The sequence below is a fragment of the Crocosphaera chwakensis CCY0110 genome (genome assembly GCF_000169335.1).
Taxonomy (GTDB): domain Bacteria; phylum Cyanobacteriota; class Cyanobacteriia; order Cyanobacteriales; family Microcystaceae; genus Crocosphaera; species Crocosphaera chwakensis.
This window is the reverse complement of record NZ_AAXW01000036.1, coordinates 1-51,222: the sequence shown is the minus strand read 5'-3', so window position 1 is coordinate 51,222 and position 51,222 is coordinate 1. Positions and strand designations below refer to the sequence as shown.

At 37.7% G+C, this 51,222-nt stretch carries 49 protein-coding genes; 28 read left to right on the top strand and 21 right to left on the bottom strand.

The features are described 5' to 3' along the window. Together CY0110_RS18810 and CY0110_RS18805 are read left to right on the top strand one after the other, a co-directional pair. On the top strand, positions 1–359 hold a 359-nt coding region (locus CY0110_RS18810), incomplete at its 5' end, for a YcjF family protein (protein WP_008277108.1). A gap of 163 nt (positions 360–522) precedes the next feature. Continuing rightward, positions 523–813: a YggT family protein gene (locus tag CY0110_RS18805; RefSeq protein WP_008277107.1), complete on the top strand. Its 291-nt coding sequence runs from the start codon at positions 523–525 to the stop codon at positions 811–813. A gap of 173 nt (positions 814–986) precedes the next feature. Here the strand turns inward: CY0110_RS18805 and CY0110_RS18800 are convergent, their stop codons facing one another. Continuing rightward, complete coding sequence (locus CY0110_RS18800) at positions 987–1,436, bottom strand: hypothetical protein (RefSeq protein ID WP_008277106.1); 450 nt, start codon at positions 1,434–1,436, stop codon at positions 987–989. Between the two features lie 93 nt (positions 1,437–1,529). On the opposite strand from CY0110_RS18800, the gene CY0110_RS18795 reads away from it, so the two are divergent. Beyond that, complete coding sequence (locus CY0110_RS18795; RefSeq protein WP_008277105.1) at positions 1,530–2,459, top strand: putative bifunctional lysylphosphatidylglycerol flippase/synthetase; 930 nt, start codon at positions 1,530–1,532, stop codon at positions 2,457–2,459. A gap of 111 nt (positions 2,460–2,570) precedes the next feature. Here the strand turns inward: CY0110_RS18795 and CY0110_RS18790 are convergent, their stop codons facing one another. Next, positions 2,571–2,879 (bottom strand): hypothetical protein, encoded by a 309-nt coding sequence (locus tag CY0110_RS18790; RefSeq protein WP_008277103.1) that lies wholly within the window; start codon positions 2,877–2,879, stop codon positions 2,571–2,573. 214 nt (positions 2,880–3,093) lie between these two features. Between CY0110_RS18790 and CY0110_RS18785 the strand changes: the two genes are divergently transcribed. Beyond that, the gene (locus CY0110_RS18785; protein WP_008277102.1) at positions 3,094–3,654 is read left to right on the top strand and encodes a deoxycytidylate deaminase; all 561 of its coding nucleotides are present in this window, start codon (positions 3,094–3,096) and stop codon (positions 3,652–3,654) included. Here CY0110_RS18785 and CY0110_RS18780 read toward each other — a convergent pair. From CY0110_RS18780 to CY0110_RS18755, 6 genes are all read right to left on the bottom strand, one after another. Beyond that, complete coding sequence (locus tag CY0110_RS18780) at positions 3,649–4,341, bottom strand: potassium channel family protein (protein ID WP_008277101.1); 693 nt, start codon at positions 4,339–4,341, stop codon at positions 3,649–3,651. The two genes, CY0110_RS18785 and CY0110_RS18780, sit on opposite strands and share 6 nt — an antisense overlap. A gap of 62 nt (positions 4,342–4,403) precedes the next feature. After that, positions 4,404–5,768, bottom strand: a complete 1,365-nt coding sequence (locus CY0110_RS18775; protein ID WP_035799988.1) for a TrkH family potassium uptake protein — start codon at positions 5,766–5,768, stop codon at positions 4,404–4,406. 85 nt (positions 5,769–5,853) lie between these two features. Further along, the gene (gene nrdR, locus CY0110_RS18770) at positions 5,854–6,417 is read right to left on the bottom strand and encodes a transcriptional regulator NrdR (protein ID WP_035799986.1); all 564 of its coding nucleotides are present in this window, start codon (positions 6,415–6,417) and stop codon (positions 5,854–5,856) included. Between the two features lie 179 nt (positions 6,418–6,596). Beyond that, entirely contained in the window at positions 6,597–6,692 is a 96-nt protein-coding gene (locus CY0110_RS18765) for a photosystem II reaction center protein T (protein WP_008277098.1), read from the bottom strand. 224 nt (positions 6,693–6,916) lie between these two features. Then, the gene (locus CY0110_RS18760; protein WP_008277097.1) at positions 6,917–7,204 is read right to left on the bottom strand and encodes a DUF2288 domain-containing protein; all 288 of its coding nucleotides are present in this window, start codon (positions 7,202–7,204) and stop codon (positions 6,917–6,919) included. 96 nt (positions 7,205–7,300) lie between these two features. Next, the gene (locus CY0110_RS18755; protein ID WP_008277096.1) at positions 7,301–8,761 is read right to left on the bottom strand and encodes a glycoside hydrolase family 13 protein; all 1,461 of its coding nucleotides are present in this window, start codon (positions 8,759–8,761) and stop codon (positions 7,301–7,303) included. Between the two features lie 457 nt (positions 8,762–9,218). On the opposite strand from CY0110_RS18755, the gene glgB reads away from it, so the two are divergent. Beyond that, positions 9,219–11,543 carry a 1,4-alpha-glucan branching enzyme gene (gene glgB / locus CY0110_RS18750; protein ID WP_035799983.1) on the top strand — a complete coding sequence of 775 codons (2,325 nt, stop codon included), beginning with the start codon at positions 9,219–9,221 and terminating at the stop codon, positions 11,541–11,543. Between the two features lie 133 nt (positions 11,544–11,676). On the opposite strand, the gene CY0110_RS18745 is transcribed toward glgB, so the two are convergent. From CY0110_RS18745 to CY0110_RS18720, 6 genes are all read right to left on the bottom strand, one after another. Beyond that, positions 11,677–12,282, bottom strand: coding sequence for a nitroreductase family protein (locus tag CY0110_RS18745; protein WP_008277094.1), 606 nt, complete (start codon positions 12,280–12,282; stop codon positions 11,677–11,679). A gap of 50 nt (positions 12,283–12,332) precedes the next feature. Continuing rightward, a complete protein-coding gene (locus CY0110_RS18740) occupies positions 12,333–13,034 on the bottom strand; it encodes a pirin family protein (protein ID WP_008277093.1) in 702 nt (233 codons plus the stop codon). A 150-nt stretch (positions 13,035–13,184) separates the two neighbouring features. Next, on the bottom strand, positions 13,185–13,760 hold the full coding sequence (locus CY0110_RS18735; protein ID WP_008277092.1) for a Uma2 family endonuclease: 576 nt from the start codon (positions 13,758–13,760) through the stop codon (positions 13,185–13,187). Between the two features lie 857 nt (positions 13,761–14,617). Continuing rightward, on the bottom strand, positions 14,618–15,280 hold the full coding sequence (locus CY0110_RS18730; protein WP_008277091.1) for a HEAT repeat domain-containing protein: 663 nt from the start codon (positions 15,278–15,280) through the stop codon (positions 14,618–14,620). Further along, positions 15,280–15,573: a type II toxin-antitoxin system RelE/ParE family toxin gene (locus tag CY0110_RS18725; RefSeq protein WP_008277090.1), complete on the bottom strand. Its 294-nt coding sequence runs from the start codon at positions 15,571–15,573 to the stop codon at positions 15,280–15,282. Before CY0110_RS18725 ends, CY0110_RS18730 begins: the two co-directional genes overlap by 1 nt. After that, positions 15,558–15,746 carry a hypothetical protein gene (locus tag CY0110_RS18720; protein ID WP_008277089.1) on the bottom strand — a complete coding sequence of 63 codons (189 nt, stop codon included), beginning with the start codon at positions 15,744–15,746 and terminating at the stop codon, positions 15,558–15,560. Before CY0110_RS18720 ends, CY0110_RS18725 begins: the two co-directional genes overlap by 16 nt. 219 nt (positions 15,747–15,965) lie before the next feature. On the opposite strand from CY0110_RS18720, the gene trpC reads away from it, so the two are divergent. The 22 genes from trpC (at position 15,966) to CY0110_RS18610 (ending at position 38,696) form a co-directional block, all read left to right on the top strand. Next, complete coding sequence (trpC, locus tag CY0110_RS18715) at positions 15,966–16,850, top strand: indole-3-glycerol phosphate synthase TrpC (protein WP_008277088.1); 885 nt, start codon at positions 15,966–15,968, stop codon at positions 16,848–16,850. Between the two features lie 708 nt (positions 16,851–17,558). After that, complete coding sequence (locus CY0110_RS18705; RefSeq protein ID WP_008277087.1) at positions 17,559–17,852, top strand: DUF5340 domain-containing protein; 294 nt, start codon at positions 17,559–17,561, stop codon at positions 17,850–17,852. A 225-nt stretch (positions 17,853–18,077) separates the two neighbouring features. Continuing rightward, positions 18,078–21,290, top strand: a complete 3,213-nt coding sequence (locus tag CY0110_RS18700; RefSeq protein ID WP_008277086.1) for a PAS domain S-box protein — start codon at positions 18,078–18,080, stop codon at positions 21,288–21,290. A gap of 115 nt (positions 21,291–21,405) precedes the next feature. Next, positions 21,406–22,539, top strand: coding sequence for a hybrid sensor histidine kinase/response regulator (locus tag CY0110_RS18695; protein WP_008277085.1), 1,134 nt, complete (start codon positions 21,406–21,408; stop codon positions 22,537–22,539). Between the two features lie 364 nt (positions 22,540–22,903). Beyond that, positions 22,904–24,103, top strand: coding sequence for a DUF4912 domain-containing protein (locus CY0110_RS18690; RefSeq protein ID WP_008277084.1), 1,200 nt, complete (start codon positions 22,904–22,906; stop codon positions 24,101–24,103). A gap of 282 nt (positions 24,104–24,385) precedes the next feature. Next, entirely contained in the window at positions 24,386–25,297 is a 912-nt protein-coding gene (gene phnD / locus CY0110_RS18685) for a phosphonate ABC transporter substrate-binding protein (RefSeq protein ID WP_008277083.1), read from the top strand. Between the two features lie 10 nt (positions 25,298–25,307). Beyond that, positions 25,308–26,069: a phosphonate ABC transporter ATP-binding protein gene (gene phnC / locus CY0110_RS18680; RefSeq protein ID WP_008277082.1), complete on the top strand. Its 762-nt coding sequence runs from the start codon at positions 25,308–25,310 to the stop codon at positions 26,067–26,069. Further along, positions 26,047–26,850, top strand: a complete 804-nt coding sequence (gene phnE, locus CY0110_RS18675; RefSeq protein ID WP_008277081.1) for a phosphonate ABC transporter, permease protein PhnE — start codon at positions 26,047–26,049, stop codon at positions 26,848–26,850. The genes phnC (CY0110_RS18680) and phnE (CY0110_RS18675) overlap by 23 nt, the downstream gene beginning before the upstream one ends. Positions 26,851–26,984: 134 nt before the next feature. After that, positions 26,985–27,761, top strand: coding sequence for a phosphonate ABC transporter, permease protein PhnE (gene phnE, locus CY0110_RS18670; protein WP_035799973.1), 777 nt, complete (start codon positions 26,985–26,987; stop codon positions 27,759–27,761). Next, positions 27,758–28,225 (top strand): phosphonate C-P lyase system protein PhnG, encoded by a 468-nt coding sequence (gene phnG, locus CY0110_RS18665; protein ID WP_008277079.1) that lies wholly within the window; start codon positions 27,758–27,760, stop codon positions 28,223–28,225. Before phnE (CY0110_RS18670) ends, phnG begins: the two co-directional genes overlap by 4 nt. Continuing rightward, the gene (gene phnH, locus CY0110_RS18660; protein ID WP_232285752.1) at positions 28,209–28,775 is read left to right on the top strand and encodes a phosphonate C-P lyase system protein PhnH; all 567 of its coding nucleotides are present in this window, start codon (positions 28,209–28,211) and stop codon (positions 28,773–28,775) included. The genes phnG and phnH overlap by 17 nt, the downstream gene beginning before the upstream one ends. A gap of 25 nt (positions 28,776–28,800) precedes the next feature. After that, complete coding sequence (locus CY0110_RS18655; protein ID WP_008277077.1) at positions 28,801–29,916, top strand: carbon-phosphorus lyase complex subunit PhnI; 1,116 nt, start codon at positions 28,801–28,803, stop codon at positions 29,914–29,916. A 54-nt stretch (positions 29,917–29,970) separates the two neighbouring features. Beyond that, positions 29,971–30,858 carry an alpha-D-ribose 1-methylphosphonate 5-phosphate C-P-lyase PhnJ gene (locus tag CY0110_RS18650; RefSeq protein WP_008277076.1) on the top strand — a complete coding sequence of 296 codons (888 nt, stop codon included), beginning with the start codon at positions 29,971–29,973 and terminating at the stop codon, positions 30,856–30,858. Between the two features lie 28 nt (positions 30,859–30,886). Beyond that, on the top strand, positions 30,887–31,717 hold the full coding sequence (locus tag CY0110_RS18645) for an ATP-binding cassette domain-containing protein (protein ID WP_008277075.1): 831 nt from the start codon (positions 30,887–30,889) through the stop codon (positions 31,715–31,717). Positions 31,718–31,753: 36 nt separating this feature from the next. Further along, on the top strand, positions 31,754–32,476 hold the full coding sequence (gene phnL / locus CY0110_RS18640; RefSeq protein WP_008277074.1) for a phosphonate C-P lyase system protein PhnL: 723 nt from the start codon (positions 31,754–31,756) through the stop codon (positions 32,474–32,476). Positions 32,477–32,531: 55 nt separating this feature from the next. Continuing rightward, positions 32,532–33,680: an alpha-D-ribose 1-methylphosphonate 5-triphosphate diphosphatase gene (locus CY0110_RS18635; RefSeq protein WP_008277073.1), complete on the top strand. Its 1,149-nt coding sequence runs from the start codon at positions 32,532–32,534 to the stop codon at positions 33,678–33,680. 17 nt (positions 33,681–33,697) lie between these two features. Then, the gene (gene phnF, locus CY0110_RS18630) at positions 33,698–34,456 is read left to right on the top strand and encodes a phosphonate metabolism transcriptional regulator PhnF (protein WP_008277072.1); all 759 of its coding nucleotides are present in this window, start codon (positions 33,698–33,700) and stop codon (positions 34,454–34,456) included. Between the two features lie 124 nt (positions 34,457–34,580). Then, positions 34,581–35,474 (top strand): phosphate/phosphite/phosphonate ABC transporter substrate-binding protein, encoded by an 894-nt coding sequence (locus CY0110_RS18625; protein WP_008277071.1) that lies wholly within the window; start codon positions 34,581–34,583, stop codon positions 35,472–35,474. A 103-nt stretch (positions 35,475–35,577) separates the two neighbouring features. After that, positions 35,578–36,369 carry a phosphonate ABC transporter ATP-binding protein gene (phnC, locus tag CY0110_RS18620; RefSeq protein WP_008277070.1) on the top strand — a complete coding sequence of 264 codons (792 nt, stop codon included), beginning with the start codon at positions 35,578–35,580 and terminating at the stop codon, positions 36,367–36,369. 5 nt (positions 36,370–36,374) lie between these two features. Then, positions 36,375–37,187: a phosphonate ABC transporter, permease protein PhnE gene (gene phnE, locus CY0110_RS18615; RefSeq protein ID WP_008277069.1), complete on the top strand. Its 813-nt coding sequence runs from the start codon at positions 36,375–36,377 to the stop codon at positions 37,185–37,187. A 219-nt stretch (positions 37,188–37,406) separates the two neighbouring features. Further along, positions 37,407–37,643 (top strand): hypothetical protein, encoded by a 237-nt coding sequence (locus CY0110_RS30465; protein ID WP_008277068.1) that lies wholly within the window; start codon positions 37,407–37,409, stop codon positions 37,641–37,643. Positions 37,644–37,802: 159 nt separating this feature from the next. After that, positions 37,803–38,696 carry an RNA ligase family protein gene (locus CY0110_RS18610; protein ID WP_198139203.1) on the top strand — a complete coding sequence of 298 codons (894 nt, stop codon included), beginning with the start codon at positions 37,803–37,805 and terminating at the stop codon, positions 38,694–38,696. Positions 38,697–39,050: 354 nt separating this feature from the next. On the opposite strand, the gene CY0110_RS18605 is transcribed toward CY0110_RS18610, so the two are convergent. From CY0110_RS18605 to CY0110_RS28035, 3 genes are all read right to left on the bottom strand, one after another. Beyond that, positions 39,051–39,548, bottom strand: coding sequence for a GNAT family N-acetyltransferase (locus CY0110_RS18605; RefSeq protein ID WP_008277066.1), 498 nt, complete (start codon positions 39,546–39,548; stop codon positions 39,051–39,053). A 26-nt stretch (positions 39,549–39,574) separates the two neighbouring features. Continuing rightward, positions 39,575–40,126: a Uma2 family endonuclease gene (locus CY0110_RS18600; RefSeq protein WP_008277065.1), complete on the bottom strand. Its 552-nt coding sequence runs from the start codon at positions 40,124–40,126 to the stop codon at positions 39,575–39,577. Positions 40,127–40,235: 109 nt separating this feature from the next. Then, positions 40,236–40,925, bottom strand: a complete 690-nt coding sequence (locus tag CY0110_RS28035) for a GUN4 domain-containing protein (protein ID WP_008277064.1) — start codon at positions 40,923–40,925, stop codon at positions 40,236–40,238. Positions 40,926–41,073: 148 nt separating this feature from the next. On the opposite strand from CY0110_RS28035, the gene CY0110_RS18590 reads away from it, so the two are divergent. Then, positions 41,074–42,219 (top strand): alpha-D-ribose 1-methylphosphonate 5-triphosphate diphosphatase, encoded by a 1,146-nt coding sequence (locus CY0110_RS18590; protein ID WP_008277063.1) that lies wholly within the window; start codon positions 41,074–41,076, stop codon positions 42,217–42,219. 54 nt (positions 42,220–42,273) lie between these two features. On the opposite strand, the gene CY0110_RS18585 is transcribed toward CY0110_RS18590, so the two are convergent. The 4 genes from CY0110_RS18585 to CY0110_RS18570 all read right to left on the bottom strand — a co-directional run bounded on the left by CY0110_RS18585 (position 42,274) and on the right by CY0110_RS18570 (position 50,812). Then, positions 42,274–43,005, bottom strand: a complete 732-nt coding sequence (locus tag CY0110_RS18585; protein WP_008277062.1) for a YdcF family protein — start codon at positions 43,003–43,005, stop codon at positions 42,274–42,276. Between the two features lie 23 nt (positions 43,006–43,028). After that, positions 43,029–44,237, bottom strand: a complete 1,209-nt coding sequence (gene alr, locus CY0110_RS18580) for an alanine racemase (RefSeq protein WP_008277061.1) — start codon at positions 44,235–44,237, stop codon at positions 43,029–43,031. 231 nt (positions 44,238–44,468) lie between these two features. Beyond that, entirely contained in the window at positions 44,469–48,590 is a 4,122-nt protein-coding gene (locus tag CY0110_RS18575) for an nSTAND1 domain-containing NTPase (RefSeq protein ID WP_008277060.1), read from the bottom strand. A gap of 215 nt (positions 48,591–48,805) precedes the next feature. Beyond that, positions 48,806–50,812, bottom strand: coding sequence for an iron uptake porin (locus CY0110_RS18570; protein ID WP_008277059.1), 2,007 nt, complete (start codon positions 50,810–50,812; stop codon positions 48,806–48,808). Between the last annotated feature and the right edge of the window lie 410 nt (positions 50,813–51,222).

Genomic DNA, 51,222 nt, shown 5'->3' with positions numbered 1-51,222 from the left:
GAGCAGTTGATCTATTAGGAAAAGCCTTACAACTGCATATCGCCACCTATTTAGTGGGGAAAGCCATTCAAGGGGTAACTGCAGCTTATTTAACCCGTATTGCTGGTAAAAGCTTTGTTGAATATTTCCGTCAAGATCAAGACTGGGGAGATGGAGGAATGACAGAAGTAGTACAAAGACAGTTTCAACTCAGTCGAAAGGATGAATTTCTTAAAGCTTTTGTCAAAGATGCTATCACTAAAGTGGTGCAACCCTTATCAGACAGTTGGGAAGAAGAGACAGAAGACACCACCCCTTTGAAACAACCACCTCTACAACAACAAGCAGTGTTAGAAGAAGAAGAGGATGATGATTGGTAATAATTCTAAGATATAAAATACTTTTGCCTGTTGCCTGTTGCCTCTTGCCTATCCTCACTAGCCAACTTTAAACAAAATGCAAGATGTGAGTAAGTTACATTTCATCTAAATTTGATATAAGATCACTTAGTAGACCTATTATTTATCAGGAAAATAGCTCATTATGGATAGTTCCATTACCCAATTAATTTTTCAAACCCTCAGCGCATTTCTTAACATCTATTTAGTATTACTCTTTGTTCGCATTCTCTTATCGTGGTTTCAAAGCGCAGAATGGGCTATGAGTGCCATGTCTTTTTTAAGTCCTATTACTGACCCTTATCTTAACATTTTCCGTTCTATTATTCCCCCATTAGGTGGTATCGATTTTTCTGCCATTTTAGCGATTTTGGCTTTACAATTTCTTTCTAGTGCGATCGATAGCCTATACGTTTCTAGCATGACAGGATTCTAAATGATCAGAAAAATACCCCATCCCTGTTAAGTTGTTGTCTATTTAAACAGGATATTTAAAGTTTTAGTACAAAAGCTGAAACTCTTTCTCCTGCTCTCCCTTTGCTCACTGCTCCCATGCAGTCTAAACTAGCAACTTAAATGATTAACAGCTTATGATGGGGCATTTTTTTGTTAAAAAATAGGGGTAACTTTTGTGGTAAATCCAGACGCTTTAAATTTCTTTAATTTTAAAGGAGTGGGTTGATTAGCTGGAACCGTAATTCTTACTTCAAAATCACTCACTCCTGGGGGAACTTCTGCAATAGAACCGACACGACTTCTGTTTTGTAAAGCCGGTTCATTATTAGCATCTAAAATACGTCCAAAGACATCAGCATCATAAACCGTTTTACCCGATGTATTCTTAGCTTTTCCCGTAATAATATAACAATCAGCAGGAAGACTTGAGCCTCCACTGGTTACGTTTCCTTCTGCTAGTTCTGGAGGACAATCTTTATAAGAGATATTGAATAAATCAATATTAGTTAAAGCTAAAGCTGGTTGACTCCATAGGCTGGTGAGTAAGGAAAATACACACCCTATTATTGTTGCGATCGCATAAGTTTTTATAAACTGTAACATTAATCATTTCCTCAACTTGTAGTTTTAAGGTAATATAGACTTCTTGATTATTATAATAACAAGACCAGTCATTTCAATTTACCAAATTATCTCATGGTTCGGCGTTTTATCAAATATCTGCCCGTTCTTTTAGCTATTTCTTTATTAACTCTTTCTATTGTTACCATTAGCCATGAGTTTAAAGCCCATAATCCTGCTGAAATTTTACACTATTTAAGTAACCTGAAAACAACTCAAAAAATAGGGGTAATTGCCTTGACGAGTTTAGGGTATTTAATTATGACAGGTTACGATTTTTTAGGGTTTCATTATATTAATCAATTCTTAAAACCTTCTAAGATTGCGATGACAGCTTTTATTAGTTATGCTGTTGGTAATACAATTGGTTTTACCGCCTTATCAGGAACAGCTATTCGCTATCGTTTTTATGGAGGATGGGGGATTTCTAAGGTCAAAATTGCTCAATTAATTATCTTTACCCATTTAACGTTTTGGGTGGGATTATTGGGGGTTAGTGGGGTTGTTTTTTTAATTGATCCTTTAAGCTTACCAAAAATTTTAAATTTACCTTTTCAATCGGCTCATCCCATTGGTTTTATATTTTTAATTTTAATTTCTATTTATTTTGTTATTAGTTTTTTTAGAAAAAGACCTTTTCAAATTGGTTCAGAATTAATCAGTTTTCCTTCTCCTAAAATATCTCTGGCTTCTATTTGTATTGCTGGAATGGATTGGGGAGTTGCTTCAGGAGTTTTATATTTATTGCTTCCTTTATCAGGAACTATATCATTTCCTGGCTTTTTTTGCATTTATATTTTAGCATTAACCGCAGGTCTAATTAGTAGTGTTCCTGGGGGATTAGGGGTTTTTGAAACCGTTATTTTATTATCCCTTCCTAATACTATTTCTCAAGCAGATATCTTAGGGGGATTGATTGCTTATCGAGGAATTTATTACTTTTTACCGTTGATAGTTGCTATGATTTTGTTAATTATCAAAGAAATACAGCAACAAAGTAGTTAAGATATAATAGCTGTTTGAAAATCAATTTTAGGTTCTCGTCGCAATACTCCTGTAACAATTGTCTGATTGCGATCAGCATCTGCTTGAAAACGAATTTTCATGACAGTGAGGTCAACTTATGAGAAAAATATGATAAAAATCAGGATCTTTGTTTTTTTCTTCTTGTAATTGTCCATGATATAGCTTTTCACCCTCTTTTAAATAAACATCAATCATCTCTCGATTCACCAAATAAAAGGTAATTGCTCCATAAATTTCTTCTAGAGTTGAATTAGGGAAAGAAGCGTTAATTGTTTCTGGAGATTTTCCCCTTAAAAACCCATAAATAATAGAGTCTAAAGAAATTTTTTTACCAACGATACGGTAACTTAACTCTTTTTTTTCAATATATTGTTTAGGTGTAACAATGCTAAAACTCATTGAAGTTATACGAATAAACTTAACTTAATTATGAAACATCATCAAAACTTGTAGGGACACAATAGTATGAGGCCCCCAAAATCAACAGGAATTAAGCTTTTTTAACTCTCTAACTCTAGTGCTAGAGTTGTGTAGGTGGTTACTGTAACGCAACAGTTCTAAACAGTTCTAAACAGTAACTTGTAGATGTAATTAAATCGGTTTAAAAGTATCAATGACCTTTCTCGAAGAACAAAGACCCACTTGGGACGAATACTTTATCATGATCGCTAAATTAGCTGCGACTCGCTCAACCTGTTTGGCTTTTCCAGTAGGTGCGGTGATCGTGAAAGATAAACAAGTATTAGCGACAGGATATAATGGTTCCCCCTCTGGTTCAGCACATTGTACAGCACAAGGATTTTGTTACCCTGGACTCGATAGCTGTGATACCTCTAGCAGTTTACCTTCCCGTGCTGTCCACGCTGAGGCTAATGCGATCGCTCAAGCAGCAAAACACGGCATTTCTACTCACGGAGCTAGTATATATGTCACCTTAGAACCCTGTGTTTCTTGCTTAAAATTAATTATTTCTGCGGGTATCAAAGAAGTTTTTTATGAAACGGCCTTTAATAAAGGGGAAAAAGTATTAGTTAGAGATGCGTTTGTCCAAGATAACTTGGTGAGTTTAACGCAAATAAAATTATCCCAAGAAACAGCAAAGCGAGCATCTTTATTCTTACTTAATCCTACCTCTGTTGCTAGAGAAAAGTTAGAAGATAATCAAATATTATAAAGGTAATTTTTGAATCGCTTTATTAGAACCAATGACCACCATTAATAAATCCTTATTAAGCTTCTCTTGAGGAGGAGGATTAATCTCAAATTTATCATCTTTGCCAATGGCTAAAACACTAATTTTATAACGACTTCTCAACCTTAATTCTTCGAGAGTTTTACCATGAAACTCTTCAGGAATACGAGTTTCTACAATGCAATGATCAGGATCAAGTTCAAACCGTTCCATAACCCCTGGTTTTTGAGTTAAGACATGAGCTAAATCACACCCTGCTTGATATTCAGGAAAGACGACTAAATCTGCTCCCACCCGTTGTAACAGTTTACCATGAATATCCGAAGACGCTTTGGCTACCACATATTTTACGCCTCCTTCTTTCGCATTCAAAGTAGTAATGATACTTTCTTCTAAATAGTTACCAATAGCAACAATAACCGTGTCAAATTCAAAGATTCCTGCTTCTTTTAACGCATTGGGTTTAGTCGAATCTAATTCAATAGCACTAGAGGCCATTTTTTCAGCTAAAACTTGAGCAACCAAGGCTTCATTTATGTCAGTTGCTAATACTTCATATCCCAATTTATGAAGGGTTTTACAAACAGCACGACCAAAACGACCTAATCCAATAACAGCAAATTGACGGGTTTCCCGACGCAGACTACTTAAGAAGTTTAAGGATTGCAAATTAACACCTCATCTTCAATTAATAAAAGTTTTTCAATTTTTTATCATATCAAATTTTAGGCTTATCCCACTAATAAAGTTTCTTCAGGATATTGAACAACCCGTGGACGAGTTTCCCCTGCGATCGCTGCCATAAAAAGAAGAATTCCTACTCTACCAGTGTACATAGTTAAGATCAATAAAAGTTGAGAGATAGGGGATAAACTAGCTGTGATTCCTGTGGATAATCCCACCGTTGCAAAAGCAGAAATAACCTCAAATAAAACTTGCAATGAACTAACACCAGAATCGAAAAAACTAGGGTTAACAATTCCTTCATTTAACGAAATCAGAAAAGTGATTAAGACCACCATATTAGTCGAGCCGAATACCACTGCAACTGCTTTTAAAATTAAAGGAACTGGTATTTCTCGACGAAACATTACTACCTCATCATTACCCCTTAAAACCGAGCGAGTACAATTAAATAGAATCCGTAATGTTGTCGTTTTTATTCCTCCTCCTGTACCGCTAGGACTAGCACCAATAAACATAAAACCCATAGTCAAAAATAAACCAGCAAAGGTCATTTTTCCGATATCAATACTATTAAAACCGGCTGTTCTAGTAGTTACTGATTGAAACCATGCTGTTAGTAACTTTCCTTCAAAACTTAGATTACCGAATGTATCAGGATTAGCATATTCAATAATAAAAAAGATAAGAGTTCCTGCTATTAATAAAATCGCTGTTGTACTGATGACTACTTTGAAATTTAATGAAAAAACTAATCTTTCTTGCTTATTAGTCACGAAATGAACAATGGTCATGTAAAGTTCCATAATCACTTGGTAACCAATACCACCAAAAATAATTAATAGAGGAACAGTAAAATTAATTATCCAAGAATCATAAAAATTCATTAAACTGTCAGGAAATAAACTAAATCCTGCATTATTCCAAGCACTAATACTATGAAAAATAGCAAGCCATAATCCTTGTGAAGTTCCATATTTCTGAGAAAAAACATTAAACATCAATATAATACCAAATATCTCAAAAATAAGAGTTGTGGCAATTATAGAACGAATTAGAGTTTGACTATTTCCATGTAAAAAAGGACGATCAAAAGACTCTTGTATTGCTAACTTTTGTCTGAGATCAAATCTTCTACCTAGCAACAAAATTAAGAAAGTTGTAGTGGTCATATAACCTAATCCTCCCACTTGAATTAATAGAAGGATAATTAATTGACCCCAAAAAGAAAAATAACTACCGGTGTCGACAACAATTAATCCAGTAACACAAACAGCAGAAGTCGAGGTAAATAAAGCAACTAAGGGATTATTCCAACTTCCATCATTAGTCGCAAAAGGTAACATTAACAACAGGGTTCCTACAGTAATTACTGCAAGAAATCCCACACAAATTGTCCTGGCAATTGTCATCAGAAACTATAATTCCACGATAAGATTAACTGATTTATTATTAATTATCAATTATCTATTGTCAATTATCCATTATCCTTATCACTTATCGAGAATTATCAGAACCATTATGACTTAAACTAAGGTAAGGAGAGGCTTTTGATTTATCTCTATCGGTAGCAGAAGACCCAGACCATTGAGACACGGAGGAAGGAATGGTTTCTTCTTGTAGTTGATCGAGAGTTTCCATAAAATCTTTAATCCCTTTAAATCTCCCATACACAGAAGCAAAACGGATATAAGCAACTTCATTTTCTTCCCGTAAATATTTTAAGACTAACTGTCCAATTTCATGAGTGGTCACTTCTCGTTGAGGACGTTGTTGTAAATAGGCCTCTATATCATCTACAATAGTCTCAAGACGTTGATGGGAAATCCCTGTTTTTTCGCAAGCTCTAACCATACCTCTCAAGAGCTTAGATGCGTCAAAGGATTCCTTTTTTCCATCGTGTTTAACGACAGTGATAGGAACAAACTCAATGCGTTCGTAAGTTGTAAAGCGATGTTTACAGTTTAAACATTCACGACGGCGACGGATGCTTTGTCCACCTTCGGAGGAACGAGATTCTAGAACACGGCTATTAGTATGCTGACAGTAGGGACATTGCATAGGACTATCCGTAGCAACGGAATATGAAGGTAAAAAGAGTAAGATACCAGAATGATTAATCAACGTTTGGAAAATAGTATATTCTGAGCCGCGCTCATTTTTCCTGGCAAGACAAGGAAAAATATCGGCTCAGATAGTAATGAAAAGTAACTGATTTTAGGGAGTTTAAACCCTTAAACCTACTTTTGAATGCGAGGGGGTTCACGAAAGGCAATCGCAAAAAAGAGAACGGCCAGAGCCATTGTTAAAACAACGATATAAGCAACACTTTCCATCTTAATAATTTCCTAAAATTATTTTCATTCTTAGTGTATCAAAAAAATGACAAAATTAAATGGGATTGTTCCCTTAGATGAAGATTTCACTTAACTAAGATAGATGGTTGCAACAGTCCGTAGTTGCTACTGTTGATTACATCATTTCGTTACTAGCAACATTAGCCTATTAAACTGACTAAATCTTCAATACAATGCTTCTAGATACCCCAGACATCTCTAACTTAGATACTTTGAACTAAAACAAATGGCTGTACAATTAAAGTCTTAAACAATTGAGTTTGGTTAATATTCCAATCACTTAATTGTTGATTAGATGGTTTAGTGATGAGTTCCTCTGTAATCCAACGTTGGACAACCATCTTATCATCTTGAGCAATGGCAAGGCCAACATCTAATAAGTTTAAATTTTCATCGACAACAATGACAGCATCTCGTTGAGCATGGGGTTTAATATCATTCCAATTAACATTGGCCATGTCTTCTTTCAAACGTTGTTTGAGGTCTTCCATAAGTCAGTTTTCGTCAATCAATAAGGTTATTTGTCAACAGTAACCAGTGAACAGGATACCTAATGAATCACTTGAATCACTGTTCACTGTTGAAGCTTAATCAGCTAATATCAAGCCACTACGGGCAGGAATGGTTAATTTTAACTCCTTGTTATCCCAATTAGTTGATCCTTCCCCATAAATGAGATTACTGGGTTTTGTTTGCTTAATTGAAGGGACTTTATCTAATTCAGACACAGTAATTTCAGCTTTTGTTTCTCCATTATTGACAGCAATAATTAATCCTTCCTCTCCTAAAACACGCCCAAAAATATAGACTTTATCTTTAGAATAAAGTGTATGATAATCGCCTGTGCGTAAAGCTGTATATTTTTTCCTAATTTGGATCAATTGTTTATAATAGGCCAACGCTTCAGCGTCCCATTTTTCTTCTGTGGGGAAGCCTTTTCTACAATCAGGTTCATGGCCTCCTTCAATACCAATTTCATCCCCATAAAAAATATTAGGAGTTCCAGGAAAGGTCATTAATAGTAAAGCCCCTAATTTAGCCGAAGTGCGATCGCCGTTGGCAATACTCAAGAATCGGGGGGTATCATGACTATCAAGTAAGTTTAACTGGGTTAATTGAATTTCCCAGGGATGACGGGCCAGTAATTCTTCAATTCCCTGTGCATATCCAGCAGCATCAAGGGTTTCATAGGGCTGATAAAAATGAGGGATGATTTCTTTATCAACGCGATCGCCGATAATAAATCCAGCCGTTAGACGACCAAAGGGATAATTCATTACCCCATCAAATTGCTTTCCATCGAGCCATTGAGTGGCATCAAAAGCAATTTCTCCAACAATATAGGCTTCAGGGTTAACGCCTTTGACTCGTTCGCGAAAGTCTTCCCAAAACCCTTCTGCTTTAACGCAGTCTGGCACATCTAACCGCCAACCATCGATCCCTTGTTTTAACCAATATTCTCCTACTTGCATAATATATTCTCTAACGGCGGGATTATCGTGGTTAAACTGAGGTAACGCACGATAATCGATCCAAGAAACATAATTAGCTGGAAGTGCGCCATCATAGGCAGATAAAGGCCAACCTTCGATCTTAAACCAATCTAACCAAGGGGAGTTCGGTCCATTTTCTAGGATATCGTTAAAGAAGAAGAAGCCCCGACTGGCATGGTTAAAAACCCCATCTAACACAACTTTGAACCCTTTATCGTGGGCAGTTTTTAGTAATACATCAAAAGCTTCTCTATCTCCCAATAGAGGATCAATGCCATAATAATCATGAGTATGATAGCCATGATTACTCGCAGACCGAAAAATAGGGGTAAAATAGAGCGCAGTAACCCCTAAATCTTGTAAATAATCTAATTTTTCCATTACTCCCCAAAGATTTCCCCCTTTGTATCCTTGATAAGTTGGGGGTGCATCCCAGTCTTCTAAAGGGACATCTAACAACCATTTTTGATGGGGTGGAACCTTTCTCGCAAAGGAATCGGGGTAAATTTGATAAAAAACGGCGTGTTTCACCCAGTCGGGAGTTTTAATAGCCATGAAATCTCTCGTAATGGTTTTCCATTTTCAGATAACTATGGTATCACGGGAGAGATGAGAATATTTAATGAAACTCCCTATCTCTTTCTAAAGTATAGGATGACAAACAGAATAATTTTGCCATTTTGTTGAGCATTTTAAATGGTTAATTTTATCGAACGATTGAGGCTAAGGGTAAAGATGCTATCATACCTTTATGTTTTTATGCCACTCGGTTACTTTTTAACCAGCTAAAACATAATATTGTCTTTTAGTACAAAAACCATAACCCCTCATATTAATATGAGGGGTGTAAATTTTCTAAAAGTTTAATCTAGAGAGATGCACAAGAACAGATAAAGTAGTCAAAGTTTAGCCTAAAGCTTTTTTTCCTTGACCTTCGAGGAAACTTTTGACTACTCAGTTCTGGCAAAATATAAAAAGTCTCTTTCCTCAGTTTGTTAACATAGCGAGTCCCATGACCACCACTATATCCGCCGATCAAGTTAATCAAATTATTTATAACTTACATCATGATCCCTTTGAGATTTTAGGATGTCACCTTCTAGAAGAGGGGAAAGACACCAAAAAATGGGTAGTCAGGGCTTATTTACCAAAAGCAGAAGCAGCATGGGTGATCCGTCCCACCGAACAGAAAGAAGATCCCATGAACTCAGTTCACCATCCCAACTTTTTTGAATGTATTATTGAAACCCCAGAACTCAATCACTATCAACTCAAAGTGAAAGAAGGGGAGTATGAAAAAGTAATTTATGATCCCTATGCGTTCAGTTCACCCTACTTAACAGACGAAGATATCTATTTATTTTCAGAAGGGAACCACCATCGTATCTATGAAAAATTAGGGGCCCATGTGGGTGAAATAAACGGAGTTAAAGGGGTTTATTTTGCAGTGTGGGCCCCTAATGCTAGAAACGTTTCTGTTATCGGAGATTTTAACAACTGGGATGGTCGAGAACACCAGATGCGTAAACGCAACTATACCATCTGGGAACTATTTGTGCCGAACATCGACCCAGGGACAGTCTATAAGTATGAGATCAAAAATAGTGAAGGTCATATCTATGAGAAATCCGATCCTTATGGCTTTTATCGGGAAGTTCGACCGAATACCGCCTCTATTGTGGTCGATATCGATAATATTTATCAATGGCATGACGAGGAATGGTTAGAAAAAAGACGCAATAGCGATCCTCTTAAACAACCTGTTTCTGTTTATGAGGTTCATCTAGGATCTTGGTTACATGGTTCTGCTGCCGAGAAAATGCCATTACTTAATGGAGGAGAAGCCGATCCTGTCATTGTCTCAGAATGGAACCCAGGAGCTAGGTTTCTCAGTTACTATGAATTAGCAGAAAAACTGATTCCCTACGTCAAAGACATGGGTTACACTCATATTGAATTATTACCCATCGCCGAACATCCCTTTGACGGGTCTTGGGGTTATCAAGTCACCGGATTTTATTCTCCGACTTCTCGCTTTGGCCGTCCCGAAGATTTCATGTATTTTGTGGATAAATGCCACGAAAACGGCATTGGTGTCATTTTAGACTGGGTTCCAGGCCATTTCCCCAAAGACTCCCACGGGTTAGCTTATTTTGATGGCACTCATCTGTATGAACACGCCGATCCTCGCATTGGAGAACACAAAGAATGGGGAACCTTAGTCTTTAACTATGGCCGTCATGAAGTGCGTAACTTTTTAGTGGCTAATGTTCTATTTTGGTTCGATAAGTATCATATTGATGGTATTCGGGTCGATGCAGTGGCTTCAATGTTATACCGTAATTATCTACGGAAAGAAGGGGAATGGATCGCTAACGAATATGGTGGGGACGAACATATTGAAGCAGTTAGTTTTATTCGTGAATTTAATACCGTTTTATTCGAGTATTTCCCAGGTGTTCTTTCCATTGCTGAAGAGTCTACCGAATGGGAAAAAGTATCTCGTCCTATTTATGATGGTGGCTTAGGGTTTAACCTGAAGTGGGATATGGGTTGGATGCACGATATGTTGGATTATTTCAACATTGATCCGTTTTTCCGTCAATACCATCAAAATAACGTCACATTTAGTATGTTGTACTATTACAACGAAAACTTTATGCTGGCGTTATCCCATGATGAGGTGGTGCATGGAAAGAGTAATATGTTGGGTAAAATGCCAGGGGACGAATGGCAAAAATACGCCAATGTTCGGGCTTTATTTACCTATATGTACACTCACCCCGGCAAAAAAACCATGTTTATGAGTATGGAGTTTGGCCAGTGGAGTGAGTGGAATGTCTGGGGTGACTTAGAATGGCATTTATTACAGTATGAACCCCATCAACAACTAAAACAATTTTTTACGGATCTTAACGCCCTTTATAAACAAGAACCTGCTTTATATACCCATGATTTTGAATATCATGGCTTTTACTGGATTGATTGTAACGATAATTCTCATAGTGTGGTGTCTTTTGTTCGTCAAAGCGATGATCCCGAAGATGCGTTAGTGGTAGTATGTAACTTTACCCCTCAACCCCATAGTCATTATCGTATAGGGGTTCCTGAAGCGGGATATTACATCGAATTATTTAACAGTGATGCTAAACAATATGGTGGTAGTAATATGGGGAACTTAGGGGGTAAATGGGCTGATCAATGGTCATTCCATAATAAGCCTTATTCCCTGGATTTATGTTTACCTCCTTTGGCTGTGTTAATTCTGAAGTTAGACCCAACTAAAGTACCAGAAGTAACCCTGACTGAAGCGTTAGACAGCGACGAAGAAGAGTAACTTCAAGGAGAGTTCGGCGTTCAGAGTTCAGAATTTTATAATCAGGAGTCTCAAACGCCGATTCTCTCACTAGCAAAGGTGAGCGTAGCGTCCACCAAACTCATTTAAAGCAATAAATTTTAATAAAAAAGCCTTAAAATTTATTTTCAATGACCAACTCATTCAAAGGTATTTGTCCTGGTTTAGACCAAGGTTCTTTAACCTTTTTACCAATAGCAACCATTGGACCCATTGCATAATCATCGGGTAAGTTAATAAGTTTAGAAACTTGCTCAATATCAAAACCAATCATTGGACAAGAATCATAACCCATTGCTTTAGCTGCTAACATTAAAGTTTGCATTGCAATACCTATTGATCGCTGTGCTTCATCTCTTTGTAACCATTGTCTATCTTGATAAAATGGGCCCATCCAACCCACTAATAAATCAGCCACTTCCTGCGGTGCATTTTGCCAATAACGTTGGGGTTCTTTTTTCCACGCTTTCATATCTGCTGTAAATAAAATGAGTAAAGAAGCGTCGGTCATTTGCGCTTGATCATTACCAAATTCTTTACGGATTTGTTGTCGTAATTTTGGATCTCTAAGAATCACAAAACGCCAATGTTGAATATTAAAACTGGAGGGAGATTGAATAGTTGCCTCAAGCAGTTTGCGTTCTTCTTCAGGGGTTATTTTATGATTAGGATCATATCCTTTAACAGAACGGCGTTCATAAATTGCCTTGAAAGTATCCATGAAAAATCCTCTTAATTACTTTAAAATGAAGCCTTATTTATTCTGACAGGTTAAGCTAGATCAAACAACAAAATTTCAGTTTGATTGTTAGTTGCAGTAATCTCAATTAATGACTCTTTAGTAATGGCAGCACCATCACCATTGTTAAAATGTTGACCATTAATTTGTACTGAACCTTTAGCAATTTGTAGCCAGAGAGAACGATTATTATTTGTACTATGAATTAAAGAATCGCCTTCTTTTAAAACCGCGCCATAAAGATCCACATCTTGATGAATTTGAAGAGAATTATCTTTACCATCACCCGAAGCAATTAATTTTAATTTTCCCTGTTTTTCTGACAAAGGAAAATGTTTTTCTTCATAGCTTGGTTCAATGCCTTTTTTATCAGGAAGAATCCAAATTTGCAGTAAGTGAACTGAGTCAGTGTTAGAAGCATTAAACTCGCTATGAGTAACACCTGTTCCAGCAGACATCCGTTGTACATCTCCTGGACGAATAATTGAACCGTTACCCATACTATCTTTATGTTCTAATGCGCCATCTAAAACATAGGTGATAATTTCCATGTCTCTATGACCATGAGTAGGAAACCCTCCACTTGGTTCGATTTTATCTTCATTAATTACCCGTAAATGACGAAATCCCATGTGTTTTGGGTCGTAGTAGCTACCAAAAGAAAAAGTATGCTTACTATCAAGCCAACCAAAATTGGCGTTACCTCTGGCTTGACTTTGACGAATAGTAATCATAATTTTGACTACTCCTCTGTGTTGAGATTAACTGTTTTTATTATGAATTGTTTTTTAAAAAAAGACAATATTCAATTTTATAGACAGATTGTATCTAAAAAAATGACAATTTAAAAATTGTAGGCCGATGCACTGCCCACCTTACTTAACTTACCAAATTAATGTTAAATCTAAAGTAAAATTAAGCAGTATAGTTTCCCCTGATAATATTTGAGGATTATCTAATATTTCTGTATCTTTACCTTGTCGATAAATTTCTATCTGTTTATCTTGACGATTAATTAACCAGCCTAATTTTGTCCCATTTTCTATATATTCTTTCATCTTATCTTGTAATGTTTTTAAACTATCACTAGGAGAACGTAATTCAATGACAAAATCAGGAGATAACGGTAAAAACTTTTGACGTTGTTCGGAAGTTAAAGTATTCCATTTTTCTATGGGTATCCAAGCAGCATCCGGGGAACGATAAGCATTATTAGGAAGCTTAAACCCTGTGGAAGAATCAAAAACTTTACCGAGATTATATTGTTTATTCCAAAGTCTCAATTGAAAATTAATTTCTGAATTTCTGTCACCAGTTTCTCCCCCCGTTGGTGGCATAATAATTAAATCTCCCTGAGCATTTTTTTCTAGTCTCAAATCTCGGTTATTTTCACAGATGCAATAAAATTGTTCATCTGTGAGATTAAGAATATCTAGATTAATTTGTATCGAATTAACCATAGTCTTAAAAATGTCGATATATTCTATGATATCAAGGTGGTAAGGTGGGCAATGCCCACCCTACTACTAATTATAATTAAAACATGAAAGATAGGAATAATAAAATGTCAGAAAAAGAAAAGTTATAAATTGAATTATTAAAAGAAGTTTTAGCAAGATACGAAGCTGAACAAAAAGAGTTAGTTGAACTTTACCGAAACTTAGACACAAAAGCACAGATAACGATTGTAGCATCTGGCATTTTTATCACAGCTTCAGGCAATTTAGTTAAAGAAGTAAACAAGAGTTTACCACCTCAAATAAATTTATTTTTAGCTGGTGCTATTATTTGCTTAGCTTTATCTGTTACTTGTTCTATTGCTGTTTTATTGACTAGAGAAGTTACAAGTTCTCCTATTGGTAGTGGTTATCGAGAGCTTACAAATGACACATTAAAATTTATAAACAGAGAAGATTTAACAACTGAACAAGACATTTTTCAACAGTCTCTAATTAATATTAGAAATAAAATTAGTATTTGGGAACCTAGTATTAAGAGTTATAGTAATGCGTGTGAACTGAAAGCGCAACAACTAAAATGTAGTCAAATTTGGTTATTATGTGGATTAATTATCGTATCTTTTGTAACAATTTCCTCAATATTTTTTATAGATATAATAATATGTAATCTTATGAATTTATAAACAATGGCAGAATGTAGTCAAAACAACTGTAAAAACACTCGTGTTGAAGGCAGTAGATACTGTTTACAACACTTACCTAGTGAACAAACTGAAAATACTTACCATAATCCAATTCATTCAAGTGGAGATGGTAAAAAGAATAAATAGTATTAATATATCGTGTGTAAAAGTGTCTTACTCCTGACTCCTGACTCCTGACTCCTGACTCCCTTCTACCTCTTGTAAAGCCAACTGAACCCGCGCACAAACCCCTGATTCTTCCTCAATTTCTAACTGCTTTTCTAACCGTTCAACAATAGAATTAACTAAACTTTCCTTATCCAAAGAAATCGCCAAATTTTGTAATCCCACCACCGCAGCGTAACGCACCACCCATTCAGGGTCTTCTAATACCTTAAATAATGTCTCAGTTGCCTGTTTTTGCCCGTCAAAAGCCTCCGAACCTGATAATTTAGACCATCCGATATAACCTAGTCCTTTCGCAGCCGAACGGCGCACACTCATGGAAAAATCCGTTAACGCTGCCTCTTGGAGATGGTCTAAGGCCGAAGGATGACCAATACCCGCCAAAGCGCGAGTTGCCCAGGCCCTAGCCCCGTAATTATAGCCATCAATCTGCTGTAGGAGATAAGGAACACTGACATCGCCAAGATTAATCAAACCTTCTACTGCGGCCACTGCAGCCCCAGGATTATTGTAGCCCAACGCTTCTATTAACACTGGGATCGCCTTTTTGTGGCCACTAGAAGCCAAAGACCGAACCGCCATGAGTAACCCCACCGCAGAATCGGCCCTTTCGACTCCTTCAATTAAATCGTGAATGTCTTGATCTTCCATCATTCATTGAGACCTAATAACCGTTTAGTATGGACCACCGCCACTACCTTTACCGTATCACCATTCACTTGATAGATTACACGGTAAGTATAAGCCGGTTGATCTCGAAAGGTCGTATTATCCCCTTCGGTAATCAACTCTCCTGTTAACGGATTATCCTCCAACTGATTCGTAGCATCCAAAATCTGGCGTACTACTGCAGCAGCGTAGGAAGGAGAATCACGGGCGATATAGGTCGCAATGGAATCAACATCTTCTACTGCTTTAGAAGACCAAATCACTCGATAAGCCATTTACTTAGTAGTCCCTCGACTTCCTCTTGTTGTAATATGGGTTCGCGTTCAGCGACCTGTAATCCTTGACGGATTTTTTCGAGAACATACAAATGATACTGGATATCTTCAATTGAACAATCATCTGGTAATTGATTCAAGATGGATTGGATTTTTTCTTTAATGCTATTCATAAGTTGATGATTAACGTAATCTTTAATCTAAAGTTAGGGATACTATGAGATTATATAGAAAATCTTTTTTTTTATCTTAGCCACAATTCTCCGTAGGTTCCCTCACCAGATTCACGGTAAACTTCCTAATAACTCTGGTAAAGGTACGGGAATTATGGATACAATATCCTAGATTACAGAACATCCTAAGCAATTTCTTAAAGTTTCTTAACAAAACGAATGCAAATCAGAAGACGACCCCCCAATCCTGCAGTAGAAGTCGATATTTTACGTTACCAAGTTCCCGACCCCAATGGACAAGCCCAACATATCCTAGAAGAAATCGTTTGGCACAAAGAAAAAGAAATTGAACGAATGCGCGATCGCCTTTCTTTGTTAGACTTACGAAAACAAGAGAGAAATGCGTCACCAGCTAAAGATTTTTTAGGGGCCATTGCTCAAGGAAAAACCCAACCGGCTTTAATTGCAGAAGTCAAAAAAGCCTCTCCGTCTAAGGGAGTGATTCGAGAAGATTTTGATCCGGTAGCTATTGCCCAAGCTTATGTTAACGGAGGAGCAAGTTGTTTATCGGTACTAACCGATAGTAAATTTTTCCAAGGCAGTTTTGATAATTTAGCGTTAGTCCGTCAAGCAGTAGATATTCCCCTATTGTGCAAAGAGTTTATTATTTATCCTTATCAAGTTTATTTAGCAAGGGTTAAAGGGGCCGATGCGATTCTTTTGATTGCTGCTATTCTCAAAGATTCAGACTTACAATATTTCATCAAAATTATTCGTGCTTTGGGGATGACTCCTTTAGTTGAAGTTCATTCCTTAGAAGAAATGGATCGGGTTTTAGCCATTGAAGGGGTTTCTTTAATTGGTATTAATAACCGTAATTTAGAAACTTTTGAAGTCAGTTTAAAAACGACTCAGCAACTATTAGAAGCTCGTGAAGATAAAATAAAAGAGCTTGGAATTCACGTTGTAAGCGAATCAGGTATTCATACCCCCCAAGATTTACAAACTGTTAAAGATGCGGGAGCAAATGCTGTATTGATTGGAGAATCTTTAGTAAAACAGCCTGATCCTCAACAAGCTATTTCTCAGTTATTTGGCGTTTAATTTAGTGTATTTAATCTATGAACTTCTATGAAATTTGAATTCAGATTAAATTTGCAAGACTATCAAAAAGCCAATCAAGCTTATCTTAAAAGCTTAAAAAAATCCTATTATTTTCGCTAGTTTTTAAGAATTGCATTAATTTTATTAGGTATCTTGTGGGGCAATATTTTAATAGCATTCTTGTTTTTATTTTTAGGAATAATTCTTAATCCAAAACTGAGTTTATTCAACAAGTTTATTCTTAAATTAAATTGGAAAAAGCAAAGCAATTTCCTTGGTCAATTAGTGAAAATTAAAGCTACAGAAAACTATTTTTGCATTAAAGGAGAACTATTTGAAGGAACAATCTAATGGCAATCTTTCAGCAAATTCTTAGAAACCAACAATTATTTTATTATTTAGGATATTTAGGAAGGAAAATTTGTGTACAGAATAATTCCGAAAAGAGCATTTGCTAATAAAGAACAATTACAGGAATTTAGAATAATTTTAGAAAATAAAATTCCCTCAAGAAACTGATACAATAGAAACAGAGTTAATATTGCCAGAAACGGAACAATTTTTCGACTTTAATCATCATATTGCTATAGGTCTATTCTGAAAGAATAAAGCTAGAGATAAATTTTAGCTTTTTATTACCTTTCATCGTTTATGGTAGAAGTAAGACCTAATCTTAGTCTGTTAATTATTCTATTACCAATAATTCTGATGAAATCTCTTCCTCTTCCTTCCCTTGTTCATTACGAATTACTACTACAATTGCTAGAGCGCAAAACCCTAATGATGAGTTATGAAGAACCTAACCTAGAAAAACAAGTCCAGCAACTTATCATTACTCTACGCAAAGCTAGAGCGCAACAAAAACAACTTGAAGCTATTTGCCAACAAACCCATATTCCTGTGGAGTATCATTGGTCTCTCAATAGTGTAGATGCGTCTATTAACTCCAGTAACGATCCGTCAAGTGAGTCTGCCGTTAACTCTAACATAAACTCACAATGATTACCATAGAATCTCTTCCTTGGGATAACGTAACTGCTGAGCATTAAAATTATCCCAATTGGATTCTTAAAATAGTTACCAGTGAGCAGTTATCAGTTATTAATCGGTCATATTTTCACTATTAAAAGAGTGCCTTGTCAACCTAATTAAACAATTATTAATTATTAATTGATCAATCTAGGGATGGATTTTATAATTTAGATAAATATTCTACGATAGGGGACAATGAACAATTATCCTTCCCAAACGAGAGAAAAAGATAAACTAATTCAAGACTTGCAAGCAGAAATTATTCGCTTAAAAGCTGATCAAAAAGTGGCTTTAACTATGCAAGAAACCTTACGAGAAAATGAAGAAAGATGGCAGTTAGTGGTACAGGGAACCAATGAAGGAATTTGGGACTGGAATTTGAAAACTGATGAAATGTTTTTCTCCCCTCGTTGGAAAGAAATGTTAGGGTATGGTGATCAAGAATTACCTAATCATATTAATACATGGAAAAAATTACTTCATCCCCAAGATACAGAAAGAGTGATGAAAATTTTAGCCGATCACTTTGCTAAAAAAACCGATCATTATAGTGCAGAATTTCGTTTAAAATGCCAAGATGGTAACTACAAATGGATTCTTTCTAGGGGAAAAGCTTTGTGGGATGCAACTGGAAACCTGGTAAGAATGGCTGGTTCTCATACCGATATTAGCGATCGCAAAGATGAACAAATTCTCTTAACTTCATTAATAGATTGTATTCCGGATCTTGTTTTTTGCAAAGACTCCAAAGGAGTCTATAAAATGTGTAATAATGCCTTTGAAACCTTTGCCGGACGAGATAGAAAAGATATTATTGGTAAAAGCGATTTTGAACTATTTCCTCCCGAAGAAGCATTAGGATTTCGAGAACAAGATCGCTTTATGATGCTGCAAAAACAGTCCCATCGTAACGAAGAATGGATCACTTATCCTAATGGAAAACGTCGCCTAGTAGATACCTTAAAAACTCCCTTTTGTTGTCCCGAAGGTAAACTAATGGGAACTATTGGAATTAGTCGAGATATTACCGATCGCAAACAAAAAGAAGAAGCCATCAAAAAACAAGCAGAAAGAGACGCGCTACTGAGTAATATTGCCAGACAATTAATCGATCAAGACTTAACAACTGCCGTTAATTTTATATTAGAATCCCTAGGAAAATTTACCAAATGCGATCGCAGTTATATTATCCGTTATTTTCCTGAAGAAAAAGCCTGGAGTATGCTACATGAATGGTGTAATGAATATACTCCCTCAACCATTCATGATTCTCAAAATATTTCCTTAGATGTCTTTCCCTGGTTTTCCAAACAACTCATAGAAGGGAAATCAATTTGTATTAATCGTTTAGAGGATTTTCCCCCAGAAGCTACCGCAGAAAAAGAAGCTTATCAAAATAGTTTGAGTCCTAATTTATTAGTCGTTCCCATGATGGCAGGGGGTCAAACTGTTGGCTATTTAGGCATCGATACCAATCTCTATCAAAAGTGGACAAAAGAAGATGTTAATCTCTTGAAATTAGTCGGAGAATTAATGGCGATCGCCGAAGCAAGAGCCATTGCCGAAGAAGCGCAAAATGAGTCTCAAGCGAGATTTGCAGGGATTTTAGATAATGCAAATGAAGCCATTATTTCCATTGATGAACAACAAAAAATAACCCTCTTTAATCATGCTGCTGAACAAATCTTTGGCTATATCTCCGACGAAGTATTAGGTCAACCCTTTAATCTTTTAATTCCGCCACGCTTTACTGACGATCACTATCAACATATCCAAACCTTTCAAAATACTTCAGAAACAGCAAGACAAATGGGAGGTCGTCGTCCCGTTTTTGGACAACGAAAAGATGGCACCGAATTTTTAGCAGAAGTCTCTATTTCTAAAATAAAGTTACGAGGAAAAACTATTTTCACAGCAATTATTAGGGATATTACAGAACGAAAACAAGCAGAAGAAGCCCTGAAACGAGCCAAAGAACAAGCGGATGCAGCCAACCGTGCTAAAAGTGAATTTTTAGCCAGTATGAGCCATGAACTACGTACCCCTTTAAACGCCATATTAGGCTTTACTCAAGTGATGCAAAGAGATCACAGTTTAAAAGAAGAACATAAACAAAATTTAGACATTATTGGTCGCAGTGGAGAACATTTATTAGAGTTAATCAACGACATCTTAGAGATGACAAAAATAGAAGCAGGGCGAACCACCTTGAATAAAACACAATTCGATCTCTATCGCCTGCTTGATAACCTAGAATCCATGCTGCATTTAAAAGCAGAAGAAAAAAACTTACAACTCCTCTTTGAGAAAAATCCAGACCTTCCTCAATATATAGAAACCGATGAAGGAAAACTGCGACAAGTTCTGATTAACCTCCTAGGAAATGCCATTAAATTTACTCAAGAAGGTGGAGTTATTCTACGCATTAAAACCAGTCAACAAAGTCCGAATAATCAAGCCATTATCTTAACCTTTGAAGTCGAAGACACAGGGCCAGGAATTGCTATCGAAGAAGTTGATCAACTCTTTGAAGCCTTCGGACAAACAGAAACCGGTCGTAACTCTAATGAAGGGACAGGGTTAGGGTTGCCTATCAGCCGTAAGTTTGTGGAATTAATGGGGGGAGAAATCAGTGTTAGTAGTATATTAGGCCGAGGTAGTTTATTTACCTTTACCATTAAAGCTACCATTGTTCATGGGAATACCATTAAAATTAATAAAGCCCCTCGTCGAGTGATTGGTTTAGTTCCCGGTCAACCAAAATATCGGATTTTGGCTGTTGATGATCGTTTAGAAAGTCGTATCCTATTAGTTAAGTTATTGTCTTCGATGGGCTTTAATGTTCGTCAAGCGAGTAATGGCCAAGAAGCTTTGGATCTTTGGGAACATTGGCAACCTCACTTAATTTGGATGGATATGAGAATGCCCATTATTGATGGTTATAAAGCCACCCGACGGATTAAAGCAACTTCTAGAGGACAACAAACAGTTATTATTGCCTTAACAGCCAGTGCTTTTGAAGAAGAGCGGAATTTAGTTCTATCAGCAGGATGTGATGATTTTATGCGAAAACCTTTCCGAGAAGATGTGTTATGGGAGAAAATCGCTGAGCATCTCGGTGTTGAATATATTTATGAAGACTCAGATGAGCAAAACGGCTCCTCTCAACACAGTGGAGTTATCACCCCAGAAACCACTTCTAAATTACAGACACTTCTGCAAACAATGCCCCCACAATGGATCGAACAGCTACATCAAGCAGCATTAGAATGTAGTGACGATGGCATACTCGAATTAATTAATCATATTCCTTCTGATAGTCAACCTTTAGCCGTAGTCCTTCAAGAATGGTCAGAAAATTTCCTTTTTGATTCTGTCCTCGAATTAACTCAAAAGACAATCAAATGATGTTATAAAGTTCCGATAAAGAGTGTGAGAAGTGTGAAAAGTCTAGTCAGAATATTAATATTTCTCTGCTCTACCTCCCTAAATCCCCCTGCTCTCCCAACTTCCAACTCCCTCTATGACCTCCGATTCCAGTAATATCTTAGTTGTTGATGATACTCCCGATAATTTACGGTTACTTTCAGCGATGTTATCAGAACAAGGCTATAAAGTCCGTAAAGCTCTCAATGGAAAAACTGCTTTAAATACCATTCATCAAGTTCCTGCGGATTTAATTTTGTTAGACATTAATATGCCCTCGATGAATGGTTATGAAGTATGTCAACAATTAAAAAATGACCCAATAACCCAAGACATTCCCATTATTTTTATTAGTGCGTTAGATGATGTTTTAGATAAAGTTAAAGCCTTTGACTTAGGAGGAGTAGATTATATTACGAAGCCCTTTCAAGCCGAAGAAGTTATTGCAAGAATCGAAAATCAATTAACCATACAAAGGCAAAAAAAACAACTGCAGCAAGAAATAAAAGAAAGAGAGAAAACAGAACAAACCTTAAGAATTTATCTTCATGCCGTTTCTCATGACCTACGGAATCCTGTTTTAGGGTTTTCTATGATTTTGAAGAACTTTTTAAAACAAAAAAAAGATACCATAGAAATTTCGAGAAAAGTATTAGAACAAATGTCAAAAAGTTGTGATCGCCAACTGAATTTAATTAATTCTTTGGTAGAAACCCAACAATTTGAAATGGGAGGAGTTACCCTCAATCTTAAACCTTTAAACTTAGAAAAATTAAGTCGGCAATTAGCCACTGAATGGCAACCGATGTTGACAGAAAAACAAGCCACTTTAGTCCTAGAGATTGCTCAAGATTTGCCCAGGATTCAAGGAGATAGCGATCGCCTCTGGCGTGTTCTAGAAAATCTCATGGCTAATGCGTTAAAACATAATGATCCAGGTATTGAATTAAAGCTAAAAGCAGATATAATAAAATCAGAAAAAGAAAACTTAAAACCCAACAAAATTCGCTGTATTTTAGAAGATAATGGGGTGGGGATCAACCCTGAACTAGCAGCAACCTTATTTGAAAGATATCAAAGAGGGAACAAAGCTAAACAGACTTTAGGGTTAGGATTAGGGTTATATCTTTGCCGAAAAATTATTGAAGCTCATGGCGGAGAAATTGGGGTCATTACAGAACCAGGTCAAGGGGCAAAATTTTGGTTTAGCTTACCCCTATTCGACCAATGAACAGGGTGTAAGGAGCAATGGGATAGAGATTTAAAACTCTAACCAACCAATTAACATCAGGGTTTAAAACCCAATTGCTCAAGGTGTTTCCCTTATAGCCAAAAACGAAGGGACGCTCAAATCTCAAAATATCATGGAATCATAACATATTGATCCCCAAAAGGTTATCAATCCGTAAATTCCTGATATTTTGGTCAAACCACCCCTTGACCGTTGAGACTTATGTTTTGTTACATAAGATTTAAGCCAACAGTTTAAAAACACAAATCCTCAGAGCCATCAAGTCATTGATCATCCTTATGAATAAGACTGATGACCTAATGCCAGGAGCAATTAACCGTAAAAACTATCGGAGAGTGATCTCATGGCACCAGAAAGCCAGCCCCCATTAGAAGAGATGACCTTACGCCAACTACGAAAAGTAGCCAGCGAATATAACATCTCCCGTTATAGCAGAATGCGTAAAGCGCAACTATTAATTGCCATTAAGCAAGCGATACAGTTACAAACTCCCTCCATCGTCAAAACTGAACCCAAAGCTAAGGTTGAGTCTAGTATTCAAGAGGCACAAAAAGTAGAAGCCTCTAAATTCGAGGTGGGACGAGAAAAAAGCACCACCAGAAACGAAACCGACATTGATGAAGAACTTGGGGATATTTCTGGGGGTAACCAAAGAAATCGCATCGTTCTCTTACCCCGCGATCCTCAATGGGCCTATGCTTACTGGACTGTTTCCCAACAAGCTAAAGACGCTTTAAAAGCTAAAGGAGGAGAACAATTAGCCCTACGTATTTATGATGTTAGCGATATTGATCTCAATTATCAAAGTCCTCATAGCGTCCAAGAATATCTATGTGATGATTTTACCCAAGAATGGTATATTCCTATTCCCTTAAGCGATCGCGACTACGTTGTAGATATTGGTTATCGCAGTGTTGATGGGGGTTGGTTAGTCTTAGCCCGTTCTACCAAAATGCACGTTCCAGCCCTGTATCCCTCTGACTGGATAGAAGATATTTTTGCCACCGTTAACTGGGAGGACGCAATAGAAGATAATGTGATTGAACCCTTGCTTCCTCCTAACCCAGTTCAAACAAGGTTTGCTGTTAGTGAGCAAGTGGCAGAAGCGGCCAGAGTCGCAGGATCGGCCTTTGCTGCGATGCAACAGATAGGAGGATCAGCCGAAAGTGCCTTATCTTTCCCGTCAGGACTGGGGTGGACAGTCCCCACCGTATCCGGTTTAACCATGTCGGGTATTGGTATTGCCTCTGAAGCGTTGGTTCGTTCTCGGAAATTCTGGTTAGTGGCCGATGCTGAATTAATTGTCTATGGTGCCACAGAACCCGATGCAACCGTTCTAGTTGGGGGTCATCCCGTTAAAGTGAACCCAGACGGGACTTTTCGCTTTCAAATGTCATTTCAAGATGGAATCATCGATTATCCTATTGTGGCGATCGCTGCCGATGGACAGCAAACTCGCTCTATCCACATGAAATTTGAACGGGAAACCCCATCTCGTCATACCAATAGTAAGGAAGAGGCTATTATCGAAACGTTAGGATAAGATTAAGTCGGGGGTTTGTATTAGTATTATGTTCAACCCATCAATTAACAGTCCCCACGCCGTACCTGAACGCGGGGATGTAGAGTGCGGTAATTGAGGGGTTCGATACCCCGAAAATAATGCTATAAAAAAACCAACAACTTAGGTCACTTGTCCGAACAAATTTATAATCAAAATTTATTCCAAAATTAAAATGGGTTTAATTTTCCTTCCTTAAGCTATGGATGAGCTATTCAAACACTAACCTTAGTGGTTCATTCAATCTTAAATCTAGGAAAATTTATGTTACGTCGTCAATTGCTGTTGGGGGCATTTGTTTTATTACCTTTATTCGGAGGATGTGCGAATAACGCTCAAACCTCTGAAAACACTTCTCAGGTAGCATCTTCACCAGCTAAGTCTGAAATTATCATGGGATTGATTCCAGCAGAAGACAACGAAGAAATGCTGGCTAAATTTGAGCCGATGCGAGCTCATTTAGAAAAGAAAATTGGAATGCCGGTTAAAGTTTTTCAAGCCACTGACTATGCTGGTGTCATTGAAGCGATGAAACGCGATCGCGTTGATATTGCTTGGTTTGGCCCCCTTTCTTACGTTTTAGCAGAACAGGAAGCAGAAGCGGAGGCTTTTGCTGTGGGAGTCAAAGAAGGGGGGACTTCTACCTATCAAAGTATGATTTTTGTACCGGCGGATTCTCCTGCTAAATCCATCGCTGATTTAAAAGGTCTTGATGTGGCTTTTGTTGATCCGGCTTCCACGTCAGGATCGTTAGTGCCTAGCTATATGGTCAAAAAAAGTACAGGAGAAATGCCTGATCAGTTTTTTGGCAAAGTTACTTATGCCGGTTCCCATGATGCAGCACAGTTGGCAGTGAAAAACAAGACAGTAGCAGCGGCCGGAAGTAACGATATTACCCACGACAAGATGCTGGAAAAAGGCTTAATTAAAGATAATGATTTGCGTATTTTAGAAACCTCTGATCCCATTCCAGGTTCCCCGTTAACCTATCGTGCTGATTTAGATCCCGAAACTAAAGCCAAGATAAAAGAGGTTATTCTCAATGCTCATAATGAGATTGAAGTCACTGGTTATGGTACTTTAGCTCGTTATGAAGAAGTAAGCGCCCAAGACTATCAAGTGATTCGGGATATTGTGCAACAGCTAGGTTTACAAAAAGAGGAAATTCTTAAATAAGTATTTTTCCATGACTACCATTGAATTTAAAGGAGTAACGAAAACGTTTAACAATGGTTTTCGAGCAATCCAGAGGACAGATTTAACCATTAATCCAGGAGAGTTTACAGTTATTCTCGGATCTTCGGGGGCAGGAAAATCTACGCTGTTACGCATGGTAAACGGCTTAGAAACCCCTTCCCAAGGCGAGATTTTCATTGATCAACGGAAGTTAACCCCACAAAATTTGCGTCATATTCGCGCTAAAGTGGGCATGATTTTCCAACAATTTAATTTGGTTAATCGTCTTAATGTTATGACCAATGTGTTAATTGGGCGTTCTTATTATCGTCGTTGGTGGGAGAGTCTTTTTTATCTTTTTACCAAACAAGATTATAAGTTGGCTCATTGGGCGTTAGAAAGGGTTGAATTAACGGATAAAGTTTGGCAGAGAGCCAGTAATTTATCGGGAGGGCAACAACAACGGGTAGCCATCGCCCGTGTTTTGGCACAAAAACCCCAGATCATTATTGCTGATGAACCTGTAGCTAGTTTAGATCCTGCTACAAGCTTAGAGATTTTGGGACTTCTCTCTAAAATCTGCAAAGAAGATGGCGTAACGGTATTAGCGAGTTTACATCAAGTTAATTTGGCTATGCAGTTTGCTGATCGCATTATTGGCATTAAACAAGGGAAAGTAATCTTTGATGATCAGCCCGTTAATCTGCTCAATAACAGTCTTCTAGAGACAATTTATGACAAAAAAGAGCATGAAAAAATCGCTGTGGCATAGACATTGGCCGACTCAAAATGGATTACCGTCTCTGGGAATAGTTCTGTTTGTTCTCATTATCATCATCATTTTGTTAGTAACGGCTCCCCTTGTGGAATTTAACCCTCTTACCATCGTTAAATCGACTGATAATTTCTTCGCTTTTGTATCTAACTTATTGACGGTTCCTGAGTGGCGTTATGTCCCAACCCTTACCCATAAACTGCTTGAAACCATTGCGATGGGTTTTTTAAGTACCGTCTTTTCTTGTTGTTTTAGCTTACCACTGGGAATATTAGCAGCCAGAAATAGTAGTCCTTTGCCCATTATTTTTCATCTTGTGAGAAACCTGCTCAGTTTGATGAGGGCGTTACCTGAGATTGTTTGGGCGTTACTCTTTGTGTCTGCCCTGGGATTAGGCCCATTCCCTGGTATTTTAGCTCTTACGTTTGTCACAACAGGATTTATGGGCAAATTCTTCGCTGAAAGCATTGAAGTGGTTGACGTAGGGATGATTGAAGGGGTACAAGCAACGGGAGCAAATTGGTTACAAAAGGTTCATTTTTCGATGTTGCCCCAAGCAATGCCTGATTTTATCGGCACAACCCTTTATATTCTCGATAACAATATTCGTTCAGCGACGGTACTGGGTTTTGTGGGTGCTGGAGGCATTGGTTATGAGTTAATTTCTTCTATTCGTTTATTTAATTATGGTCGTTTAATTTTAATTGTTTTGGCAATTTATTTGACGGTGACAATTTTAGATCATCTCTCAACTCAACTACGTTCCTATATTATTTAAACGAAAACATGATCATGTCTAAGTTAAGTTGTTGTGCATTTAAACCAGATATTCAAGTTTTTAGTACAAACGCTCAAACTTTTCTCCCACGCTCCCCTCTCCCTGCTCCCATGCAGTCTCAACTAGCACTTTAAATGATGAATAGCTTACCCCCCAAACCGTTTAACTGGCCACTTCTGATATTTGGAATTGTGTTAATTTTAACGATTATTTGTTTAGTTTATTTACAGTTACCGTTTGGAGAATTACTCCGTAGCGGTGAGAATATTACCGAATATCTAAGTCGTTATACTCGCCCAGATTTTAGTGAGTTTCCTAAATATCTTTGGTTGATGATGATTACAGTCGCGATCGCTTTTTGGGGGACAATTTTAGCTCTAAGTTTAAGCTTTTTCTTAGCACCCATAGCAGCTAAAAATCTCTCGCCTCACCCCCTTAGTTATCGAATAGCAAGAGAAATTTTAAACTTTTTTCGTGCCATGCCAGATTTAGTATTAGCCTTAGTTTTTGTCGCAGCATTGGGTTTAGGACCGCTTCCTGGTTTTCTGGCTTTAGGGATTCATACGACAGGGTTTTTAGGGAAATTCTTAGCCGAAAGTATGGAAAGAGTCGATAAGGGAGTTTATGAGGGGGTAAGTGCCACTGGAACAAACACTTTACAATTAATTCTGTATGCAGCTTGGCCTTCTATTTTACAAGAGGCGATCGGTTATACCCTTTATATTTTTGATCGTAATGTTCGTATGGCGACTGTATTAGGTTTAGTGGGTGCTGGTGGTATCGGTGTGGAATTGAATACAAATCTTAGATTTTTTAACTATGAAAAAGCTGCTACTTTAATGTTAATTATTCTTTTTACAATTGTTGCCATCGACTATTTATCAACTTGGTTAAGGAAGCAGGTTTTATGATGACTTATGAACGTTCTTTATGGGTTAAAGCTTTGACGGCTCATTCCCTAGAAACTATCTCTAATTTAGCTGAAGAAATTAACAAAAATTGGCAGATTAAATATCGAATTTTACCCCAAAATGGCTTAAGTCTTGTAACCCTGCAAGATGGAGTATTCCATGAACCCTATTATCTTGGAGAAATTCCTATTTCTCATGCTTATTTAAGTCTAATTAATGAACAAGGAGAAAGTTATGACGGAGCAGCACAAGTGATGACAGATTCTGAAGATTTAGCAGTTGCTTTAGCAGTTTGTGACGCGGTAATGGCTCATCAACTTCCAGGTTGGAAAAAAGTTGCTCATTATATTGAATTAGGGATGAAAAAAAGAGCAGAAGAAAATCAGATTAGGGGGGCAATGTTAGCTAAAACAAAAGTAAACTTTTCCTTATTAAGTCAGGGAGAAAATGATGCTACAGATTAATTCAATTTGGCAACCCCAAACCCAACAAAAAATATTTCGTAAACTCCTCCATTGTTTTAGTTTTCCTGGAGAAATTGTTAGTTTAAAAGAAGAGATAAGACCCGATTCAGTTTTAGTGGCAATTCTTTCTACAATTTTGGATCAAACGGTTACTTGGAATGACGAAGATAATTTAGTAGAACAAAGCGATCACCTGTTATTACAAAGTTCTTTAGATACTACAACAAATGCTCAATATATTGTTAAAAATGCTTTTAATCGTCCTATAGATAACTTCGAGATTAATTTAGGAGATTTATCAAATCCAGAAGAAGGAGCAACCCTTATTTTACAAGGAGAATCTATAGGAAAAGGAGATTTTAAATTACACTTAACTGGGCCAGGTATTCTGAATAGTAACACCATTTTTTTACAAGGATTTGATCCTCATTGGTTTACCCTGAGAAATCAATGGAATCGCAATTTTCCTTTAGGGGTAGATTTAATTTTAGTAGATACTGAGCAATTGTTAGCTTTACCACGCACTACTATCATTTCTTTTAATCATTAATGTTCATTCTTTGGAGAATATATTTATGGGTTATGTAGCCATACAAGGAGGAGAAGAGGCGATCAATGAAGCAATTAATCTATTAGATGTATTGCGGACTAATGATCAAAATAATGATCCTTTGTCTGCTCAAACTATCGAAAATCAACTCCATTTTTTACACAGTCGAGTATTATCAGAAGGGGGTTTATATCATCCCGAATTAGCCTCTCTAGCCATTAAACAAAGCGCAGGAGACATCCTTGAAGCAGCTTTTTATCTCCGAGCCTATCGTTCTACTAAACCCCGTTTAGGAGAAACCCCTGTCCATCATGGGGAAAATTTAAGATTAATTCGTCGTATTTCGGCCGCATTTAAGGAAATTCCAGGGGAACAAATGTTAGGGCCGACTTCTGATTATTTACAAAGATTATTCCGTTTTAATTTATTAAATGAATCCCCCGAAGAATTTCGCAATATTGCTCAATCTTGGCTCAAAAACATCCCCGATGAAGCATTACCCACTACGTTTCCCAAAGTATTAGAAAGTTTACGCACAGAAGGATTATTACCTCCTGTTATCAATAAACCGACATTACCCTTTGATATTACCCGTGAACCCTTAATTTTTCCCGTTTCTCGTTCAGCAGCATTAGCAACCATGGCCAGAGCAGAAACCGGGTCAATTTTAGCGATCGCCTATTCTAATATGAGAGGTTATGGCGATGTACACCCCACTGTAGCAGAGTTGAGGGTGGGTTATTTGCCGGTTATGTTACCCCATCCCATCACCGGAGACTTACAAGAAGTGGGAGAGGTATTGATGACTGAATGCGAAATTGTAGCGATGTATAACAGTAAAGACAAGGATAGTTTACCTACCTTTGGGTTAGGGTATGGTGCGTGTTTTGGTCATAACGAAGTTAAGGCGATCGCAATGGCTATTTTAGATCGTGCCTTACAAAAAGGACAAAACCAAGGTATCGAAAACCCCTCCGAAGATCCCGAATTTGTCTTATTGCATATTGATGGTGTGCAATCAATGGGTTTTGCGTCTCACTACAAAATGCCTCATTATGTCACCTTTCAATCCGATCTTGATCGTCTCCGCACTACCCAACAAAAACAAACTAAACCAACAGAAGAGAAAATTAATCGTTAAAAAATATTCAACTCCGAACTCCGAACTGTAATGTTTATTTTTATCTAGATACTTATGTCAACAGAAACCTTAAACAGCACAAAAAATTATGGCTATCAATTTGGGTTTATTGATGAATATGCTAAAAAAGAAATTCGTCGTAGTCTTCTCAAAGCGGTTGCTATTCCTGGGTATCAAGTTCCTTACGCTTCACGGGAAATGCCGATGGCCAGAGGGTTTGGGACAGGAGGACTACAAATAACCCTGTCTTTGGTGGGTGCAGGAGATACCCTCAAAGTGATTGATCAAGGGAGTGATAACTCGGTTAACGCCGTCAATATCCGTAAATTTGTCACTCAAACTTGTCCGGGTGTGAATCTCACTAAAAAAACCGTTGAAGCGTCTATCATTCAAACCCGTCATCGTATCCCGGAAATACCTCTGAAAAAAGGACAAATTCTGGTGTTACAAGTGCCTTATCCTGATCCTTTAATTGTGGTTGAAGCGAACGAGGAAAAACGAAAAATCATGCACGGGGAAAGAGATTACGCTCGTTTGTGGGTCAAACTCTACGAAGATATGGTCAAATTCAAGGAAATTACTATTTCTCATCGTTATCCTACCTGCGTTAACCATCATTATGTCATTGATCCTTCTCCTATTCCTCGGTTTGATGTGCCTAAATTAAACAATTCCCCCGTTTTACATCTTTTTGGTGCAGGTAGAGAAAAGAAAATTTATGCCATTCCTCCCTATACTCAAACTGCACCGTTAACCTTTCTAGATATCGGTTTTCGAGTTGAAGATTTTATCGATGAAAAGGGAAACAGACGCGCTTGTAGTCGTTGTGGTTCAACAGATAGTTTTTTAGATGAATTACAACACAAAACAGGAGAAAAAATCTATCAATGTTCTGATAGTGACTACTGCCGCTACGCGGAAGGCAAAAGGCAAAAAGATTGATTAGTAAAACTAAAAATAATTTAACATTATGGAAAAAATACTAGAAGTTAGGAAATTAACTAAAATTTATGGTGACGGTTGCTCTCAATGTTTGACATCCACAGGAGCAGAATATAACAGAAATATTTGTCCTCATTGTGGCAGTATCGTCGCCACTTATAACCTCAACTTTGATCTGTATCCAGGTGAAATTTTAGGTATTATGGGGGAGTCTGGGAGTGGTAAATCAACCCTCGTTAAAATGCTTTATTTTGATGAAAAACCTACCTCTGGAAAAGGTATTTTTTGGGATGAAGGAGAAGAATATAACCTATTTCAACTCAATGCTGCTCAAGGAAGATGGTTGCGCCATCATAAACTGGGTATGGTCTATCAAAATCCCCATTTAGGCTTGAATTTTAAGGTATCTGCTGGTGGAAATATTGCTGAAAGATTATTGATGAATGACTGTTTTGAATACGCCAAAATTCGTCAGAAAGCTAGAGAATTATTGGATCGCACAGAATTTCCTCTAGCAAGAATGGATCAATTACCCAGTCAATTTTCTGGAGGAATGCAGCAACGGGTACAAATTGCTTGTGCTTTAGCAACCGAACCCCCGTTACTACTTTTAGACGAGGTAACAACAGGATTAGATTTATCGGTACAAGCGCGTATTCTTGATTTAATTCTGCAATTGCAACAACAATTAAACGTTTCAATGATTGTTGTTTCTCACGATTTAGGGGTGATTAAATTGTTAGCTCATCGTACTTTAATTATGAAACAGGGTCGAATTGTTGAATCGGGTTTGACGGATCAAGTATTAGAAGATCCTCAACATCAATATACTCAACAATTAGTTTCATCTGCTCTTTAGCTAATCTAAAATCTGTTTTATTAATTATTGTCAATTATGAGTAATAATCTTGTTTTAAAAATTGAGAATTTAAGTAAAACCTTTTTTCTCCATGAACAGCAAAAATTTATTCCTTCGGCTGAAAATATTTTTCTTGAGGCATTTTCTGGAAAAATTACTGCCATAACAGGAGAGTCTGGTGTAGGAAAATCAAGCATTTTAAAATGTGTTTATGGGACTTATTTAGCCAGTGAAGGCTCTATTTTTTATTACACTAAAGACAAAGAATGTCTAGATTTAGCTACAGTAAGTGAACAAGAAATGATGCGTTTACGTAAAACTGACATTAGTTTTGTTACCCAATTTCTGAACTATTTGCCCAGAAAATCTACCATAGATGTAGTAGCGAAACCTCTTTTTGATTTAGGGATGGATCAAAAAGAAGCTAGGGAGAAAACAAAACATCTTTTAGCAGAAATTAAACTCCCTGAAAGATTATGGAATTTGTCTCCTAGTACGTTTTCAGGGGGAGAAAAACAACGGGTAAATATTGCCAGAGGGATGATTTTTTCTCCTCGTCTTTTACTGTTAGATGAACCCACAGCAAGTTTAGATAAAACTTCAGCAGAAAGAGTGATGAAAATTATCGAACGTATTAAAGCATCAGGAACAGCAATTTTAATTATTCTCCATGATCCTAATTTAGTGGCACAACTAGCTGATTTTGAGGTTTATTTATCCTCTGAAAATGGTCAGATTATCAGCAAAGTTTTAAGTTAAAAAAAACTAATCAATCAACCTAATTTATCGGCTTATTTATTAAAGTTAAAAAACGATGAAAACTTATTTTACAAATGCTCAAATTATTCTCAAAGATAAAGTTTTAGAGTCTGCTTCTCTTTTAGTTGAAAATGGAGTAATCACAGCAATTAATCCTGATCCCCCTAGTAATGTAACAGAAATTAATTTACACGGACAATATTTAATGCCGGGGATGATTGATGCTCATTGTGATGCCATAGAAAAAGAAATTGAACCCAGAGCAAATACATTTTTTCCTTTGGATTTTGCCATCGCTCAAATTGATCGAAAAAATGCGATCGCTGGTATTACTACACCCTTTCATAGTATTTCTTTTGCTCACGAAGAGTTAGGGGTAAGAAATAATGAAATGGCAGCAGAAATTGTCCGAGTAATTCATCAATATCAACCGTTTGCCTTAGTTGATAATCGAGTTCATTGTCGTTATGAAATTACTGATCCAACTAGCTTACCAATTCTTTTAGATTTACTAGAAGAAGATAGTGTTCATTTATTCTCTTTAATGGATCATACCCCAGGACAAGGACAATTTAAAAATTTACAAGCTTATCGAGATTATTTGAGAAATACTTATAAAAAATCAGAGACTGAAACTGACATAATGGTGACAAAAAAATTAGATAATGCACAAGGAGCGCAAGAGAGAATTAAAATCCTTGTTACCAAAGCGCATTTCCATAATGTAGCCATTGCTTCCCATGATGATGATACAGAAGAAAGAATAGAAACGATGACAAATCTGGGTATTACAATCAGTGAATTTCCTGTGAATTTACATACTGCAAAAAAAGCAATTGAAATGGGTTTACATACCATCTTTGGCGCACCGAATATTTTACGGGGAAAAAGCCAAAGTGGTTCGATGAAAGCTATTGAAGCTATTACTAATAATGTTGCTAGTTGTTTATGCTCTGACTACTCTCCTGCTACCTTATTAACCGCAGCTTTTCGTCTGCCAAACCTAGCCCATTTAACTTTACCAGAGGCGATCGCTCTTGTCACTGCTAATCCTGCAAAAGCACTCAATTTGTGCGATCGCGGTGAGATTACTGTGGGAAAAAGAGCCGATTTAATTATGGTAAAAATGGTTAATAACTTACCCCAAGTGACTCAAACATGGGTCAATGGTGTTAAGATTTATGGTTGTTGTTATAAGAATTAAAATTTTTTATATAATTTATGAAACAGAATAAAAAGTATTTCTTATATCAAAAAATAGCCGATATTTTAATTAAGGATATTAATCAAAAAAAATATACGGCAAATGAAGTATTGCCTTCCGAAAAAAAATTAGCAGAGAGGTATAAAGTTAATCGCTCAACTATTCGTCAAGCTATAGATATTTTATTGGAAAAGGATTTAGTTTATCGTCGTCAGGGTAGTGGTACTTTTGTTAAAGAGAATAAACTAACTTATCATCTTAATGATAGGTCTAATTTTACGCAAAATCTTCTAGAAATAGGATATTTACCCTGTTTGAAAATCATTAGTTCTAAATTGATACCAGCCCCTTTCAATATTGCAAATAGTCTAAATATTACTCAGAATGATCTTGTTTTTAGAATCAAAACCCTCCGTTCCGCTTTTTTTTCTACAGAAGAAATTAGTGATAAAGAGATTACTCCTTTATGCTTAAGTACCTCCTATTTTGTTGAAAAAAAATGTCCCAATTTATTAAGTTCAGTTTACCAAACCAATTCAATTTATAGCTTATTGAAAAATCGATACAATATTAGTCCTTATCGAACCAAAAATATCGTTGAAGTAAGTCTATCAAATCGGGAAGATAATCAATATCTCAATATACAAAAAAACAGTCCTATATTAATATCTATCAGTTTAGTAAAAGATTCTGATGAAAATTTTTTTGAATATACTGTTAGTCGTTTTTCTGGAGAAATAGTTTCCTTTGAGATTTCCTTCCCTCCTATCCTTTAACCATAGGTAAGCTACTTAATATTAAAAAAGCAACAATTTTAACTTAATGATAATTTGTACTTAACCCTAACAATATCATTTACTAATAAAATGTTTTGAGGTAAAAAGTCCAGGTTATTGATTAATGAAACGTCGCAATCTTTTAGTATATTCATTATTATTTCTGGTCGGTTGTAGTGGTGCGTCTATTAATTCCTCTACCAACGCTAACCGAGAACCCGATACATTGCGTTTTGCGGTAACTGATGTACAGGGGTTAGAAGAGCTGCAACGGGACTATGAACCCTTCCGTGACGCATTAGCCGAAACATTGAATAAAGAAATCGAATTCTTTCCTGTTGCCGATCGCACCGCAGCAGCCGTCGCTTTACAATCGGATCAAGTCGATATTGTCTTGACAGGGCCAGCCGAATATGTGGTAATGCAGGCTAAAACTGAGGCTGTCCCGTTTATTGCTATTACTCGTCCTAACTATCGATCTGTCATTGCAGTCCATAAAAATAGTGGGATTAAATCCCTAAACGATCTCAAAGGCAAAACAATCGCCATGTCCGATCTCGGTTCCACTAGCGGACAATTAGGCCCCACCAAAATCCTCGTTGATGCTGGATTACAACCAGAAAAAGATATTTACATTAAAATGCTAGGGGATGCGGATTTACAAGCATTCAGAAACGAAGATGTAGAAGCTTGGGGAGGCGCAGCCTTAGATTACGATCGCTTTATGCAAGCCAAAAGCCTCAAATCAGAAGAGTATCCCATTATTGAAACAGGTGATCTCTTACCCAGTGATGTATTCATTGCCAGTAATAAATTAAAGCCTGAATATGTAGAAGAAATTAAAGAACGCATGGTGGAAAACCAAGATCAGTTAATTGCAGCTATTGTCTCTGTCTCTGCGAACGAAAAATATAAGGGTTCTACTCTAGTTGAAGCAAAAGACTCTGATTATGACCCTATCCGCGAAGCCTATCAAGCCATTGGTGTTAATGATTTTACTGAATTTGTTGGGAATTAAGAGGAGTTTAGGCAATAGCTATGCAAGGGATTACTTCAACTTTCTTCCCTCCTGCCTCCTGCCTTATCTCCACTGTAACGTTTATTTTTGTCTAGGTACTTAAATGTTATCGCTGAAAATTAGCGGACTGACTAAAGTTTATCTCAACGGAACAACTGCCTTAGATCAGGTTAGTTTCTCGGCGCAACCAGGGGAAGGAATTGTCCTGTTAGGGGCAAATGGTTCGGGAAAATCGACGTTATTGCGCTGTATCTTGGGTTTAGAAACGGCTACCTCTGGGGATATTTGCATTGGGAATTGGCAAATATCTCAGCTTAATTCTCAACAATTACGACAAATGCGATCGCAACTAGGAATGGTGTTTCAAAAATTCCATCTCGTGGGGAGTTTATCGGCTTTTCACAACGTCTTACATGGCGCATTGGGACGCAGCACAAGCCCTCGTTATTGGTTTCCGGCTACTGCCCCTGAAATAGAGCGAAAAAGAGCAATGGAATGTCTAGATCGGGTTAATTTAACCCATTTTGCTCAACAAAGGGCTGATACCTTGTCTGGTGGACAACAGCAAAGAGTGGCGATCGCTCGAACTTTGATGCAAAACCCCAAGTTAATCCTAGTGGATGAACCCGTTGCGAGTCTTGATCCCCAAGCAGGGAAAGAGGTAATGGATTTATTGTGGTCAATTGTGAGAGAACAACGATTAACTGTTATTTGTACCCTGCATCAACTGGCATTAGCTAGAGAATATGGCGATCGTATTATTGGGTTACGAGACGGCAAAATTCAAATGGATACGACAGTAAATTATTTACAGGATCGAGATTTAACAATGCTTTATGAACCTGAGTTCGGAGTTAGGTGTTCAGAGTTAGGAATTCGGGAAATTTCAACCTAATAATAATGAAATTAAATACGTCTCACAAACGATCAACCACTGTACCCCCTCCCCGTTTCCGTAAACCGACGTTTACTGTCTGGTTAGGGGTAGGTGTACTCTTCGCTTTTTTCTTACATGGTTTGTATATTAGCGATCTAACCCCAGAGAGAATTTATAAAGGTATTTTTCGCTTGGGAGAATTTCTAGCCGAGGCGTTTCCCCCTAAACCAGATCGCCTCATTAGTATTATTACCGCCACTATCGAAACCTTTGAAATGGCCTTGGTGGGGACGGTTTTTGGGGCTTTGTTTAGTTTACCCTTATCGTTACTTGCTGCCAAAAATACGAGTCCTAATCGAGCAATATATAGCCTTAGTCGCGGTTTTATTACCCTGTTGCGAGTCATTCCTGATCTGGTGTGGGGTTTATTATTTATTGTTGTGGTGGGTTTGGGTGCAGGTGCCGGAATTTTAGCCATTATGGTTGATGTAATGGGTTTTTGTGGTAAATTTTTTGCTGAACGCATCGAAGAAATTGATCCCAAACCAGTCGAAGCGTTACGGGCGTTGGGTGCATCTCAATGGGGTATTATAGTTGGGGCAATTTTTCCTGTAACTATGCCTTCTTTTGTGGCTTCTACGTTGTATTCTTTGGAAGCATCTGTGCGTTCTGCGGTGGTTTTGGGTTTAGTAGGTGCAGGGGGTATCGGAGTAGAGTTAGCCACCTCGATGCAGTTGTTACGTTACGATGAAGCTTTTATGACCATTATTGTGATTTTTGTCGTGGTTTTATTGGTGGAACAGATATCAGGAATTATTCGGAAAAGTTTGATGTAGTATGATTTCGATGTTAGAAGTTCGGTGTTACAGCATTTTTCAATTGGGTAGACCAATCTCAATAGATCGAAACTAACTTGTTTGGGCGGCAAGGGAGCAGGGAGTGGGGAGAAGGGGAGAGCATTTTAAAGTATTATGGATTCGGACAGTTGCTTTTTGTATTATTTTATGTTACAACAAGGATAAGTAATACAAGATAATACAAGGAGGTTGATCGCTATGCCTGTCATTGTTATGGAAACCATTGCAGCAGAACCTCATCCTAACGCTGATTCCCTCAGAATCTATCAGATGAAAGTACCAGGAAAATCAAAAATTCAAATCATAGCCAACTTAGATAATGTCTATCAAGTGGGTGAAATTGTGGCCGTTGCATTAGTCGATTCAGTCTTAAAAGACGGGACAAAAATCAAGCCAAGTAAACTACGGGGTGTTTATTCTTATGGAATGGCTTGAGGTAAAGTAGACGCGGAAGTTGGTAAGGATCTTTCCGAGATTTACTGTCAGAAAACCCTTACTAATGACCAACAAGAGATTACTTTTCTTAAATGGACAAGCATTGAATTATTACACAATGTTCGGCGTACTTTAGAGGCTCTCGGCAAAACATTGGAAGTGACCTATCATGCCAAAATTAAATTACACGGGACAAATGCAGGAGTACAAATTACCTCTGACGGAAAAGTTGCAGCCCAAAAAAGAAGCCAAATTATTACCCCTAAATCTGACAATGCGGGATTTGCCACTTGGGTAGATCAAAACATAGAATACTTCGCAGCTTTAAAGAATCATAATCATGTCACTCTCTATGGAGAATGGTGTGGTTCGAGTATTCAAAAAGGAGTCGCATTAACTCAAATTGATCGCAAAATTTGGGCGATCTTTGCGATGCAATATGGAGGGGTTAATGGAGAAATTGCTAAGTTAGAAATACGACCCGAAAAAATTCGAGAATTCTTACCAGAACATGAAGATATTTTTGTTCTTCCTTTCTACGGAGATCCGATTACTCTCAACTTTGGTGATGTGGAACAATTAAAAACGGCATCAGATACTATTAATCAAATGGTTGAATCAGTGGAAGAAGTTGATCCTTGGGTGAAAGATACGTTTGGTATCGAAGGGGTTGGGGAAGGATTAGTTATGTATCCCGTTGCTAATCATGTCGTTGAAAGAGAAAACTACACAGAATTGATGTTTAAAGCTAAAGGAATTAAACATCAATCTGTTAAACAAAAACAACCCGTTCAAATTAATGCTGAAGTCGCTAGTAATATTCAAGAATTGGTTGATTTGTTTGTCACTGAAGCTAGGTTACAACAAGCGGTAACGGAAGCTTGTAATGGCGAATACGATATTAAGAAAATGGGACAGTTTTTGAAATGGATTTCTATGGATATCAACAAAGAAAGTGTAGCGGAATTAGAAGCATCAAAATTAACTTGGAATGAAGTTAATAAACCCCTGATGAATAAAGCGAGAAACTGGTACAAAAACAAATATTTATAAGCCTTTATTGTGCTAGTAAATCAATCAAATCATCAACCGTCTTTTATCCTAGAATTAAACCGTTTTGGAGATTCTACTGATTTTAGAGCTATTCTGAAATAATAGGAAATCACAGTTTTTCTATTGAGATTCAAATATTTTGCAGAACACGCACCAAGATAAAACATCTATACTGAGCATAGGGAGAAGTTACTGGAGATTGGGTTATTTTCAGCTTATTACTTCTCTCTTTCCGTATTCCGAACTCAGGTTAATCTTATCTACCGATGTTCTCGGATAAGATTAATGAATATTGACAAAATCAAAAACTGAATACAAGTCAAATATTTTTTGAGATGCTTGGTGTACAATTTATTAATGTTGCCAATTTTCTCGGCTTAAACGATAAACACAACACTTATCATTACCAAATTGTCGCTGTTCAAGAAACTTAAAACCAAGACGTTCATAAAATCGATGAGCGCCAGTATTATTAGCTAAAGGATCGACAAATATTGCCGTTACTAAAGGATTAGAAAAACACCGAATTAATGCTAATTGCATCATTTTTGTGCCATAACCTTTACCGAGATCCTTCTTTTCCCCAATCCAAATATCAATCGCGCGTACATTTTCCTCTATACTCCCCCAATAATTACTATCGTCACGGGCTGGATCGGTTATTTCGATAAATCCAATAGGACGATCATTCAGTTCAGCAATTAATTGTTCTCGTCCCTCTGATTTATCTTTTAATTCTACTTCCCAATTCCATTGATCATTGGGATTAGAAGCAATAATATGAGGTTGTTTATCCCAATATTGTAATCGTTCGAGATCAGCAAAAGTAGCAAAACGTAGATTAATCACCATTGAAAAAAATTCAGTTTAAATAAAAATCATTGACTAATAATTGCATTAACTTCAACAGCAAGATGGGGAAAAGCTAGAGGATAAATTACTCCCGTACTTACAGTAGATTTTGAAGTATATTCTGTTTCCTGCGGTTCTCTAAAAATAATAAGCTGTCTTTTTTTAAGATTGACTACCCAATATTCTTTAATTCCTGCTTCTGCATAAATTTTCGTTTTAACATTCAAATCCTTGTCCAAACTAGAATTAGCATACTCAATTAGCCAAAAAACATTTTCAGGATAGGGATGATGGGTTAAATATTCTTTCCCTAATTTCTGTGCGATCGCAATATCTGGTTCGGGTTCGCTATTATCAGGGAGTGTGATGGGTTTACCAGAACGAATTATAGCAAGATCATCCAATAATCCCCTTAAATAGTCTTCTGCTTCGCTACTAAAATAAGCATGAGCTTCTCCTTCAGGCGACATCTCAACAATTTCCCCTTTTAATAACTCTACTCGACGATTATCTAGCAATCCTGCTTCAATCATGGAGTGATATTCGTCAATTGTCCATTTGGCTAAGGTTACACTCATCTGTAAGGCAATTTAATTAGTTTATTGATTATTTTACGCTTAAGAGGATAAACATTAAAAGTTATGAAGGTATGGCGATCTCCGTAGTTAACCGAAATTCAAAATCAAATTAGTAAATATCACATTTGGCGAATCTAGAAGACAGATGAGAGAATAGCCAATAACCAAGCTTGTTGCTGAGTCTTCCTGTAAATTCTGGAGTATAAGGAAGATGCCCTTGTGGTGCTGCATCAAGATTATAGTTTAATTCACCTGGATCTTTGTAAGAACCATCGATATTAAGCCATCCAACACGACTAGCAAAATTCTTACCTGAAAAAAAACAATCGTTGCGATTATGAATACTATTCCATATTCTATTTTGAGAACTAAACCCAAAGTGACTGTCGCTATATTTTGTCCAAAGCGTGTCAATAATATCTAAATCATCGCAAGGAAACTTAAGCATATCTTCTTTTTTTATCCAATCATATTTCTCCTTTCCTACAGCTTTAAGCATTAGTAAATATGTTTGATGATTTGCTTTTTTCCAGAAGATTTCATGGTTTGATGAAGAAGCCTTTTTCAATAAAATTTTAAGCTCACCATAATCAATGCCTTGTTCGGAAATCGTATTAATTTCAACTCGATCTTGTTTATTGCTTCGTAACTTAAACCAAATTTGCTGATGTAATTGATCTATCCTTTGTACAGCAGTATTTGTAAACTTTTTGGTTAATTCTCCTGTGCTGGTTTCAAGAAACTTCCGAAAGACAAGTTCAGCTATTTTGTTTGTAGCAATTGACTGTAATGGTTCCATAAAACTGCTTTATCTAAACATTAAAATAGTTAAAAGTTGAGCTTAATCATAACATAATTTATTCAACTTAACTAAAAGATAACTCAACGTTAAACTCAACCCTAATCCTTACGTCTTAAACTACTCAAAGTATTCAAAATAAGACGCGATGAAAATGTTTGCTATTGAAGGTGCAGATATTCTAACTCCAGAGGGTTGGGTAAAAAATGCCACGGTGATTATTGAAAATGGAAAATTTATCTCTATAGAAAAGTCTCACAGTATCAAGTTACCAACAATTACAGCGACAGGATTGTTGATGTTACCTGGGATAGTTGATATACATGGAGATGCGTTTGAAAGAGCGATCGCCCCACGCCCTGGAGCGCATTTTCCCTTTAAAATGGCTATACTGGAAAATGATCGCCATTTAATGGCTGCGGGAATTACCACTTTTTTCTATTCCATTACGGATTCCTATGAACCTGGGTTACGCAGTCGGGACACAGCGAGGGAAATTATTGATTTTATCTTGGGAGAAGGAAAAGAAAGTTTAAAAGCTGATAGTCGTATTCATATCCGTCACGAACAGGGGAATACGGATAACTATGATGAATTGTGTGATTGGTTGAAACAGGGAAAAATTGATTTATTATCGCTCAATGATCATCTTCCCCCTGTAGGAGATGACTACAAACTGAATCGCCATCTTAATTCTTTGCGACGCAGACACAAGATGAGTGATGAGGAATTACATGATCTGATGCAAACCGCTTTGAGTAATCAAGAAAAAGGATTACAACAGATCGAAGAATTAGTCACGTTGGCCCATCATTGCAATATTCCCCTTGCTTCTCATGATGATGATACAGACACTAAAGTCGAATTGAGTGCAAAACGGGGGGTTTCTATCGCCGAATTTCCGGCCACCATTGAATTAGCAGCTAAATCGAGAGATTATGGTGCATCGGTGTTAATGGGTGCGCCAAATTTAATTCGGGGTGGTTCTCATGTTGGTTGGATGAGTGTTGAAATCGCAGCTAAAAAAGGGGTGGTAGATTGTCTTTGTTCTGACTATCATTTTCCTTCTCTATTTCATGCACCGTTTCAATTAGCTGAAATGGGAATTATGTCGTTTGAGAATGCCTGGAAATTAGTTTCTACCTATCCAGCAAAAGCTGCGGGAATTGGTAATTTTAAGGGGAATATTGCGCCAGGTTGGGATGCTGATTTTTTGTTAATCCATCCTCAAGATAGTTATATCTCTGCCATTGATTCTGTTTATGTTCGTGGAAAAGCGATCGCCCAGTATTAGAGGCATTTCTTCAAAACGTTTCTAGATTGTACTTCACGAAAGAATTAATCTGATCTATACCTTGCTTTTAGATTGATTCTGCTGACCCAACTTAGAGAGTCCTCCTTGATATTCGCAGCTAAATCCCTTGTCATACCACTCAGTAAGGTTAACATCTTCTAAAGGAGTGACCTCAAAACAGGGAGGTTGAATAATTTGACTCACCACAGCCCACATTAAACTACGAATAACATCTAAAAACGTTTTTAAATCAGATTCATGATTACCTGGAACGCCATTTTCTCTCGGTGTATCCACTTCAACGGCGATTCCTTTGGCTCCAAGATGAATTTGAGATAACCATTTAGCTCTGGGTAGGTGGCTTTGTGAGGTGATCACTTTAACTTTGTGAACTCCATGTTTTTGTAGAAGGGGAACGCAAAAGAAAAAATTATCAAAGGTTGAATAAGCACATTGTTCAATCCAAACCTTATGCATTCGAGCCTGTTCTCTTTGGAAAATTAGCTTAATACAAGGGGGTTTTGAGCCTTGGGAAACAATAATAGGAACTTCTTGGTATTCGTATTGAGACGCAATTTCTGCTGCATGGATTTCCCGTCGAATACTTCCCCCCAGAACTAAAATTCCATCGACAGAATGATTAGTATTGATGGGTAATCTTACCAACACATTAAATACTAAGCTCGTTAAAATGAAGCCGATTAACAGTACAAAAATTAACTTAAATCGTTTTTTCCATTTCTTTTTCTTTAAACGGCCTGTTAAATCAAGTTTTGACCTGCTCACAATTCTAGTTTTTATTCTTAAGATTAGGGAAGATTTTCGGCCATAACTCCTTGGGGAACTTTGTCATGGTGTTTAATCCTTGGTAGTCGATGTTTAAATCCACAGAGAATTTCCCAGGAGATGGTTCCTAACATTCTAGCCCAATGATCGGCAGTAATTTCGTAATCCCCATCTTGACCAATTAATGTCACCACATCTCCTACTTTGACCTGACGAAGATGACTCACATCTAACATTAATTGATCCATGGTAATGGCACCGATTTGACGAACCCGTTGACCTTGAATTAAGACTTGTAGACGATTGGATAAATTGCGAGGAACCCCATCAGCATAACCAATGCCAACAACCGCTATTTTCATTGGGCGATCGCTAACAAATTGATAACCGTAACTGACCCCTGTATTTGTAGGGATAGACTTAATTTGGGTGATTTTGGCTTTAACTTGCAAAACAGGCTTTAGAGGTACGATAGAGCGCAAATGAGGAGCCGGGTAGAGACCATATAAACCAAGTCCTACTCTAACTAAATCGTAGTGTAACTGAGGAGCAATGAGAGTGGCCGCAGAATTGGCAAAATGAAGGCGAGGGGGTCCAATACCTTGGGTTTTGAGGTTAGCGATCGCACTTTTAAACCGTTTATGCTGAAGATACATATGACTCGGATCAGGATCATCTGCCGTCGCTAAATGGGAATAGACGCTACGAAGGTTTAAATAGGGTAATTGTTTGACGAGGGTGACAAACTCTGTTCCTTGGTGCCAAGGGATGCCTAAACGGGACATTCCTGTATCGAGTTTGAGGTGAACCGGTAAGACTTTTTCACACTGGGATAGGGTTTGAGAAACAACCATAGCCTGTTCAGGGTAACATAAGGTTGGTTCGAGATTCCAATGGGCGATCGCTGCAATTTCTTCGGGGGTATTAATGGCACCTAAAATGAGGATAGGAGCAGTAATTCCAGCTTCCCGTAGTTCGATCCCTTCTCCTAAAGTCGCCACTGCTAAAGCTGAAGCCCCGGCTTGTAGGGCGGTTTGAGCAACGGCGATCGCCCCATGGCCATAAGCATCTGCTTTGACAACGGCCATTAAAGCCGTTTTAGGAGACAATAATTGTTTAATTTGACGGACATTATGGCTTAATGCCGATAAATCGATTTCTACCCACGCTCGTTTGCGAATAATCTCCGATAGATGATAATTGTAGCGATTTTTAGCAACAACGCCTGGCATTGATTCTTGACTTAACACCTTGTTTCACTCCTACTCACTCACCCATTACTGTAACGGATTGACAGTTATCCTAACAGACGTAGAGATAGACACGGATGATTCTGGGGAAATGTTAAGGTTTCTTAGCTTTCTATCAACTGATATCTTGCACCTTTGATAAAACTAGCTAGTGAGGATAGGCAAGAGGCAACAAGCAACAGGCAATAGAGTTTTATTTTGAGTCGAACTGTTTTAGAATTGACTGTCTAATTTTTGATTGTTATTAATAGTTACTAAGTCGTTACTATTATCAAACACTATTTTCTTACATAAAAAAGAATTTGTAGAGATAAAATTAGGATTATTTTCTAAGAAATCTTTAATAGTATGACAACCTCGCGCGATCAACTGATTAAAAGATTCAAGGGATAATTTTATGGTCTCCTTTTGATTGGCAAAACTAACTAATAAATCTCCATCTGATGAAAAATCAAGAGTATTAACTGCATGATTAGAGACTTGCAACACTGCAATTTTTTGGTTTCGTTTTAAGTCCCAGATTCTTATATAGCCAGCATTATCTCCAGAAACAATTCTTTGATTATTGGGACTAAAGATGACTGCTGTAATTCTGTTTTCATCATAGGTATAGTTTTGGATATTTTTAATCTCTTCTTCATCAACCTGGAAAATCGAACGAGATCGTCCTTGTTGTTTCTTATCCAAGTCTTTCCAAACCCGAATCGTATGGTCTTCTCCAGCACTCACTAAAAGTTGAGAATTGGGACTAAAATTGATAGCAGAGACTGTTCCTATATGATCTTGAAATGTATTTAATTTTGTCCCGTTTATATTTGTTATCTGAATTCTATTATCTTTATCAATAAAAGCTCGTAACTTATTATTAGGACTGACAATATCTTGATTGTTTTTAACTAAAGGAGTTTGATAAGGTTTTATATTTTGATTATCAAATAATTGATCTGGTACATTCCATAAACGGGTTGTCCCATCATCTCCTGAACTTACTACCTGTTGAGAATTAGCGGTAAATTTAACACTACGAACCGGCCCATTATGTCCCTCAAATTGTGTTAGTATGTCTCCCTTTAAATTCCATACTCGTACATTTCCGTCATCTCCTCCACTCGCAATTTTTTTACTATCAGTACTAAAAGCGACATTCCATATTTCCCCCTCATCAACTGGCCATCGTTGCACTAACTCATATTTAGAGTTCCAAAGGCCGATAGTACCATCATCACCTGCAGCGACAAGATATTGACCATCGGGACTAAAAAAAGCCCCCCAAGCATGAAAATCTAATTGTTTTAAGAGTTTACCGTCTAAAGTCCAAATTTTGATCTTTTCATCTCTTCCTGCCGTTACTAGAAGTTGATTATTAGGATGAAAATCAACACTTTTAAGAAATTTCAGGTTATCTGCTGGCCAACTCCTCAAAAGGTTTCCGTTCTTATTCCATAAACGAAGGATGCCATCTTGTCCTCCCACACTAGCGATTTTTTGACCATCGGGACTAAACGTAACAAAACGGGTTGTAGCCTTATGTCCTTTCAATTCGTTTAACTGCTTTCCTTGTAAGTCCCAAAGGCGAACCGTTCCATCTTCCCCTGCACTGGCTAAAATTTGCTTATCTGGACTAAAGGCTACCATCCAAACTCGTTGATTATCTGCTCGCCACGATGCCAATTCTTGTCCCTGTGAATTCCAAAGTTTTATATTCCCATCTTCTCCTGCACTAGCAATCATTTGCCCATTCTCATCATCAGGACTCAAAATACTCCTAACGATCAAACTGTTTTCCTTGATCAGACGATTGGCTTCTTTGACACGATAAACAGCCCATAGTAACGTCCCTTGAATCTCTTCTTGGATGGTATCAGTTGAGCGAAATAACTGAAATAAGGGAAATTTGACCAGTGGATGTTGTAAGGCTTGTCCTGCTTGTAAACTATTAACCATCCCATCAAGTGAATGGTTTAGGCGTAAATTATTCTTAGCAGAACTTTGAGAAGCGATCGCACCTTCAATTAACGTATTGCGATAACCAATCAATGAAAACAGTAACCCGGCACTCAACCCTAGTATCACGGCAATGGCAACACTACGATTACGGCGAGTATTAAAGGTTTTGCGGGCGATGCTACGGCGGACAAATTCACCCTCTACCCAATTCAACCAATTATCATCGGATTTTGCTACCGTTTTCAATAAATTAAGACGAGGGTTAGTATGCCAAAGAAACCTCGGTTGTTGTTGAAAGTGCCATTCTTGTGCTGCGGGGGTTAACCGTCGTTGCAAAATGATGCTCTCTTCATCTTCTTGTTTCCACATCAACAATTTTTGCCAACCCCGTACTAAAACATCATGAGCCGGTTCAACATAGGGGTTACCTTCAGCGTCTTCTCCTGTTACCAGTAACCTTGCAGTGGTAAACCGCTCAATGACTGCTTTAACTAAAGCATTTTTTTCCGTTGGATATTCTAATTCTGATAACAAGACTCGTCTACGGGCTAACTCTCCTCCTCCCATAGACACCATTCGTAACATTAAATGACGAATAACTTGGCCATAAGCAGGATTTTTTGTGACTAACTTCTGATATTCTTCATCTGCTCTTTTGGTTAAAGACGTTAATATCCCACCCAAAGCTTGATAATCTTCTTGGGTTAAAGCGCGATCAATGGTTTCCCCTTCATTTTGGGCGATTTGTTGTCGTTGTAAATATTTAAGATACAATTCACTCAACGCAAAGGAAAGCAGAGGTAAAGTGCCTGGCATATCGGCCACTTCATCAATTAATTGTTCTACTAAATCATAGGGTTGAAAATACATTACCCGTTGTTCGGCCGGTTTTTCGATAGCTTCCCGTAACTCATTACGGCTCATGGGAGAGACTAAAAAGCGACTGGTTTGCCAATATTCTTGGAGGGGACTATTTTGATATTGCGGTTCAAAATCAGAGCGGAGGGTGATGATAATTCGTAACTGTTGGGGATAAGTTTCAATAAGTTGAGCCAATAAACCCAGAAAGTTTTCTCGTTCTGTTGCATCTTTGCATAGGGTCATCAATTCTTCAAACTGGTCAATTATCATTAATAGATGAGTCTCAGGATGCTGTTTCATCCAAACTGCTAAATAACCAGATAAGTTAGTCATTCTTTTCTCTATTACCTCCTCTGCTCCCTCTGCCTCCTCTGTTACTTTTATTTTCTCTAATGCTAGGGTTTTATTTAAAGCCATTAGAGGGGACTCCCCAGGCCGAAATGGGGTTAAAATTTGCCACTCATTAGGGTTTGACTGTTGTTTGAAATAAGAAATTAAACCTGCTTTCACTAAGCTTGATTTACCACTTCCAGAGGCTCCTAATACAACTGTTAACGTATGAGTATTGACAAATTCATAGAGTTTTTCAATGACAGTGGTTCTACCAAAGAATAGGTTGCTATGTTCTTCCTCAAAGGATTCTAAGCCACGATAAGGATTTTTTGAGACATCTAAAGGGGGTGCAGGGGGTAAGTTTAAAGGGTGTTGCGGAGACAGGAAAATATATTCTCCTTTATCATGTTTTTTAAGCGGCCAAATACCTGGAGTTTGACGTTGATGATTATTTGAAGCAATTTCTACAGCATCCCGTAGATATAAATAAAGTTCGCTGGCTGTAATTACCCCATCCCCTGCAGGTTTACCATTGGTAGATGGAGGATAAATATCTGCTTTCCCTGCTAAAGCGTCCATCAAAGCCGTCGCAAATGGAGAATGCTGACCTTTTTGGCTCCTTTGTGTCTGAAAATCGAAGGCATCGGCCGCTTTTTGGTCTGAGGCTGCACTGGTAATTACTTGCCAAGCCGGATCAGCAATAAAGCGGTTATAACGCTCTTGATAAATAACGTCTGGAATTACCCCAAGATCACGGGTACTCGACCAACGAAACGCACCGGCAAAACAACAGTCTAAGAGTCCTAAGAAGTGACGGCAGGGTAACTCTAATAAGGTTGAGTGTAACTCGGTCATGGGTAGATAGGTGTTAGTATCCCCTAATTTGGCATCTTGAGGGATAAGATAGCCTTCGGGTCCGTCTTCTCCGTTTAAGGCGATACCATGACCAGCAAAGTAGAACAGAAGACGATCGTCTGGGGTAACTTGTTGGAGGAGGTTTTCTGTAAGGAGGTATGTAATATTTTCGAGGGTTGCAACTTTATCTAATAAAGTCCATGTCTGATAATCATGTTCTTCTCTCAAAATCTTATTGATTTCTTTAGCATCGTTAACGGCCGTAGACAGCGTTGAAATTCCGTTATTATAGTCGTTGATACCGATGATGACGGCTAGATTACGGGAAAATTCTGACATAATTTTATGTCTCTTCTAAGGCATTTTTTCTAAATTTTAGATTTCGTAGATAGAAAAAACCATAGAAGTTTAGGAAGTTAAGGTATTTTTATGTATATGCAGAAAAGTAAATTCAAGATTTGAGATTAAGCGATCGCTTAATAAAAAGAAAAAACCCTGCATATCACAGGGTTAACTAATACTTGAGCTTAGATCAAAATTGGGGTTACCAAACTTTAGAAGGAGAAAGTTCCGCGAACAGTTCCAATGACTTCATCGTCAGCACCCTGGATATTAACAAATTGGTCGGGGTTAGCGATCCAGATGACACCAGGGGTGATAGAAATGTTATCGGTTACTTGATAACGGTAGAAGACTTCAGCCGTTACAGGGTTACGACTGGGAAGTTCAAAGAAGTCTGCTGTGGTAGGACGGTTACGACCACCATGATAGGGTTGAACCCCTGCAAAGATACCTAAAAGGTTTCCTTCTTTGAAGAGATCGGGGAAAGCGAAGCCACCGCCACCAGTCCAGACCTCAGCACTTAAACCGCGACCGATGAAACGAACGTTAGTGAAAGAACCAAAGGCACTGAAGTTTAGCCATTCAGCTACACGCCAGGTGAACTCACCACCGTAACTGTTGGTAACTTTACCACCGATGTCGAAGGGATTAACAGGAAGCAACCCTTGACCGTCAGCTTCGCTGTTGTAATCTGGGGTGCTTGTTCCAGGCGCACCAATAGAACCAGCAGCAAAGGCGTTATTCAACTCAGAACGGGAGAAGTTAGCAAAGGAGGTACCGACTTCACCAGGTCCAAAAGGAATACCAGAACCGAAGATAGGCGAATCAGGTTTGTGGTAAGCGTGGACATAGGTGAACGCAATATTAATCACATCAAAGAGGTTGGTATTAAGTTGCGCTAATGCACCGTAGTTACCATTGAATAAACCGTTACCGCCATCACTTTCTGCATATTCAAATCCAGGAGTGGCAGGGTTATCCGCATTACTGTTTTGACAGCCACGGATGCTACCATCGGGGTTTTGACCACCACCGTTGAGGCAAGGATCGTTGGCGGTTCCTGCTAAGTAACCAAAGCTAACAGAGGTAGGACCAAGTAAACTTTCTAAGAAACCAACTTGGAAGCTCATACCAGCACCAGCACCACCACCAATACGGTAGATGGGGTTACGTTGAGCAAAGGTACTTAAGGAACCTTTACCTCCGTCGAAGTCCTCGAAGAAGGGGTTTAAGGTAGGTACGAAGTGATGCCATCTTCCACCCCAAGCGGTGATGTAGGTATCAATCTTGAAGTTGTTTAATGGCTCAATAGGAGCATAGTAACCAACCCAGTCGATGGTTACGTCGTTATCTTGTTCGTTCCGACGAGGCCCGATATTAAAGGTTTGGGTTGCAGTAGGGTTAATTAAGGTATTTTCTTCAAACGCAATACCAATAGGTTGACCGGTAGCAGGGTTGATGACTCTGAGGTTCGGTTCATTTAATGTGAAACGGTCAGTCCCTGTACCTGTACTGGCAGATAAACGGGTAACTAAGAGGTCTTCCCCACTAAAACTGGTGTTGAAGCTTAAACGAATCCGATCTTGTAGAACCGCTTGGTTATCTTCAGAAGAACGACTACCACCAGCAGCAGTTGCAGCCATGATCACTTCCCCAACTAACTTGGTAGTGGTGGAGAATTGGTGATCTTCTAAGAAAGCAACCCGGCCTTCTAAGTTATCTACCCGTGCGCCTAATGCAGCGAGTTCTGCTTCAAATTCTTGCATTAAACGCTTGAGCTTTTCGATGTCTTCCCGAAGGACCGCAACGTTTTCTTGGATTAAACGTTCCATGGTGTTTAAACAAGCGTTTAAACCTGCAGCGAATTCCCAACGGGAGGTGGCGCGGTTGCCTCGGAAGGTACGATCAGGATAACCAACAATACAACCGTAACGCTCAACTAAGCTTCTTAATGCTTCGTAAGCCCAGTCAGTGGGGGAAACATCCCGTAATTCACTAACACTGGTAACCTGATCATTACTGTTGGAGTTACCCTCTTGGCTGTAATTTTCAAGCTTGTCTAATAATTCGTCTTGTGCTTGGGCTATTTCTACCCCTTGAGTTGCACTTTCATTAAATTCAAACTGGGATGTACCTTCAGCAGCAGCCGAGTTAGATGCTAGTACGATTCCTGCGAATGCTGGACTAACCAGCAAGGTTTTCCATAATAATTTCAGCATTTTCAGCTTTCCTCACACCATTAGAATTGACTACAGAGTTTATAGCCTCACTCATCATCCCATTATACACAGCTTTTTTGGATTGGCAGATAGATAACTATAACTTTTGTCTAAAAAGGTTTGTTATTAGTTTTTCTAACAGTTGAACCCTAAATTGGACTCTTAACGTTACTATCTATATTTTTTATCCTTTGTGCTGGCATTGGAAGCATGACTTGCTTATCAGTTTAGCGTTAATTTTTGCAAGTTGACCACTCCATGTTAGAAATTTCTTACATAGGGAATAGGTAATAGGTCATAGAAGCTGTTAATTCCTATTAATCACTTGAATTTAGAGGTATAGGGTTCTTAACACTACAGCAAATAAACCAAATGTATTACTTAGATTAGTATCTAGTTTAATTCTTGAT

Coding starts and splice junctions, on each gene's coding strand:
- CY0110_RS18805 (WP_008277107.1), top strand. CDS start 523: ATGGATAGTTCCATTACCCAATTAATTTTTCAAACCCTCAGCGCATTT.
- CY0110_RS18800 (WP_008277106.1), bottom strand. CDS start 1,436: ATGTTACAGTTTATAAAAACTTATGCGATCGCAACAATAATAGGGTGT.
- CY0110_RS18795 (WP_008277105.1), top strand. CDS start 1,530: ATGGTTCGGCGTTTTATCAAATATCTGCCCGTTCTTTTAGCTATTTCT.
- CY0110_RS18790 (WP_008277103.1), bottom strand. CDS start 2,879: ATGAGTTTTAGCATTGTTACACCTAAACAATATATTGAAAAAAAAGAG.
- CY0110_RS18785 (WP_008277102.1), top strand. CDS start 3,094: ATGACCTTTCTCGAAGAACAAAGACCCACTTGGGACGAATACTTTATC.
- CY0110_RS18775 (WP_035799988.1), bottom strand. CDS start 5,768: ATGACAATTGCCAGGACAATTTGTGTGGGATTTCTTGCAGTAATTACT.
- nrdR (WP_035799986.1), bottom strand. CDS start 6,417: ATGCAATGTCCCTACTGTCAGCATACTAATAGCCGTGTTCTAGAATCT.
- CY0110_RS18765 (WP_008277098.1), bottom strand. CDS start 6,692: ATGGAAAGTGTTGCTTATATCGTTGTTTTAACAATGGCTCTGGCCGTT.
- CY0110_RS18760 (WP_008277097.1), bottom strand. CDS start 7,204: ATGGAAGACCTCAAACAACGTTTGAAAGAAGACATGGCCAATGTTAAT.
- CY0110_RS18755 (WP_008277096.1), bottom strand. CDS start 8,761: ATGGCTATTAAAACTCCCGACTGGGTGAAACACGCCGTTTTTTATCAA.
- glgB (WP_035799983.1), top strand. CDS start 9,219: ATGACCACCACTATATCCGCCGATCAAGTTAATCAAATTATTTATAAC.
- CY0110_RS18745 (WP_008277094.1), bottom strand. CDS start 12,282: ATGGATACTTTCAAGGCAATTTATGAACGCCGTTCTGTTAAAGGATAT.
- CY0110_RS18740 (WP_008277093.1), bottom strand. CDS start 13,034: ATGATTACTATTCGTCAAAGTCAAGCCAGAGGTAACGCCAATTTTGGT.
- CY0110_RS18735 (WP_008277092.1), bottom strand. CDS start 13,760: ATGGTTAATTCGATACAAATTAATCTAGATATTCTTAATCTCACAGAT.
- CY0110_RS18730 (WP_008277091.1), bottom strand. CDS start 15,280: ATGGAAGATCAAGACATTCACGATTTAATTGAAGGAGTCGAAAGGGCC.
- CY0110_RS18725 (WP_008277090.1), bottom strand. CDS start 15,573: ATGGCTTATCGAGTGATTTGGTCTTCTAAAGCAGTAGAAGATGTTGAT.
- CY0110_RS18720 (WP_008277089.1), bottom strand. CDS start 15,746: ATGAATAGCATTAAAGAAAAAATCCAATCCATCTTGAATCAATTACCA.
- trpC (WP_008277088.1), top strand. CDS start 15,966: ATGCAAATCAGAAGACGACCCCCCAATCCTGCAGTAGAAGTCGATATT.
- CY0110_RS18705 (WP_008277087.1), top strand. CDS start 17,559: ATGAAATCTCTTCCTCTTCCTTCCCTTGTTCATTACGAATTACTACTA.
- CY0110_RS18700 (WP_008277086.1), top strand. CDS start 18,078: ATGAACAATTATCCTTCCCAAACGAGAGAAAAAGATAAACTAATTCAA.
- CY0110_RS18695 (WP_008277085.1), top strand. CDS start 21,406: ATGACCTCCGATTCCAGTAATATCTTAGTTGTTGATGATACTCCCGAT.
- CY0110_RS18690 (WP_008277084.1), top strand. CDS start 22,904: ATGGCACCAGAAAGCCAGCCCCCATTAGAAGAGATGACCTTACGCCAA.
- phnD (WP_008277083.1), top strand. CDS start 24,386: ATGTTACGTCGTCAATTGCTGTTGGGGGCATTTGTTTTATTACCTTTA.
- phnC (WP_008277082.1), top strand. CDS start 25,308: ATGACTACCATTGAATTTAAAGGAGTAACGAAAACGTTTAACAATGGT.
- phnE (WP_008277081.1), top strand. CDS start 26,047: ATGAAAAAATCGCTGTGGCATAGACATTGGCCGACTCAAAATGGATTA.
- phnE (WP_035799973.1), top strand. CDS start 26,985: ATGATGAATAGCTTACCCCCCAAACCGTTTAACTGGCCACTTCTGATA.
- phnG (WP_008277079.1), top strand. CDS start 27,758: ATGATGACTTATGAACGTTCTTTATGGGTTAAAGCTTTGACGGCTCAT.
- phnH (WP_232285752.1), top strand. CDS start 28,209: ATGATGCTACAGATTAATTCAATTTGGCAACCCCAAACCCAACAAAAA.
- CY0110_RS18655 (WP_008277077.1), top strand. CDS start 28,801: ATGGGTTATGTAGCCATACAAGGAGGAGAAGAGGCGATCAATGAAGCA.
- CY0110_RS18650 (WP_008277076.1), top strand. CDS start 29,971: ATGTCAACAGAAACCTTAAACAGCACAAAAAATTATGGCTATCAATTT.
- CY0110_RS18645 (WP_008277075.1), top strand. CDS start 30,887: ATGGAAAAAATACTAGAAGTTAGGAAATTAACTAAAATTTATGGTGAC.
- phnL (WP_008277074.1), top strand. CDS start 31,754: ATGAGTAATAATCTTGTTTTAAAAATTGAGAATTTAAGTAAAACCTTT.
- CY0110_RS18635 (WP_008277073.1), top strand. CDS start 32,532: ATGAAAACTTATTTTACAAATGCTCAAATTATTCTCAAAGATAAAGTT.
- phnF (WP_008277072.1), top strand. CDS start 33,698: ATGAAACAGAATAAAAAGTATTTCTTATATCAAAAAATAGCCGATATT.
- CY0110_RS18625 (WP_008277071.1), top strand. CDS start 34,581: ATGAAACGTCGCAATCTTTTAGTATATTCATTATTATTTCTGGTCGGT.
- phnC (WP_008277070.1), top strand. CDS start 35,578: ATGTTATCGCTGAAAATTAGCGGACTGACTAAAGTTTATCTCAACGGA.
- phnE (WP_008277069.1), top strand. CDS start 36,375: ATGAAATTAAATACGTCTCACAAACGATCAACCACTGTACCCCCTCCC.
- CY0110_RS30465 (WP_008277068.1), top strand. CDS start 37,407: ATGCCTGTCATTGTTATGGAAACCATTGCAGCAGAACCTCATCCTAAC.
- CY0110_RS18605 (WP_008277066.1), bottom strand. CDS start 39,548: ATGGTGATTAATCTACGTTTTGCTACTTTTGCTGATCTCGAACGATTA.
- CY0110_RS18600 (WP_008277065.1), bottom strand. CDS start 40,126: ATGAGTGTAACCTTAGCCAAATGGACAATTGACGAATATCACTCCATG.
- CY0110_RS28035 (WP_008277064.1), bottom strand. CDS start 40,925: ATGGAACCATTACAGTCAATTGCTACAAACAAAATAGCTGAACTTGTC.
- CY0110_RS18590 (WP_008277063.1), top strand. CDS start 41,074: ATGAAAATGTTTGCTATTGAAGGTGCAGATATTCTAACTCCAGAGGGT.
- alr (WP_008277061.1), bottom strand. CDS start 44,237: ATGCCAGGCGTTGTTGCTAAAAATCGCTACAATTATCATCTATCGGAG.
- CY0110_RS18575 (WP_008277060.1), bottom strand. CDS start 48,590: ATGTCAGAATTTTCCCGTAATCTAGCCGTCATCATCGGTATCAACGAC.
- CY0110_RS18570 (WP_008277059.1), bottom strand. CDS start 50,812: ATGCTGAAATTATTATGGAAAACCTTGCTGGTTAGTCCAGCATTCGCA.